Source organism: Granulicella tundricola MP5ACTX9 (assembly GCF_000178975.2).
In the GTDB taxonomy this organism is placed as follows: Bacteria; Acidobacteriota; Terriglobia; order Terriglobales; family Acidobacteriaceae; genus Edaphobacter; species Edaphobacter tundricola.
The window spans coordinates 917,026-973,582 of the sequence record NC_015064.1 but is presented as its reverse complement, the minus strand read 5'-3'; the positions used below and the strand labels follow the sequence as shown (position 1 = coordinate 973,582).

Below are 56,557 nucleotides of genomic sequence, written 5' to 3'. Positions count from 1 at the left end.
GCGGATTTGCGGGCTAATGTGGTGGGGGTTGCGGCGGCAGCTTTGCGGCGGGGGTCCATCATGCCGCGGAGTTGGTCAAAGCCGTCTGCGGAGGCGAGGCCGGCGGTGGCTAGCTCCCAGAGGGCGTGCTGGGTCTGCTGGCGGGTGAGGCCGGTGATGCGCTGGAGGTCGTTGGAGAAGCAGGCTCCGCGCTGGGCGAGGAGGGCCCGGATGGTGAGGGCGTCCTGGCTTAAGGCTTTGAGGAGATTGGATTCGTCGACGCATTGGGCCGCTAGTGCGGCGGGGAGCCACTCGGCTGATTCACGGATGTAGAAGGTGATGGGGGCGGCGTTGGTGGGGATGACGCGGCGGGGTGCTCCGCCGTCTCCGGTGGACCAGGCGGGGTGGGGGGAGACTCGGCCCCAGCCTACTGCGCCGGAGAGGCAGAGGGAGTCGAGCCAGCGGGGGTCATAGTTGGCGACGCGGGCGGGGAGGAGGGTGCGTTCCCACTCGACGGCGGGGGCTTCAAAGCCTTCTAGTTTGGAGAGGACTTCTAATAGGCCTTCTTCGCCAGAGAGTTGAGTTTGCGGGGCGAGGTGCTGCCAGCCGAGGAGCCAGCGCATGTAGACGGCGGGGGAGACGGGCTCAATCTGTTTGCGGAGGGTGCCGAGGGTGAGGCGGTGGATGCGCTGGAGGATGCGGCGTTCGCACCACTCGATCTCGTGGTCGATTTGTGTGGGGGGGAGTTCGAAGGTGCCTCTTAGTAAGAGGCCCTGGAGTTCCATGGTTAGGAAGGATTGGAAGATTTGCGCGGGGGAGAGGTTGAGGCGGGTGGCCAGGGCGTTGGCGGTGGTGGGGCCGAGGATTTGGAGCCAGCCCTGGACCAGGGAGAGGGTGGCGGATTCTGGGGTGAGGGGTAAGGGTTGTGGCGCTTCGGGCGAAATACTGAGGTTCTGAGCTTCGCTCAGAATGACGGCCTGAGGGGGAAGGACGGTCGAGGTGGTGGTGGGAGAGGTGAAGAGGGTGGCTACCGATTGAAGGCGTTCGGTGGGGACCCAGCAGGGTTTGCCGGCGCAGTCTATGGTTTGGACGCGGTTGGTGCGGAGGAGGCGCTCGTAGAAGATGGGCCAGTCCTGGACGGGTTCGGTGTCGAGGGTGGCGAGGGGGAGGATGGTGAGGGTGAGGAGGAGGTCGTGGAGCTCATGTTCGTCGCGGAGATCAGGCCACAGCTGGCGGCGGACGGTGTCGATGGCGGCCTGGTCGAGGCGGCCTGCGTCTTCGGCTGTGGCGGGGAGGCCTCGGCGGAGAGTGGTGGCGCGGGCACGGCGCTCTTCGGCTCCGGCTTCGTCGAGGTAGGCGTAGGGCATGGCGTTGATGAGCTCATGCGCGAAGACGGAGGGGATGGGGGAATCGACGGCGAGGCAGCGGATGGTTCCCTGCTCGATTCCGCGCAGGATTTCTATGAGGCCTTCGAGGTCCATCGCCTCCTGGAGGACGTCCTGCATGACCTCGCGGACGAGGGGGTGGTCGGGAATTTCTATGTCGCCGACGATGGTCTCAAAGCAGGCTGCGGCCTGGGGGAAGACGTTGGCCATGAGATCGTCGGAACGGGTGCGCTGGATTTGCGGGGCTATGCGCTTGCCCTTGGACATGCGGAGCAACTGTAGGGAGCGTCCGGCGGCCCAGCGCCAGCGGTTTTTGAAGATGGGGCTGGCGATGGCGGCTTGCTCGAGGAGTTCCTTGGCGGTGTGCTCGGTGAGGAACTTGAAGACGTCTGAGAGCGGGAAGGAGTGCTGCTCGGCGAGGGAGATGTTGATGCCGTTGTCGGTGGCGGCGGCCTGGAGCTCGAAGTTGAAGCCTCGGCAGAAGCGCTTGCGCAGGGCGAGGCCCCAGGCCTTGTTGACGCGACCGCCGAAGGGGGCGTGGAGGATGAGTTGCATGCCTCCACCGTCGTCGAAGAAACGTTCGGCGATGATGGTGGTTTTGGAGGGGACCGCGCCCAGGGCGGCTCGGCCGGAGACGATGTAAGTGATGAGTTGGAGGGCGCCGGCTCTACAGACGCAGGTCTCTTGTTGGAGCCAACTTATGGTTTCTTCGATCTGTTGATGCGGGGTTGGATTCTGTAGATCCCACGTCTCAGAATCGAGACGTGGGGCACCCAGATTGAGGAGATCTGCGGGGGCTACCTTGCTTGTGCGGGCGGCGATCTCTTCGCGGAGGGTGCCTACGCCGTCTGAGACTACGCTGGTGCGTTGGGGGGCTTCGCCTTCCCAGAAGGGGATGCTGGGTGGGGCTCCGTGGGCGTCTTCTACTAATACGCGACCGACCGCTTCTACCTTCTGGATGCGCCAGCTCGAGTTGCCGAGGAGGACGACGTCGCCGGGGGAGGAGTCTACGGCGAAGTGCTCGTCCAATGTGGCGATTTGTAACCCTTCCGGTTGCAGAATGACGGCGAAGTTGCTGACGTCAGGGATGGCACCGCCGTTGGCGATGGCGATCATGCGTGCGCCGCGGCGAGGGTGGAGGTGGCCCTGGACTCCGTCGCGAAGGAGGTATGCGCCGTAACGGCCGCGGCTGGATTCTATGCCGTTGTGGAGGAGGTTGAGGAGTTCTTCAAAGTGCGGGCGGGTGAGATCGCGGTAGGGATAGGCTCGGCGGACGATGTTGTAGAGGGTTTCTTCAGGCCAGGGCTCGGCACCGCACATGGCGACGATCTGCTGCATGAGGACGTCGATGGGGGCGGGGGGGATCTCGAGGAGGTCGAGTTCGCCGGCGTGCATCTTGCGGATGAGGGCGGCCTGCTCGAGGAGGTCGTCGCGAGTGGTGGCGAAGAAACGACCCTTGGGGATGGCTCCGCGCCAGTGGCCGGCGCGGCCTACGCGCTGCATGGCGACGGCGACGGCTCGGGTGGTATTGATCTGGCAGACGAGGTCTACGTTGCCGATGTCGATGCCGAGTTCAAGGGAGCCGGTGGCTATGAGGATTTTTATTTGCCCATTTTTTAATCGCTGCTCGGCATCGAGGCGGAGGCCTCGCGAGAGGGAGCCGTGATGGGCGGCTACGTCCTCCGGGCTTAGGCGCTGAGAGAGCTCAAAGGATATTTTTTCTACGAGGCGGCGGGTGTTGACGAAGACCAGGGTGCTGCGGTGATGGTCGGTGAGGGCGGCGAGCTTGTCAAAGATCTCCGTCCACATGGCGGTGCTGGCTACGGAGCTTAGTTCGTCGCTGGGGATTTCAATGGCGAGGTCGAGATGGCGGCGCTGGCCCACCTGGACGATGGTGGCGGGCTTGCGGGTGGGATGGATGCCGGTGAGGAAGTCTGCGATGAGGGAGATGGGGTTCTGGGTGGCGGAGAGGCCGATGCGTTGTGGCGGTGTGGCCAAGCCGGTGAGGAATGCGCCGGGGGTGAGGGTATTTTCGCCGCAGACGAGGGCTTCCAGGCGTTCGAGTGAGAGGGTGAGGTGTGCGCCGCGTTTGTCGTCGGCTACGGCGTGGATCTCGTCGACGATGATGGTGCGGACGCGGCGGAGGTTTTCCCGGGATTTGCCGGCGGTGAGGAGGATGTAGAGGGATTCAGGCGTGGTGACGAGGATGTGGGGCGGGTTGCGGAGCATGGCGGCACGGTCTTTGGTGAGGGTGTCGCCGGTGCGGACGCCGGTGCGGATCTCCGTGGAGAGGTAGCCGCGTTCGAGGGCGAGATGCTGGATCTCGCGGAGGGGTGCGTCGAGGTTCTTCTGGACGTCGTTGGAGAGGGCTTTGAGGGGGGAGACGTAGAGGACTTCCGTACAGGGGGCGAGGGTTCCGGCGATGGCTTTGCGGAGGAGCTGGTCGATACAGACGAGGAACGCTGCGAGGGTTTTGCCGCTGCCGGTGGGGGCGGAGATGAGGGTGGTTTCGCCGGCGAGGATGCTGGGCCAGCCGGCTATTTGCGGCTCGGTGGGGGTGCCGAACTTGGCCGTGAACCACTCCTGGACGACGGGGTGTGCCCACTGGAGCGCGGTCTGGAGTTCGGGTTCGGCGACCATGGGGTGATTCTAGCGCGTTCGCGGTTTGTTCGCCTCTATTGATTTCCTGGGCCGGCGATGGGGGTGGATTCTGCGAGGTACTGCTCGATGGCCTGATCCAGGGTGCCCTGGGCGGTGAGGATGAAGTCGATGGCGTCACGGCCTGCGCCCTGGCCGCCGGGGTTGGGGGTGATGTAGTGGGCGGCGGCTTTGACCTGGGGGCGGGCGTTGGCGGTGGCGATGGCGAGGCCGCAGAGACGAAGGACGGGGAGGTCGACGATGTCGTCACCGACGTATGCGATCTGGGTGAGGGCGAGGCCGGTTTTGGCCTGGATGTCATAGAGGGCGCTGGGTTTGTGGTGCTGGCCCTGGTAGATGAACTCCATCTTGAGGTCTCGGGTGCGGATGGCCACGGCCTGGGTGTGGCGCTTGGTGATGATGCCGGTGCGGAGGCCGACGAGACGGGCAAAGGCGATGCCGAGGCCGTCGTGGGCGGAGAAGGATTTGATTTCGGTGAAGGTGCCGTCGCCGGTGGGGTGGACGGTGATGTCGCCGTTGGTGAGGACGCCGTCTACGTCGAAGAGGAGGAGCTTGATGTTGCGGGCGCGGGTGAGGGCTTCCTGCGGATTCATAGGTTGATTGTATGGACGGATGACCCGAAGGTGGGATTGCGAATTTGTCCGATTGCACTGTTTTTGTGTTGTGGGATGGGGCGGGCGGGGGGAGAATGGAGGGGTACGTAAAGCCCGGCCGAACATCACGGCTGAATGGGGCAGGTGATTCGCATGACTGTTGTTGTCTTGGTTGGCTTCTTCCTTATGCTGTTGGCGCCTTGTGTGATCGCGATCGTTGGAGGTCGCGAGAAGAAAGAAAAGATTGCTGCGACGCCGGTGGTTCCGGTGGCGGCGGCTTTCGACGAGGATTTGGATCTTCCGGTGCGGGTGCCGGGGGATATGAGTCATCTGACGCCTGTTGCTCCGTATGTCGCTGAAACGGAGATGGCGGTTGCTCCGGTGCGTCGTCCGGCGATGGGTTACCAGGAGTCGGTGCCTTATGGGGCTCCGCAACGGGTGCCTCGGCGGGATCGGGATCTGAAGAGCATCGTGGCTGAGGCCGAGAGCGAGGCCATGGTGGCGCATGCGATGGCCGCACAGGCGAATGCGGCGGCGATGGCGGCTACGGCGCGTGCGGCGCAGGCTCGGGCGCAAGCTGCGGCGGAGCATGCGGTTGCGGCGAACAAGGCTGCGATGAATCATGCGGCGGCGGCTCGGGAGCGCGAGGAACGCGACGAGCTGGATGAGTTCTTGAGTGTGGAGCCTACCTGGCCGGAGTTGACGGTTGCGGTGAGTTCCGACGGGAAGTCGCAGCGGGCGGCATAGGCCGACGCGGGGACGCTTTTCATTCTCCTTTTGTTCGCTTATGATGGAGCTGTCGCGAGAGGCAGCTGCGGATGGAGATCGAACAGGTGTCGGCGGAGCGGCGGGAGGGCGGTTCCGGCCGGAAGATCGTTCATGTGGATATGGACGCGTTTTATGCGTCGGTGGAACAACGCGACGATGCGGGGCTGCGGGGGCGGCCGGTGGTGGTGGCTTGGAAGGGGCGGCGCTCTGTGGTGTGCGCGGCTTCTTATGAGGCGAGGCGGTTTGGGGTTCGGTCTGCGATGCCTGCTGTGACTGCGGAACGGCTATGCCCGGAGGCAATCTTTGTGCCGCCGGACTTTACGCGGTACAAGGCGGTATCGCGCGCGGTGCGGGAGATCTTTGAGCGTCACACGGATCTGGTGGAACCGCTTTCGCTGGATGAGGCCTACCTGGATGTGACCGAGAATAAGTTGGGACTGGCGACGGCGACCCGAGTGGCGAAGATGATCCGGGAACAGATCCGCGAGGAGTTGAACCTGACAGCGTCGGCGGGGGTGGCGCCGAACAAGTTTCTGGCGAAGATTGCGTCCGACTGGAAGAAGCCGGATGGGCTTTTTGTGATTCAGCCGCACGAGGTGCAAGGGTTCCTGATGCCGCTTCCGGTGGGACGGATTCCGGGTGTGGGGAAGGTGACGGAGGAGCGGATGAAGTCGGTGGGGATTGCGACGGTGGGGGATCTGCATGCGATGGACCATCCGACGCTGGAGCAGCACTTTGGGCGGTATGGGCGGCGGCTGTATGAGCTGGCTCGGGGGGTTGATGAGAACCCGGTGGTGGCGAACCGGTCCAGCAAATCCTTGTCCGCGGAGGACACGTTTGAGAAAGACATTCCGCTGGCAGAGACTGAGCCCCTGGTGCGCAGGCTGGCGGAGAAGGTTTGGCTGGCCTCCCGGCAGAATGCTCGGATGGCGAGGACTGTGGTGCTGAAGCTGAAGACGAAGGAGTTCAGTACGCTGACGCGGAGCCTGACGCCGCTCGCGATGCCGACGAGCGCGGAGATGCTGGGCGATGTGGCTGTGTTCTTGTGCAGCCGGGTGGAGTTCGGGCCGGAGCAACTTTTTCGCCTGGTGGGGGTGGGGTTGAGCACTTCCAGGTGGAGGCGGAGGCGAGGACGCCGCTGTTTGGGGAGTCTGTAGATGTAGCGGAGGAGACGGTTCCGGCATCCTAGTGAGAGTTATGACAACGAAGAAGATTGCGAATGTTGCCGATCATGCCAAGCCTAAGATCAAGCTCAAAGCCCGCTTGAAAACTGAGTCGCAACCTGCTTCGACCTCTCTTTATCATGGGCTAAATATGGTCCTTCATGCGGTGCGGAGTATCGCGCAATATGAGGATGCTCTGTGTGAACTGGCCCATGAGGCAAAGGGGAGCGAGGCACTGTCGGCTGGAGCCAATGAGACTTTGCGAGGGATTCTGGCGAAGATTCCTTCAGACGAATATCTGCGGGAGCTGGATGTGGTGCGTGCGTTGGTGGGCTCGGACCCGAAAGCTGCGCCGAGGAAGAAGGTTCAAGTGAAGAAAGCCGGGAGGGCGTCATCGAAGTAGCGAGCTGGAATGTGAATTCGATTCGTGCCCGGGCGGAGCATGTGAAGAGGTGGCTGGCGGCTCGGCAGCCCGACGTGCTGCTGTTGCAGGAGCTGAAGGGGACGGAGTTCCCTGCGGAGTGGTTTATGGAGCAGGGGTACCACTCCGCTGCGGTGACGCAGAAGGCATACAACGGGGTGGCGATCGTCTCTCGCACGCCGCTGGAGGTGGTGAGTACGACGCTGGCAGGCGATCCGGAGGACAGTCATGCGCGGTTTCTGGAGGCGATGATCGATGGGATGCGGGTGGTGAACATTTATCTGCCGAACGGCAATCCGGTGGGGACGCCGAAGTTCGAGTACAAGCTGGCGTGGATGGACCGGCTGATGGAGCAGATGAAGGTGTGGTTGGGGGACGGGGTGCCGACTGTGATTGGCGGCGACTTCAATGTGATTCCGGAGGAGATCGACTGCCATAAGCCGGCATCGTGGGTTCACGACGCGTTGTTTCAGCCGGAATCCCGAGCACGGTACCGGGGAATGCTGGAGCTGGGGTATACGGATGCGTTCCGAACGCTGCATCCGGGACTGGGCGGACAGTTCACGTTCTGGGATTACTTCCGGCAGGCGTTTGAGAGCAACCGTGGGATTCGGATCGATCACTTTCTACTGACGGCGGAGATGGCAGGGAGGCTTGAGAGCTGCGAGATCGACCGGGGACCGCGGGGGGAGGCTAAACCCTCCGATCACACGCCGATTGTGGTGCGGTTCAGGTAGCTAGCGTCTCTTGCTCCAGTTTGTCGAGGAGCGGAATCTGTTCTTCGCGGATGAAACGGCGGCCAGAATCGAAGGAGAACCAGCGGCCACGATCTATTTCCGGGATTTCGATGCGTTTGCCGGAGCGCGGCGGCCACTCGATGAAACAGGTGTTGCTGACGAGGTGATCCGGGTTACAGTCTCCGGCGAAGGCCCAGGCGATGACGAGTTTGCCGCTCTTCTGCCGGATGGAGCCGAGGCTATGGAAGGGTGGTGCTGGGGTGAAGCCGGTCTCTTCCAAGAACTCGCGCTGGGCGGCGAGGAGGGGCTCTTCCTCTTGGTCATATTCGCCCTTGGGCAGGGTCCACGCGCCCGCATCCTTTTTAGCCCAGATGGGTCCGCCGGGATGGACGAGAAAGACCTCCGGTTGGGCGGCGGTGATGCGGTACATTAGGAGGCCAGCGCTGCGTTTGGTGTTTTTGCTCATGGGGTTCAGTAGACCGAAGGCCTGGGCGCTGGGTCAATGGGTGTCGGCAGAGTCGCTGATTGCCTTGGACTTGTGGACTTCGACAGGCCTCAAATCTGCTATTCAAGCTTCTCCGCCCCTGCTATGGTTTCGTTATCCGCGTCTCCGTTTCCTTCCGCTGAATCGATCGATGTCCCTGCTGTTTCAGGGACTCTGGCTGGGATCCAGACATAACCTCATCCATAAAGGCTTTTCATGTACGTACCGAGATCCGTTCGCGTCGCGCGTGCCTTCCTGCTCGATGACATGGACGTCGCGCCGAGTCAGACACGCGTTATTTGGCAGGCTACGTGAGAGCCGGCTTGTATGCATTGGTGTCGCTCGACGAGGCCCCGCTGCAGCAAGTTGAGCTCGACGTGCTTGGCTTGAGCGCAGCGATGTCCGGTCCTCATGCTTTTGCGAGCGGTGTCGCGGTCGCAGCCGTGGACCCAGATGCGAATGCGCTGGGGCTGCTGAAGACGTCTGCCGGGATCACTGCTTTTGCAGGCTTTCTGGATGAGCCGGAGGAGCTTGCCGCAACGCTGGGGCTTGCTGCCGAAACGCCAGCGGTTGCCCTTGCCCTTCATGCTCTTCGCCGCTTTGGGGATGAGGCTCCCATGCGTCTTGTGGGCGAGTGGTCTCTGTTTCATTTTGACCTTCAGGGCCGCGTGCTTACCCTGCTCAGTTCGCTTGCGTATCGCGATCCGATGCACTACGCGATCTATGGTCAGACGGTTGCGATCAGCCCGGATATGCTGACGCTTTGCAGGCTTCCGGGGGTGGGGCGCAGGATCGATCCGGAAGGGTTCGCGCTGAGTGTCAGCCGTGCGAGGCTCAGAGCCTTCATGGGTTCGAGGACGCCGTGGCGTGGGGTGATTCGCGTTGCTCAGGGGACTCGCGAAATCTTTTCCGCGGGCAACCGCAGGTCGATTCCGCCTGCCGCTGAGCCACCGGTCACCCTGTTCCGCGGCAGCTTTGAGGATGCGGTCGAGGCCTCCAATGATGTGTGCAAACGCATTCTTCAGCAGCAGCTTCGCCGTTGCGGCCGCTCTGCCATCCTGCTCAGCGGTGGCCTGGACTCCACGTTGCTGAACTGCGTTGGGGCGGGGGTCCGGAGCGCGGATGCCGAGATGTTTGCGCTCACCTCGGTCGCGCCGGCCGGAAGCGAGATTCCCGATGAACGGGATGTGAGCTCCAGGACGAGCGCGTTCCTGGGGATCGAACACCGCTTTGTCTCACCCGCTCCATGGGTCAGCGCCTATATTCCCTCTGCGACCACTGTGAATTTCATGCAGGAGCCGATGGTGGGTCTGCGGCATTATCTTTACGAAGCTCTGAATGCAGAGGTGGTGCAATCGGGGGGGCGGGCCCTGCTCGACGGCTTCAATGGGGAGATGTCCCTTACCCGCAAGCCCGCTCGGCACTCGCAGGCGGGGTGGTGGAAGCGTTGGTACCGGGAGCTGCGGGATTGGAACGCTTTGCGGACACAGCAGAGAGTGAGCGCTGGCGATGCGTTTCATGTTCGGCTTTCAGCGCAGTTGCTGCACTCGCTTCCGAGGGAATGGGGGGATTTGCTTGATGCGAGGCCGCTGGCGGCTCCGGCTCCGGCTCGCGGCAGGCCATTCGGCTTCAACCCGAGCCTTGGAAAGATGGCGATGCTGGAAACCGCGACTGCAGAGGGGATTCGGCATGTGCTTCCGTACCGGGACATGCGTCTTTTGAGGCTGGCTGCGAGCTTTCCCGGTGAGTTCTACGAACGGCCCGGCGACACCAGGCCTCTCGCACGTGCGATGCTGCGCGGGAGAGCGCCGGAGGCGGTTCGGCTGAATACGGTGGCACGACCGTTTTCTCCGGACTACGAGCTGCGCATCGTCTCACAGGCTGGTGACGCCCTGGCACATGTGCCGGGTTATCGAATGGCCGGAGTTGGTGAGTGGCTTGACCTGAACTGGCTGGACGAGGCATTGCGCAAGATCCGCGACCATGGGCTGGTGGGCGAACATAAAGAAGCGCAGCTCGCCTGCGGGGCAGCTGAGTTCCTTTTCCTTCTCAACTCCGGGTCTTGAAGGGGAGGCTGTTTTCCAGTGCGGGCGGCGATGAAAGCAACCCGGGGTGAAAGCGATCCTAGGAGCGGGTGCAATCCGCAAAACGCTTCTGGCCGTCTCCGCCGAAGCCCTCATTGGAGGCTGTCTCCCGGACATCGAGCTGACGGATCTCTGGTTCGACCCATGGCATACGCTTCTTCTGTTCGACAGACATATCGGGCTTGTTCATGAGGCCTTCTTTCGGAGAGATGGGATGGGGGGAGGGGGCCTGAAGTGTTCAGTGTTGTTGCTTAATATAGCTCACGCAGGACTTAAGTCAGCTTATTTTCAGCGACTTCGGCGATCATTTCGAACTGGCGCGCATTCCTTGCCTCCTGCCGCTGCATGGTCGAGACCGGCACGATCCGCGCCAGGGATTTGATCTGGGCCTGGCGGAGGAAGAGACCGGGGATCTGTGCGTAGGCTCGGGGACGATAGAGGTGGGCTTCCAGGATTTGGGACGCCTCCTGCTCCTGCGTTGACTGGGTCTGAAGGATCTCGTCATCCAGCACGATGACTTGTCCCAACGGGACAGCCTGCGTAGCGGGTATTCGGGGAGGGACCACGAGTTTCTTCCCGTCCACCGAGCCTGGAGCCTCCGTGCAGAGGACGCGGTCTCCGAGCATCTGCGCGATGTCCGGGAAGAGCCGCATGGCTCGTCTGCCGGCGTAAAGGAGCGGCGGCTGGTTCGCTTTGCGGGGATGGAGGATGGAGAGATCATCCGAAATGAGGCGAGCTCCGCGAGCGATCAGCGCGGCGGCGAGGGTCGATTTGCCGGCGCCGGAGTGGCCACAGATCAGGATGGCGTGGCCGTTCCATTCGACTGCGGAGCCGTGCATGGCGATGGCTCCGCGCCAGGTCATGAAGAGACCGGAGACGGAGCCGAAGAACTCGACCGGCATGACTCCGGACCAGTTGAGCCCAAGATAGATCTCCGCGCGCTTTCCGCCGTAGGTGTCAATGGTGGCGATGCCTTCCACGATAAAGCGGGAGCCGCCAGGAAGGTTGCGCAGACGGGAGGCGGAGGGTGAATCGCCGCGATCGGGAGGTGGACCGTGGCTTTGGCTCACCAGAATGTCAGGTTCGGCCTCACCTGGGTCTGACTCAAAGGACGGAAGCGGGATGTCGCTTTGCCAGGTGCAGCCGAAGGCCATGGCGCGATACGGGGGAGTCACGGCTTAGAGCTCCCGTGAGGGGATGATGTCGAACGCATAGCAGATGCGTCTTCCGCTGCCGTGATGCGGATAGGTTCTATGGAAGATGTGGGAGGGGAAGAGCATCATCAGACCGGAGTGCGGACGGACTAACGTTTCTCCGAAGGCCGCTGCTGCGTCCGCTCCAACGACGGCATCCGGGAGGCCGAACGCGATGCAACCTCCGTTGCCGGATCCCTGGGCGATGTGATCCTGAACGTGGATGTAGTACACGCCGCTCATCCAGCCGTTCTGGTGTACATGCCAGGTCTCGTATCCGTCGCCTTCCACGATGACCGTCCAGTTGCGAAGGACGGCGCTCTGCGGCATGGCTTGCAGCCAGGGATGGCCGGTGTCAGGGAGAGTGCGGGCGTATCGCTCCGTCTCCCGCTGGATGAGCTTCTGCAGTTGCTGAAAGCATTTCGTACGCTGCAACGCGGGTTCATCCAGACGCCAGGTCTGGGCAGAGGCCACGCCATAACGATTGAAGCGCGCGTCAGGATGATTGAGCGCTTCGGCTGTCAGAGCGTCGTTGAATTGTTTCAGGCTGTCCCATCCCGGCGGGGGTTCGGGATCGAAGCTCGCGGCGAACTGGTGTGATCCTTCGGCTGCGCGGGCTTCGTCGATCCGGCCGAGGAGGGCAAGCGCCAAGGGGGCTGAACCTAGGACGCGCGAATGGCACACGCCGGCGGCAATTGTGTCCTGGGCGAAGACAAGAGCCTCTTCCCTGCTGCGCTGCAGCTTCAACTGGAAGAGACGCTTGTAGGCGTCCTTCTCCGAAGGCTGCAGATTCAAGGCCTGTTGAAGAAGTTCTTCCGCTCTCTGCAGATCACCGAGACGGGTCACGACCTTGGCGAGCTCCGTGACGGTGAGGGCGCGCTCCTTCTGGTCCTGGCTCAGTTGCACGGCGTGTTCCGCGATGACGAGCGCGCGCTCATCGTCCAGGTGCGTCTCCCTGGCGAGCAGAGCGGACGAGAGCAGGTTCAGGGTGCGGGAGCTGAGGTCTTTTCGCTCCTCGAGGAGAGCGATGACTTCGTCGAATCGATCTGCGGCGAGGAGCTGCGCTGCAAGACGGTGGCGCAGCTCGTGAGACTCCGGCGCCCGGGTGTAAGCGGTGAGCGCGAGGGACAGCTCCTCCTTGGATGTCAACATCTTCAGCATGGGGATTTCAAGCGAGAGACGGGTCTCTGGCTCAATCCCGGGGGCTGCGATGGAAGGCTGAGTCGACATGCTCCAGAGTTTACCGCACGCGCTGCCCGGAATCAGGCGTCGAAAGTGGACCGATGTTAGGGGGAGGGACGATGGGTTCGGGCTAAACTACCTCATGCTTTCGCCGGTGTTCGAAGACGTCCGAGGTTTTGGACTTTGCATACGCACCCAGATACGGATACCGGGAGCTATGCCTGGCGATGAGGCGGGCGGCCATGCTGATCTCTGGATCGTGAGAGAGGATGCGGAGGGCGTCGGGGTGCATGCTGAGGTTGGCCGATACCTCGTGTCGGACGACGGCATAGTGATCGATGTTCCGGGCATCGTCCTCTTTTCTTATCGTCATGGCACAGCGAGCCTTGGGGTTCAGGTTCATCCGGGCGCTGAGCCGGAGTTGGTTGAAACAATGCTCGTTTCCACGGCTTTGCCAGCCGTGCTTTGGATGCGCGGGCGTGTGGTGCTTCACGCTGCCGTGGCTGTCCTGCCGGGGATGCGCGAGGCGATTGCGTTTGCAGGGCCTTCAGGGTGCGGCAAGTCCAGTTTGCTTCAGCAGCTTGTGAGGCAAGGTGCACGGATTGTTGCGGAGGACGCGTGCGTCTTGAGTCCGGGAGAGCTTATGGCTTGCGGGCTGCCGGGACTTATCCTGATGCGCGCGGCTTCATCCGACGAGCTGGACCGGCGGATCGAGGTTCCTGTGGCCTTGGAGCAACAGCTCGGTTCCGCAAGGCTGGGCGCTCTGGTCGTGCTGACCGACAGAGGCGAGCCCGTCCGGAGACTGCGCGGGGCCGCGGCCCTGGAGGCGCTGCTGAAGAACCTGCACCGTCCCAGCGTGCCGCGGCTGCTTGGACAGATGCCTGGGCTGCTCCCGCAGTTTGCGTTGCTGCTGCGGCAGCTTCCGGTATACTCCGTCCATCGATCGATTGGTGTTGAGGAGCTGAAGGGCCTGAGCAGGATCGTCGATTGAACGATCGTCAGGAGCGCATGTGCCGACAGTTTGGGAACGTAGAGATTGCGTCAGCGCTCAAGTGGAGGACTCCCTTGTGATCCTTGACCTGGAGACCCTTGTGTATCACTCGCTCAACTCCACGGCGTCCGCGCTCTGGGAGCTGCTTGCCGAGCCGAAGCCAGAGGCAGCTTTGGTGGAAGCGTTGTGCGAGCAGTATGAGGTCTCGCCTGAGCATTGCTCGGTGTCCGTTCGCGGTCTGCTCGCGCAGCTTGAGGCGTCAAAGCTCGTCAGCGAAAAGACGATCTAGCGAGCTTGGTCAAGAGATCGACGGCGCATTCGTCTTCGATCCCCAAGGCTGCGTGGCCAGGTACGGGGAAAGGCCCGCATCCTGTCCGTCCAGGCGACGCACCTCCGTTGGAGCTGCGGGCACGTCCAGCACCGCTGCTACCTTAAATTCGCGATCCATGAAGGTGATGGTGCCGGAGTTGGTCATGCGCCCTTCCCGCTCAACCAGGCGCGACGCTCCCACAACGATCGAGTCCTTCCCGACCGACAGCCCGCGGGTCATGTGAGGACTTACGTGGACGTGGATGCGGTCATCCGGGCTTAGGAGAGTGCCTTCCAAGGAACCGCAGGTGAGTACCGTTCCGTCTTCCAGAAGCGCGAGTCCATGGCAGCCCGAGCCACGGAGCGGCCATCGTTCCAACTCTCGCCACTGCTTGTCGAAGACCGCAATCTCACTGTTCCGGCCCAGATGCTTGCCTCCGTTGTGCAACAGGAGCAGGGTGCGGTCGCCCACTGCGAGGAGCGAGTTTGCATGGACGTAGCTTGGGTCATCGTCTTTCCAGCCGCGTGTGGGTTTGCGATCTAGGGGATGGATCTCCTCCGGGGTCCATTGCTCGCCTTCGGTAGCAAAACTGAGGATTCGCTGGTTGTAGGTGTCGAGCACCTGTAACTTTCCGTCGATGAAGTCGATCTGGTGGCAGCCGTTGTCCAGGCCTTTGGCGAGGATCTTTACGTCAACGATCCGGTCATGCGCGAGCGTAAGCGCCGCGAGCCTGCCCATTGCCAGCGGGCTGCGCGGCAGGTCGCATGATTCAAACAGATAAATTGTCTGATTCGTGATCGTGATCCCGAAGAAGAGCCCATGCGCGATCAGACGGCATTCCTGATGATTGACAGCCCAAAGGCCCTGACGCGAGGACACCAGGTGCGTCAACCCGCTAAGGTCTCGCTCAACGATACGCACGGTATCGGTCTTGTAGGCGTCATGGGCGAGCCCCAGCTTGATCCGCCGGCTATCGAAGGGGCTTTGGCTCTCCATGCTTTCATTCTCCGGTTCTTGCCGACGTTGGGCAACAGGCCGATCAGGTGCGCTTGCGGGCTCGATCACGGCATTCGATCAGGCGAGGAAGGGCCTGACGGTCTTGAGAATGTCGGCGACGCTTTCTTCGATGGTCTGCTGCGCGGTATGACAATGAACCTCCGGGTTCAGGGGTGGCTCGTAAGGCGCGTCCAGGCCGCTGAGGTTGTGCACCTCGCCCGCGCGAAAACGGCGGTAAAGTCCGATGGGATCGCGCTCCTCGCAGATTGCGAGCGGGGCATCGACGAAGACCTCTACGAAGGCCGATGGGGCTGTCTTGCGAATCTCGTCGCGTCCGGCCCGGTATGGCGACATGGCGGCGACCAGGACGATGACCCCGTGTGCGCGGAGCAGGCCGCCGACGTAACCGAGACGACGCACATTTTCCTCGCGATCGGATTTGGAGAAGCCAAGACCGGAGGAGAGTTGGGCGCGCACTTCGTCGGCATCAAGCAACTCAACACGGCAGCCTGCCGCTGCGAGGGTTTCAAAGACCTGGCGGGCAAGCGTGCTTTTGCCGGAGCCGCTGAGGCCGGTGAGCCAGATCAGCAATCCTGGATGGACAGCGGTCGGCGTGAGGGTGTTGGCGGCTGGCTTCGTTATGATCGCGTCCTCATTGACCTTACGAGTTGACAGTCTGGTTCACGGATTAAGGGCTCTGTTATGGATTAGAGTTTACGCGTCGTGCGCCGGTGGCGATGGACCAGATGGCGCACGGGCAACGCGGGGTGGGATGACGAGGCCGAGTAATGGGGTAAGCCACAGAAGCGCATCCGGCAGATTCACGATGGACCAGATTCTTGGCCGCCACAGGTAACGCCGTATGACCTCCCGCATCGAACGCAATCCTGGCGTGAGCTGAAGCTCAATGCGCATTGCGGCGAAGAGGCCAGGATTGTGCCTTCTTGGAGTGAATGCCGATCTTTCCAGATTGCGGATCACCTTCGATCGCATGGCCTGGTGGAAGGAATCACCAGGGCTCAGCAGAAGCGGATGCTGCACGCGTGCTCCCATAAACTCCGCAGCCAGATGGATGGCGGAACTGACCTGCGGCAGGAGACCAAGTGTCGCGGTACGAATGAGCGCCTGCGTCAGTTCCTCAGGCGACAGGACATGCAGAAGGGCCGCGATGTCAGCTAGCCCCTTGAAGTAGACCCAGGCGTCAGCGCTTCCGTGGGCGGCGCAATAGACGAACTGATCCAGCCTGGACAGTGTTCTAAAACTTGCGTTGATGGACTGCCCTGGGTTAATGGGAGCGGTCATACCGAGGCGGTTGGCCTTATGCAGACGATTGTTGAAGAGCCGCCAATGCAGGTCGACCATGCGCCCGCTCTGGACGTGACAGAGGCTCAGATCCTTCTGATAACGGATGTAGAGGCGAAGGCGTCGCGGGCTGGCTGCGCATGCAGGATCGACGAGTTCATAGCCGAGCTCTCGCATTCGCAGCAACTGCCCGGGCAGGTCTCTTTCCTCTGTCAGGAGATCCAGATCACCGGAGTGCCGCAGGTAGGGGTCGCCATAGATGGTCTGCGAAAGGGTGATGCCTTTGAGGCAGATCAGCGTGAAACCGGACGCAGCGAAGTGATTGACGATGCGCTGGGTTTCAAGGGTAATTTTTACGGCGCGCATGGCGCTCGCCTGCTGTGAGGATTGCAGTTCACGGAAGACGAAGTCCGGCACTGCGGACAGGGCGGCTGACTGCAGTCCGCAAAGGGCTAATGGGCTAAGGCGATGAGAATGAGCGGCTGCGAGAAATGCACGCCAATCGATGTCATTTGCAGCGATCCGGCGCAGCCGTTCCGCGTCCGCTGAAGTCAGAGGAACGCGAACCGCGAGCAGAAGCAGACGAAAATGAGGAGGAAAGTTATCGAAGGACATGGTGGTGACCGGTCTGGATCGATCATTGGCAGACCGGCAAAGGTCTTCTTGATGAGCAAGGATACTGTAGTTTCGCGGCGAGTAGAACGCTCTCCGAAGGCCGAAATTCAATCCCGGTGAGGAATTTGTCCGTCGCGCTTAATGGAATAGGATGAGGGTGATGCGGAGGGAGACGATGCCTCAAAGACGCCGAATCGGCAGGATGTGGCATCCGGCCCGCGCAGAGGCGGTCGCAACCGTTCGGCTGATCGAAGCGTGGCTTGCCTTGATCCTTGCGCGGATGGGTATCGTCTTTCTGCCCTATATTGCTGACTGGGCGTTTCGTGCCGATCCTGGGCAGGACGCGGTCAAGGGCAGCCATCCCATTCCACCCTATGTCTTTCGACGAGTCCGGGTAGCCGTGGACCGTGCCGGACGTGGTTTGCCGTGGGAGAGTAAGTGTCTTGCCAAAGCATTCGCAGCCAAGATGATGCTCTCAAGGCAGGGATTGCACTCGACGATCCATTTGGGAGCAGGTCAACGCGGCGGCCAGCTTCATGCGCACGCGTGGCTGATTGCCGACGGGACGATTGTCGTCGGTGAGAGTGGCATGGATACTGTTACCCCGCTGATCTGAAGATCCCGGGGGATCAGACCGCGGGGTCGTGCGCTCCAGGCTGACTTTGGAAGAGCCGGAAGTAGTGGCCACGCAAGGCCATCAAGGTGAGATGATCGCCCCTCTCCACGATGCGGCCTGAGTCCAAAACGAGGATCTGATCGGCACGCCTGATCGTAGAGAGCCGATGCGCGATCACGATTGCAGTACGGCGGGGGATGAGGTGGCCGAGAGTCTCCCTGAAGTAGTGTTCGCTTTCCTCATCAAGAGAGCTGGTTGGTTCATCGAGCAGAAGAAGGCGGGGATCACGCAGAAGCGCGCGGGCCATGCAGATACGTTGGCGCTCTCCGCCCGAGAGACGAACTCCTCGCTCACCCACGAGGGTCTCGTAACGGTCAGGCAGGCGGTCTACGAATCTGTCGAGGCGAACGAGTTCGTAGCACTCCATTAGCTCTGCTTCCGTTGCAGACGGGCGTGCGATAAGTACGTTTTCCCGGATGCTGCCGCTGAAGAGGAACGGGTCCTGAAAGACGACGCCCAGTTGATCGCGGAAGTCTCCCAGAGAACGAGAGGCTAGATTGACATCGTCGATCAGTACGGAGCCTGAGGTGGGCCGGTAGAAAGCGCACAACAGGGCGCAGAGTGTGGATTTGCCCGAACCGCTCGACCCAACGAGGGCGGTCAGCGTGCCTGGCGTTGCGGTGAAGGAGATATCGTGCAAGACGGTTTGAGCTGGGGTGTAGGCGAAGCTTACTCCGTGGACGCGGACAACGCCTGTCACCGGGGGCACCTCTGGGTGTCGCTTACCCGCATCCTCAGGAGACTCGCGGAGAATGGAGGCGATGCGGTCGAGCGAGGCAAGACTGGAAGCGAACTGCATGCGCAGCCCTCCTACCTGCCGCGCGGCTTGCGTTGCACAGGCGAGGAAGGCGCAGTAGGTTACCAGGCGGCCTACGGTCAGAGCGCCCGCAAGAACCTGCAACGTACCTGCATACAAGAGGAGCAAGCCGATCAGGCTAAAGGCCAGGGATGCCCCCGCCGTGGAACGCGCCTGATGCATCTGTACCTGAACAGTCGCATCCTCCAGAACCTGGCTTTGACTGGCGAAGACGATCGCTTCACGCGGCTCAGCGGCATAAGCCTTGACCACTCGGACACCGGCGATCGACTCACTCAGCCTGCCGGCCATGATGCTTTGCAGGTGCGCGATCTCTGCGTAACGCGCACGTACGTCTCCGGCAGCCCAGCGCATGACTCCCGCCAGGACTGCGAGTAAGACTACGAGCGGCAGGGTGAGCTTTACGCTGAGGAAGATCATGCCGCCGAAGGCAAGACCTCCAGTAACAATCGCTGCAACCGATTCGAGCGCGACGGGACCGATGAAGTCGCGCAACTTCTCCGAGTCCTTCATGACCCTCGCAGCGAGGACTCCGCTGAGCTGATGATCGAAGAAGGAGGTGGGGAGATCCATTATGTGAGCCTGCACCCTGGTCCGCATGGACGCGATCGCATTCTGGCAACTGTATCCAAGGAGCAGATCCAGCATGAGGCCGGTGAGCGTCTGAAGAGCGGTCGCGCCAGCAACGGCTGCGAGGATGGAAGGCATGGCGGATGACTGGTGCTTAACAAGGACGCGATCGACCATGAGACCGAGCGAGCCGGGAAGGACAAGGAAGGCCGCTCGATTGACTCCGATCAACATGAGCCCGGTCAGCATTCGCAAGGGTTGCGATCTGAGACTCTCCCAAAGCAAACTCATGCCTGGGTCTCTCTTCGCGGTACCCGCCCTGGCAGGGATGCCACGCCGCGCGTTCACTCTGAAACACCAAGAGCGCCGTTGACGATGAAGCCAGAGGTAAGAAGGTCCGGAGTCGAAATCTTGCGGAGGAGCCTGGCGGTTGGTTGCCGCTGAACGATACCGTATTTTGCTATAACGAAAACGACGTTCGACAGTGATGCGAGGTAGAAGGCGTCGGGGAATCTGCCGGCGGGGGGAGAATCGATCAGCACATAGTCATATCGGTCGGTCGCACTTTGAAGTAAACCGCGCAGATCGCTGGAGAGCAGGAGTGCGAATGGATCAGGCGGCACCGGGCCTGCCGACAAGATGTGCAAGGACGGCAGATCCGCTACAGTCTGGACCGCCTGTTGCAGGGTCGCGTGTTGCTCGAGGACATGGGTCAAGCCGACTCTGGCATTTATGCCAAATGCTTCGTGCATGGAGGGGTGATGCAGGTTGCCATCGATGACGAGCACCTTGCTCCCGGCACGTGCGAGCGCCGCCGCAAAGGCAGCCACGATTGTCGAGCTTCCCTCGCGAGGCAAGGTCGAAGTAAACATCATGCAGGGCGTGGAGAACTCTGCAGGGAGGTGCGTGATGAACTCGTGAAGAGCACTCAGGTCCTCCTCAAACCCGCGGCGAGAGGCCACGCCATCCTTCAATTGCAGTGGCCCGGCGTTCTGCGTGAGCACGGCAAAGGCGGGTCTCCCCGCGGCCTGCTGTAGGTCATCCACCGTCCAGAAGACAGAGCTTCTGAGGAGGCTTACACTGACGACACCCAAGGCGCACAGAAAGCTGACTCCGAAGCCGTTGGCTACACGGTGCAGGATGTGCTTTGAGACCGCGCTGTAAGGCGTTGACGCGGGGCTGACCTCCTCCAGGACGGTCTCATTCAGAGGCGTCTCAACCCGGGCGGATTGCAGCCTGGCTCCAGAGTCTGAAGGACGCTCTCTTCGACCGCGATGTTTTGATACAGGAGGTTATTCCTGCGCTGACGATCGATGATCTCGGCCAGGAGCGTCTGCTCCTTCTGAGTGCCTTGTAGCAGACGTGTCACCTTTCCGGACGCAATGAGAACCTTCACCTTCGCGAGTTCGAGTTGGCGCGTACGCAGAGCACGAATTTCGGCTTGAAGCTGCTCGATCTCCGCCGCCTCCGCCGCCATCTCTGGATGGTGCTGGGAGAGTGTGGCGGCGAGTGAGTCGTAACGGCTCATCGCCGCGGTTATCGCCCTGGAGAGATCGTTCGCTCCATCATCAAAGACGTTGCGGTTCTGCTCGTTGGCTTTGGCGAGCATCCCGGCCTGGAGGCTGGTCAGTTGTTTCTCTCGTTGGGAGCGATGAAGCTCGGTGGTGAAGGCGCTGAGGATGGCGGCCTGGGATTCGTATTCTGAATTGCGTGGGGCGGGGGGTGGGGTGGTCTCGGATGAGGTAGCGGTCCGGGCTCCTTTGCGGGCGGCTCTGGCGGCCAGGAAGGGGTCAAGGGGAGGGGGCGCGGCCGGAGGCGGGAGGGTTGGGGTCAGGAGGCCCTCGGCCAGGGAGTGCTCCTTGAGGCGGAAGGCCTGGACCTCGTCCTGGAGGGCTTTGACCGGGGTGCGGAAGAAGGCCTCGGCGCGCCCGGTTCGGCGCTTTGCCTTATCCAGGTTGACCAGCATCATGGCACGCACGACGGTGTTTGGGATCTCGCCGGCGAGTTGCGGATCAGGGCTGGTGAAGCTGATCCTGAGCATGGCCGTGTGGGGGATTCGTTCGGCGCGAAGGCCGGCGCGTAGGGTGGCGCGCAGGTGGGCGTCCGGGTCCGTGGAGGATTGCCTTCTTGCCTTGTGCCCCCCTTCCTTCCGGGAGAGCTTCTGGCGATCCTCCTGGGAGAGGGTGTCCACTGCCGTCTGGAGGCCGGGCTCGCTCAGCATGATGGCGATCTCGTCTCCGTAGGCCTGGTTCTTCAGCCTCATCCCGCCCTTGAGGGGGTTCATCTCCAAGCGGACGATTGCGGTTCCGAGGTAGACCGAGGGGTCCTGTGCGGCGATACCCCAGGCTGCCAGGCCGCCCAGGATGGGGAAGATGACTAAGACCGCCTGGTTGAAGTAGCGCCTGAGGGCTGCGGCGCGTTCGAGGCGCTCGCTGGGAAGCAGAGGGCGGGAGGGCTCCCGACGCCACGAGATCAACTTGGCGATGTAGTTCGTCAACCGTGGCCTTTAGGTGCGATGAGAGTTGGGGCTAGTATCGCATGGCCCGGGGTATCCCCCTCCCCCCTCTAAGTACGCAAAGTCTTCAAACGACTGGACTTAGGTCTGGACTTCCTGTTGCGTATCGTTGACAGGATTTGTGAGCCGCGACAGTGGGTCGTCCAGGCTTTTTCTCTTCTTCTATTCTATCAAGCGGCCGGGGGTAAATACCCCAACTATTTTTCTCCGCTAAGTGGCTTGTATTGTGTTGTTTACGCGATTTTCGGCAACGCAGGGGGCTTGACAAGCGAATTTGCTGGTGTTTTTGAAGATTTTATTTTCAACTGGTGGGATCATTGGGGTTAGCGCTGATTTCAGGGCGGTAGCGGACTACGAAGCTCGTGCTGGAGAGGATGTCTTTGGAGGCGAAGTCCCGCCATTCGCCGCTGTCAGGCTCCTTATACCGGTCGAGTTGGGCGTAGCTGTCGAGGCGGTAGACGACGAAGACGCGATCGGGGCTGGCGCCGACGAGGGTGCGGAAGACCTCAAAGGCGGGGACGGCGGCTTTGCGGGCGGCGGGGAGCTGGTTGGAGCGGACGAGGGCGAGGAAGGCGTCGAGGGTGCCGGGGCGGAGGTGGTACTCGAGGAAGAGGTTGAGGGGGCGCTGGTTGTTGGGGGCGTGGGTGAAGGAGAGCTCGGGCTCGAGGGCGATGACGGACTGGTGGGTCTGGGCGGCGGGGGAGCCGGTCTGGGCGTGGTCCTCTTCTACGGTGAGGCCGCTGGCGGCGTACTGGCCGGAGTCGAAGTGGGCAAAGTTGGCGATGGGGAGCAGGGTGAGGTAGCGGTTGGTATCGCCAAAGAGGGCGGTGGAAAAGACGAGGCAGGCGGGAGTGCCGGCTTTGAGGGCGGCGAGGCAGTACTGGTGCTGGGACGGCTCGAACTGGCCTGCGGTGCCGGCGACGATGGTGGTGTCTTCGAGCAGGAAGGTGGTGGGGCGGGCCTGGGGGAAGGCGGCGGTGGTGAGGAGGAGGGTGAGGAGGATTTGGGGGCGCATGGGTAAAGGTGAGACGAGTTGGAGGCGGAGTTGTTACGCGCGTCCCCTCAGGAGCGGGCGGGGAGAGGAAATGCCAGGACGGAAAAGCTGGCCTTCGGCAGAGCGGGGGCGCCTTTGGCTCGACTGTTTTTATGGCACGCCTGAAGGCGTGCCGTTCCGTGGGTTTGTACCCTCTCAGAGGGTTTGAGGCGGTTTGGGCGGTGGGTTGTAGGCGGAGGAGTAGGGGTAGAGTTCGGGGGATGGGACCAGGTGGGCGGTGATTGGGGTTCTGGTGGATGTATGCTCGGCGGGTGTTGAAGTGGTCGGCGTTGGGGATGAGGTGGTCGGTGAAGCCGCGTTGCCAGATGGGGAGTTTGGAGGCGTGGCGGTGGGAGAAGCCGCCTTTGATCAAATTCATGATTTCGGAGAGGGTTGGGCCGTTGGTGGTGAGGAGTAGATGGACGTGGTCGGGCATGACGACGAAGGCGTGGAGTTTGTATTTGGATTCGGCGCGGTAGTGCTGGAGGGTTTCGAGGAAGAGTTCGGCGTTGGCGGGGCGGTGGAAGAGGCGGCGGCGGTTGAGAGTGTTGGTTGTGACGAAGAAGGTGCCTTCGGAGGCGGTTCGGGCGGGGATGGACGTGCGGGGAGTTTATTGTGCGGGGAGTCGGTTTTGGAGGGAAAGGCGGGAGGGTTGGAGGCGGTTTCCGGGAATGGGAGTTTGGGGCGGGGTGAGGGAGGGCGGGGAAGCTCGCCTTCGGCATGGCTGGTTCACTTGACGGGGTACGCCCCGGTAAACGCTTCGGTATATAAAGAGATCATGGGTTTAGGCGATTTCTTCAGATCGATGGGCAGCATTCCTACTAAGGCTGGCACTAGCAAGCCGCGTACAACTATGCCTAAGGAAACTCTGCACAAGTTCTGCGTCCGCGGCCTGATGGATTAATCTGATGGTTAGGGGTGGATGGCGATGAAGCAGCAGACGTTTGCGTCCCAGTCGATCTTTGAGAAGTATGGGCGGAAGTCTCGGCGGGAGCTGTTTTTGGATGAGATGGAAGTGGTTGTTCCGTGGCCCGAGTTACAGGCTCTGGTCGAACCGCACTACCCGAAGGCCGGCAACGGCCGTCGTCCTGTCGGGCTTGCGATCATGCTTCGGACGTACTTTATGCAACAGTGGTTCAACTTGTCCGACCCCGGCGTCGAAGAGGCGTTTTATGAGTCCTTCACGCTGCGGCGGTTCGCTGGTGTTGACCTGGGCGTGGCTCCGGCACCGGATGAAACGACAGTGCTGCGCTTCCGCCACCTGCTCGAAAAGCATGACCTTGGCGGTGCCATGCTCGACGCGGTGAACCTGCATCTGGCGGCCAGGGGCATCCGCATCGAGACCGGCACGATCGTGGATGCGACCATTATTCATGCGCCTTCTTCGACCAAGAACGAGAAGAAAGAGCGTGATCCGGCGATGCGTCAGACTCGTAAGGGCAAGCAGTGGTACTTCGGACTGAAGGCGCACATCGGCGTTGATGCAAAAGAAGGTCACGTGCACTCAGTGGCAACGTCGGCGGCCAACGTCTCCGACGTACACATGCTGCCGGATCTGCTACATGGGGAGGAGCGAAAGGTGTGGGGCGACGGCGGCTATCAAGGCCAGACCAAGGCCATCCGGCAGGCCGCGCCCAAGGCCCAGGACATGACCTGCAAGCGAACCAGGTTCAAGAACTATGTCGATGAAGCGGCAAAGAAGAAGAATACGACGAAATCAAAAGTAAGAGCGAAAGTAGAACACGTCTTCCGTATCCTGAAGCGCGTCTTCGGCTTCGACAAGGTACGCTACAGAGGCATCGCCAAGAACCATCACCGGCTATGCGCCAACTTCGCCCTCATCAACCTCTACCTCCACCGCAAGCACCTGGCGGGAACCGCCGCCTAGCGCCGGGAGACGGGCTATGAGTCTTCGACTCCGCACAAACCCCAGCCAGAACAAGCAAAGCACGGCCCAACCGCAGAAAAACTTGGCCGCCGACTCAAGTCACACACCGACATCGTCAAATCGGCCGCCTGCGCAGAGGCTCCCTAAGAAAGCGCCACCAGTGAGTGGGATGAGCGCTGCAGGTATGTCTTCAGAATTGAAAGCCAGAGGAAAAGGAAATATGGCCAAAGGGATCAGCAAAACACAGCAGAAAGGCTATTGGCAGGGTAGGACCGACCAACGCAAAATCGATGGAAAATAATGAACGCACATCCCAGCAATTACTTGCTAAAAAGTGCGTTTACAGATTTGAACATTGCTTCAAATGCGCTGAGCACCGCTGATTCGTTCTGGCTATCCGGAACCGTAGTGCAAATTGTCTGCGAGACCAGATAATGATTGAACCCCCCGGAGGGCCTAACTGATTCTTTAGCGGCTATCAGGTAGCGGTTGATTCGGTCGACGATGCGCTCACCAGCAGGAAGCTTGCCTTCAGAAATCTCCTTCTTCAACGAGCCTGAGTAGGTCTTATTAAATGCTGCGAGATACATGCTCACTGGCAACAAGTCTTCAATATCCGTCGGGCTGTTTTCACCTTTGGCCGCTCCGGGACGGTATTCACTAAAAGTTCGGACCTTTTTTTGATCGATTGCCTTAAGCTTTATAATATCCGCCAAGTTTTGGGCGTTGTTTTTCTCGTAGTCGTGAAGTACGACTATCTCCAGTCCGCTTGCTCCTAGAAGAGACACAAAAGTAGCAACTTTGTCCAATCCCCCGGTTGGCACGATTGTAATATCCTCCCGCAGAGAAACACGCTTTGCGGCCTCCAGTAATGCTGAAAAATGTTTGAAGTACAGCAACTCTGATGGCCCTTCCACTAATAGATTGCGTGTGGATATAAATAAATTTTGTGCGATCGTATAACCAAGCGCTGCTTGCAACGGGAATAGGGTTTTAGGGTCTGAGCCGCTGAGATTTGAACTAATTTTCGTTCCACTCCCATCTTGATCTTGTACAACACGAACTTCCAAGAGTTTGTCGCTGTCAACCATGAAAGGAGAGTGTGTTGTATAGATGACTTGATAGTCGCTTGAGAGTTCACGAATATAACCGAGAAAATCTGCTTGCGCCAGTGCATGCAAGCTAAGGCCGGGCTCATCGAGGAGTAAGACGAGATCATTCTTTGCGTTGACCTCCTCCTTGACACTGGCAAACCATATGATGAAGCTGAAGAACCAGATAAAGCCCTTGCTTCGCCTGTCGAACGGCATCGACATGCGATGCCTTCGGCTTGCAATTCGAATGTACAAATTATTGCCGCTATTGAAAGGGGCTAAATCATTGGCATCGCTCTTGATGTCAAAAAGAACATCTAGTTCGGTATTCTGCTTCCAATATTTGAATACGCGATCGGTAATATCATTCGAAAATGACTCCAGTTTCGCCTTAATCGTCTCGTAGTTAGTTGGACTATTAAGTTCTTCAAGCGATATGCCGGCCATTCTGAGAAGAGCTTGAACGGTTGAGTCTTGATCGGAAAGGGCCTTCTTCTGCGCAATTGCGGCAGCTACTCTCTGCTGAAAACTGGGCAAATTGACTTTTCCGGGCAACAACTTGTAATCATCAAAGTAAACAAACTGGGGCAACCTTGACGCTACATATTGCTTGTAGATGTAATAGCTGAGCAAGCTATCCCAATTATCCGCACCCGGCAAGAACTTAGCTCGGAGAGCATCTATCTGTGCTTTCGCAGCTTCATTCAGGTCAATAGCTTCAAGTTTAGTAAAAAACTGCCGCAACGTTGAGGTCTTTCCAAGCTCGGGGGCCGCGAGCAATTTGAGAGGATCTATTGCGAGTATCTGAGAAATTAGAGGGCTCTCGTTGACGCTAAGCCCTATTGCCTTGCCTCCGCCATACTTAAAATCTACGGAAAAGAAAAAGGGGTCTCCGACAACCGGACCTAAGTCGTTGTTTATAGAAGCTATCTCTCCGGAGCTTGCGCTATAAGTGAGTTGAACCACTACAGGTGGATCTTTCGCTAGCTCACGCTCATACTTTGTTAGATACCGCCGCGGATAATCCTCTATTGGATTAAACGTCTGTTTTGGATTTACTGAATTAGTACGGTCTAGTGCTTGCAAGAATCCCGTCTTTCCGGAATCGTTTTGACCAACTAGAACAGTGACCGTTGGTTCAATCTGAACATCATTGCTGTCCTCAATTGAACGGAAGTTTATTATGCGTGCCTTGATCAGCTTCATCTATTGCTCTCCGGTGTAGAAGACCCTTACAAGGATGAAGCCCCGCTTCGCGCGGGGCTTCTTCTGATACGAACCTCTGTTAGCTGCAGCCGCTGGTGCTTCCGCATTCACCGCAGCGGTAGCATGAGCCGTTGCGGGTCATGATGGCTCCGCAGGTGGCGCAGGATGGTGCGTCGCCCATGTTGACGATGGACCGGAGGGCGGCGGAGGTGTGGTAGATGCCTCGGTCTTCGAGGGTCAAGGGATCAGGGCCCAGGGGTGAGGGACCAGAGAGGCCGCTGCGGGCCTGGAGGTCTGGGGCTATGCCTCCTCGGGGAGCGGTGCGGTCTTCGTACTGATCGTGGTGCATGTGTGCCGATTCAGGCGAAGAGCCAATACCGAGGTTCTGAGCTTCGCTCAGAATGACGGCGCTTTTGTTATCGGGGTTGGGGCCGTTGGTGACGAAGACCTGCTGGGGGGGCGTGGTGACGGTTACGTCTGTCGCTGCCGGGTCTGAGGGGTTGAGGTGGATGGTGTTCGCCGGAGCGCTGACGGTTCCCTGCACCGGAATGCTGGACTGGGGGGCCAGGCCGCTGAAGAGGTCGAGCTGGGTTCCGGAGAGGAAACGGATCTCGATCCAGCGGAACATGTAGTCCATGAGGGACTTGGCGTAGCCGATCTGCTCGTTGCCGGTCCAGCCTGAGGGCTCGAAACGGGTGTGGGCGAACTTCTCGCAGAGGACGCGGAGGGGGACGCCGTGCTGGAGGGCGAGGGAGATGGCGGTGGCGAAGGAGTCCATGAGGCCGGAGACGGTGGAACCCTCTTTGGCCATGCGGATGAAGATCTCGCCGGGCTGGCCGTTGGGGTAGAGGCCTACGGTGATGTAGCCCTCATGACCGCCGAGACCGAACTTGTGGGTGACGGAGGCGCGCTCGGCGGGGAGGCGGTGACGGACGGCGCGGGGTGGCTGCTTGGCGTCCAGCGAGTCCGAGTTCTGGAGGGACTGGGCGAGGTGGGCGGCGAGCTTGGCCTGGAGGGCGGCGACCTGCTGCTGGTTCGCAACAAGCTGGTCCTTGGCTGCGGAGAGGATGGCGAGGTTGTCCTGCGCGGAGATGTGGGCGGCGGAGGCGAGGGCGCTGACGGCTTCGCGCTCGGCTGCGATGGTCTCGTCGATCTCAACCTGGGCGGCTTCTGCTCCGGCTACGGATGCCTTGCGGGCGGTCTCCTTGTCGTCTGCCTTCTGCTTGTCTGTGGAGACGTTGAGGGGCTGTGCTCCCTTGGAGCCGTCGCGGTAGATGGCTACGGCCTTGATGCCCTGACGCCAGCTCTCGAGGTAGGCCTCTGCGATGTCTTCGACGGAGCAATCGGTGGGGAGGTTGACGGTCTTGGAGATGGCACCGGAGAGGAAGGGCTGGGCGGCGGCCATCATCTTGATGTGGCCCATGTAATGGATGCTGCGGGTGCCCTTAGCGGGCTTGAAGCTGCAGTCAAACACTGCCAAGTGTTCAGCCTTGATGGCGGGTGCGCCTTCGATGGTGCCGGTGGCGTCGATGTAGGAGACGATGGCGTGCATGTCCGCGTCCGAGTAACCGAGCTTGGTGAGGGCGGAGGGGACGGTGTTGTTGACGATCTTGATCATGCCGCCGCCGACGAGCTTCTTGTACTTGACGAGGGCGAGATCGGGCTCGATGCCGGTGGTGTCACAGTCCATCATGAAGCCGATGGTGCCGGTGGGTGCGAGGACGGTGACCTGGGAGTTGCGGAAGCCGTAGTGCTCGCCGTGGATGAGTGCGGCGTCCCAGGCGTCTTTGCTGGCCTGGATGAGGGAGTCAAGCTGGGGGACGGAGAAGGGCTCGTTGCTGTGTTTGGACTTGCCGATCTTGTTGACTTCAGCGCGGTGCATGCGGATGACGTCGAGGAAGGGCTCGCGGTTCATGTAGAAGCCGGGGCATGCGCCTCCCTGCTCCGGGGTGGCCTGCTGGCAGAAGGGGGTGGCTGCGAGGAGGGGCGGGCAGGTCTCGGCGATGAGGGCGGACTGGTAGTAGGCGTCGCCGCAGAGGATGGCGGTGAGGGTTCCGGCGAAGTCGCGGCCGGCGTCTGAGTCGTAGGGGAGGCCGAAGGACATGAGGAGCGCGCCGAGATTGGCGTAGCCGAGGCCGAGAGGGCGGTAGTCGTGGGAGTTCTTGGCGATCATCTCCGTGGGGTAGCCGGCGGAGTCGACGATGATCTCCATGGCAGTGGTGACGATGGCGATGGCGCTGCGGTAGGCGGGGATATCGAACTGGCCGCGGGAATCGACGAACTTGATGAGGTTGAAGGAGGCCAGGTTGCAGGCGGAGTCATCGAGGAACATGTACTCGGAGCAGGGGTTCGAGGCGTTGATGCGGGCGGTGTTCTTGCTGGTGTGCCACTTGTTGATGGTGGTGTCGTACTGCATGCCGGGGTCGCCGCAAGCCCAGGTGTTCTCTGCGATCTTGTTCATGATGTCGCGTGCGGGGCCGGTGGTGACGGGGGTACGCTCCTTGACGGTGCGGGTGGAGAACTCTGCGTCGCGCTCGACCGCGGACATGAACTCGTCTGTGACGCGGACGGAGTTGTTGGCGTTCTGGAAGAAGATGCTGGAGTAGGCTTCGCTGTCCGGACCGGAGCCGTCGTAGCCTGCGGCGATGAGGGAGTAGGCCTTGGCCTCTTCCTTGGACTTGCACTCGATGAAGTCAACGATGTCCGGGTGATCTACGTTGAGGACGACCATCTTGGCGGCGCGGCGGGTCTTGCCGCCGGACTTGATGACGCCTGCGAAGGCGTCGAAGCCACGCATGAAGGAGAGCGGGCCGGAGGCGGTGCCGCCGCCGGAGAGGGTTTCCATCGATCCGCGGATGCTGGAGAGGTTGGAGCCTGCGCCGCTGCCCCACTTGAAGAGCATGCCTTCGGTCTTGGCGAGGGTGAGGATGGAATCGAGCGAGTCCTGGACGGAGTTGATGAAGCAGGCGGAGCACTGGGGCTTGGTGTAGCCGGTGGTGGAGAAGCTGACCTGGCGCTTGTCAGCGTCCCAGTGCCAGTTCTGGGCGTCGGAGTTGGGCTCCAGGCGGTCGCAGCCTACGTTGAACCAGACGGGAGAGTTGAAGGCGACCTTCTGGTTGAGGAGCAGGTGTGCGAGCTCGGCGTAGAAGATGTCGGCGGCCTTCTGGTCTGCGAAGTAGCCGGCGGACATGCCCCAGTCGCGGATGGACTCTGCGACGCGGGTGATGAGGGCGCGGACGCCCGACTCACGCTCCGGGGTGCCGATGAGGCCGTGGAGGTATTTGGAGGCGACGATGTTGGTGGCGGTCATGGACCAGTCGACGGGGGACTCTACGTTCTTCTGCTCGAAGATGAGCTTGCCCTTCCAGTCCTGAATGATGGCGTCGCGGAGCTCCCAGGTGATCTGGTCGTAGGGGCTGACGCCCTCGGTGGTGAAGTAGCGGTCGAAGGTGAGACCCGGCGCGGGCTTGGCTGCGGCGGACTGGTTCTTTTTGGAGGCTGCGGGGGAGGCGGTGAGGGTCTCGTTCATCGATGGAACTCCTTGAGGGCGAATCTGGGATCTGGACGGGGCGGCGTTGGCCGGGCCGAGGGTGAAACAGAGCTTTTTGAGCGTACTCAGCTGTACCCCGGGAAGCTCGGGGCGGGCACTGGATGGTTGGCGCTCTTGAATTTTCGCGGGGGTCAATCCCCTGCAATCGCAACGTTAGTAGCCCATATGGGGCATGTCAAGTATAAATCATCTACCTGTTGTGTTGCCGTCCCAGATACCCCATTCACGGTGCTGTAACAGGACTGAAGTGCCAATTTAGGGCTAAACTTCTGTGGAAGTCTCGCCTGAGCCGCTGGTGAAGCGGGTTTTTCAGGGTTGGAACGGCATAAATCTCAGGTCTTGTTCGACCTTATTGAATCGAGGAGTAGGGCACAAGGGCGGGCAGGTGTGGAAGCGGTGGAATACCGGGTACTGTATTGATCGGACGCAATGAGACGGGTGTTTGAGCTTGAAGTTTCGATTGGGCGACAAAAAGTGTAGAAATGATGCGGTGAACTGGTAGGTTATTGCGATGAGCATGTCTTTAGCGGATGAGATTAAACAGGCGAAACCGTTTGCAAGCGCGAAGGAAGAGTTGTGGCTGAACCTTCTGCGGACGACGGGCATTATCAGTCACGAGATGGAGCAGAACCTGCGTCCGCGAGGGCTTTCCCCAACGCAGTACAACGTACTCCGTATTCTGCGGGGGGCGGGGGCGGAGGGGCTGTGCCAGTATGAGATTCGGGACCGGCTGGTGGCGCAGGTTCCGGATGTGCCTCGGATCCTGGAGCGCATGGAGAAGGCTGGGTGGATCAAGCGGAATCGCGGGGAGGCGGATCGGCGGATGGTGATTGCATCCGCGACCGAGGAAGGACTGCGGCTGGTGGGCGACCTGGATCAGCCGATGGTGCAGTGGATGAATGGACTGTTTGGAGAGCTGGAAGAGATGGAGCTGGAGCAGTTGAGTGAGCTGCTGGGGCGGGCTCGGGCTCGGGATTGAAAAGAAGAGCAGCCACGAGCGAAGACAAACGCAGGTTCCCTTCGGGAATGACAAACAAAGAAAGACAAACAAAAGGCTGGCGGGTCCGAATGGGCTTGCCAGCCTTTTTCGTTACTCCGAGGTGGGTTGGACCTGTGGGGTGGGGGCGGGGCCTTCGGTGGGTGGGGTGAGGCGGATGGCGAAGGCGTCGAGGACGACCTGTTTCTGGTCCAGGGTGAGGATGGCGTTGGGGAGGTGGGTACCCTCTACGAAGCTGAGGGGGGTGCCGGGGCATAGGACGTAGTTGTGGCTGGGGTCGGGGTCGCCGGTCCGGAGGCTGAGGGGGACGGTGATGACGGGGTCGAAGTCCAGGACTCCGCCACGGGCACCGAGGTTGGCGCGGCCGGGGAAGGCCTGGGTGGCGGGGCACATGCGGGGGGCTACGTCTGCCGTTACCAGGCTGACCTCAGGCGGGGCGAGGGGGAAGCGGCAGGTTGGGGGTGAGGAGGCGTCGTCCTTTGAGAAGCTGCAGATGCCGTTGCCGGGGACGCTGAAGGGCAGGAGCGTCGCCTTCCAGGTGGCGGGCTTCTGCATCTGGAAGCGCTCGGTGGCGAGCTCCAGGTGGATATCGACCGGGGTGGTGCGGATGCGGTTGAAGATGTCCTGGGGGAGGCTGAACTCGAGGAGCGTGGCAGGGGTTTTGGCACCGATGGGGTTCGAGCCCTGCGAGGAAAGGAAGGGTGAGGTGTAGTTGACGCCGCCGCCGGTGACGGTGACGCGCACGCCCTGGATGACGAAGGTGGAGTCCTCCGCGACGCCTTCAATGCGGGTGGGGAGATTGATGCCGACGAGGTTGCGGACGACGGCGAGGGTGCCAGCGGTGGGGGGGTGGAACTGGTCGGTGAGCGAGGTGAGCTTGGGGGCGGAGGCACCGGAAAGGGTGGGGTAGGCTCCTGCGATGAAGGGGGACGCCGGCAGCAGGACGATGAGGGCGGCGGCGATGGGGGTGGCGATCAGGAGGATGCGCGAGCGCTGGGTCTGGCGGGTCTTGTACTGGTAGACCAGAGCGACGGCGGGGAGGAGGAAGAAGACGGCGAGGAGATCGGCCTGGAGGTGGGGGAGCTGCATCTTCAGGAAGGCGAAGTAGAAGACGAAGCCGGAGACGACCAGCATGTAAATGATGGCGCCGATGACCGAGAGCAGGAGGCGGGCGAAGTTGCTGGTAATGGCGGCGAGGGCGGTGATGGGGAGGATGACGCAGATGGTGAGGAGGACGAGGTTGTGGCCGAGGGCGGGGAGGGCCAGGAGCGGGTGCAGGCCGGCGTGCTTGAGGAGGTAGCACTGGACGAGGAGGAAGGGGAGATAGATGAAGACGGCCAGGAAGAGGATCTTCGCGGCGAGGAGCTTGCCCCAGTGGTAGGGGCGGGAGGTCCAGAACTGGCGGTCGCCTACGAGGGACTCGTCATGGACGAGGCGGGAGATGAGGACGACCCAGGAGATGGGCATGAGGACCTTGAGGAGGACGGCGAGGAGCGCCATGTACGGGGCGTAGGCGCTCGCAGTCCACATGGAGGGGGCGCAGGAGGCGAAGGCGACGAAGAGGAGAAGGACTACGCCCAGCTCCGGGAGGAGGTGGCGGATGTCTTTGCGGAAGATGAGGATGGACTGCGGCATTTGTTGACCTTTCGGGGGGAGCAACGGCAAGAGCAAGTGCAAGTGCCAATACGGAGGTTCTGAGCTTCGCTCAGAATGACGGCGCTTTTGGGGTGGTGACGGCGTTCTTGGTGGTGACGGCGTTATTAGTGATGGCGGCGTTATTGGCTATGCGGGGACGGCGGGGGCTCTTCCGGATTTGGCGAGGGCCAGGAAGATGGCGCGGAGGGTCATGGGGGCTACCTGGATGTCTGGGGCGTAGGGGGTGGGGAAGACGGCGGCGACCTGGGCGGGGATGGATTCGGTGTCGGCGTGGGTGTGGACGAAGCGGGCGGCGGTGAGGGTCTGCTCGAGCAGGAGCCAGGAGTCCGGGACGCCGGTGGCGGTGGGGAGGGTGATGGTGGGTTCGCCGGGTGCGGGTGGCGGGAGGGTGAGGGTGATCTCGCGGAAGCGGCTGGTGAGGGTGGTCATCTCCTCTGCGAAGAGGAGGCGGCCCTGATGGAGGAAGCCGATGTGGGTGGCGAAGGATTCGACCTCTGCGAGATCGTGGGAGGAGATGAGGATGGTGGGGCGGTCGGCGTCGGGGACTGCCGAGAGGGCTTCGGAGCCGGCTAAAGAGCGGGGGCGGACTCGGACCATGAGGGCTTCGATGAGCTCGTCGCGGACGAGGGGGTCGAGGCCGGAGAAGGGTTCGTCAAGGAGGATGATGGAGGGCTTGAAGGCCAGGATGCTGGCTAATGCCGCTTTCATCAGCATGCCGCGGGAGAGGTGTTTGAGCTTGCGGTCCAGGGGGAGCTCTAGTTGCTGGACGAGGGCGGCGTCGTCCCAGGTGGGGTAGAAGCCCTTGAGGTAGCTGAGGAACTGGCCTACGGTCATCCAGTCCGGGAGCTCCTGGTTCTCGCTGGCGTAGGCGATGCGGGTGAAGTCTTCTCCGGTGAGGGTGGCGGTGTCTCGGCCAAGGATGGTGGCGGTGCCGGAGGTGGGGTGGATCATGTTCATCAGGAGCTTGATGAGGGTGGTCTTACCAGCGCCATTGTGGCCGACGAGGGCGAAGACGGCTCCGGCGGGGACGTCGAGGGTGAGGGGGTGCAGGGCCTGCGTGCGGCCGTAGCCTTTGGCCAGGTCTTGAGTGTGAATTGCTGAAGGCATGGGTCTGCTGGTCTCCGATACGTGACGTGTCACTTTGGAGGCTAGCAGAAAGCCTTGAATCAGCGTTGAGTTGTGTTCAAGGAGAACTCACCGCAGTGATGCTGGGCCTGGGCTTGTTCCAGCGTGGGTGCCGAGGGGTTGGGGCGGATGACCTGGCAGCAGGTGGAGCAGATGGACTCGGTTTGTGCGCCAAGACGGGGGATGAACTCTTTGAGTGCGGGCATGGGGACGATTGCTCCGGTGGGATGGGCTAAACCGAACGTAGCCTTGTTGCAACTGAGTGATTAGAGCTATTTGGGTGGGGTTTGGTTGTCCTTCTTCTCCTCCGGGATGATGGTTACGCGGGGGCCGAGGGCTCGGATGAGGTCGGGGATGTCGTAGTGGAGGAGGACGCCGGGGAGGATGTCCTGGGGGGCGTCTTTGGGGATGGGAGTGGCGAGGAGTTGGGCGTAGGTGGGCGGGAGGTTGTGGAGAGTGATGTGTTTGAGGCGGGGGTCTAGAACGGCGGCGTGGAGGAGGATCAGGGCTTCGTGGTTGGAGGCTTCGGCGGTGATTTGGGTGGGATCGATGTTGGGAAGAGAAGCTAGTTCGTCGATTGCTTGCAGGGTGTCTTCCACGCGAAGTCCAAGGAGCGTTTTGCCGACAAGCTCCGCGCGGAGACCAAGAAGATAGTAGGGGCCAAGGAGCGGTGTTTTCAACTCCTCCGAGCCTGCAGGACTTGGGCGGGAGCTGAGGAGCAACGCGGCTTTACCTTCCTCTTCAACCAGATCCATAAAGCGGTTCTGGATAGCGGTGAAGTCTTGGCCTTCGGCGGGTTGGGTGATGGGTTCGTTTGTCAATAAGAGTACGGCTGCGAACTTTGCACCGGGCTTGTGAGGCGGAGACGGGGTAAAGGTGTCGGGTGAAAGAAAGGCGGTCGCGGAGGATTCAGAGAGGAGGGACGGCTTGAAGGGCAGGCCGGGAGTTGGCGGCGGGATTACGAGAACGTCGCGGACATTCTGCTCCAGATAGCGACCAGTGTTCGGCCTCAGTTCCTGACGCATCTTGTGCCCGGGGCCGGCCAGGTTGAGGGTGAAGACGGTTGCGGTGTTGGGGTAGGAGGTGGAGACCTGGCCGGTGGGGGTGACTTGCAGGGCCTCCCTGGGAGCTATGTCAGTTCCCTGCACTGCCGGCGGCACCGCGTGGAGGTTGGTGGCGAAAAACTGGATGATCTGGGGGAGGATGGGTTTTAAGTTGCCGTGGTGGCCGGGGCCGGTGATGAAGGCGAGGGACTTATCGGCGGTGAAGAGGCTGTAGAAGCGGCGGGATTCGGCTTCGGTGGACTGGGCTCCGGCGAAGGGGAACATGTCCTCCGTGGTGGAGATGATGGCGTAGGGGCGGGGGGAGGCGAGTTCGATCCAGTCAGGGAAGTCGAGGCCGTTGGAGAGCCAGCCGGGGGTGGATTGTTCTCCGTCCTGGGGGCCCTGGATGGGGAGGAGGGTGTCGAAGCTGGTGATGTAGCAGGCGGTGCCGGTGGCGGCGATGCGGGGGTCAAGCGCGCCGAGGAGGGCGGTCATGGCACCACCGCCGGAGCAGCCGAAGGCTCCAATGCGGGTGGGGTCGATCTCCGGGCGGGTCTGGAGGTAGTCGACGGCCGTCATGCCGTCCCAGAGCATGTACTTGGCGAGGGTTTCGCCGAGGAGGATGGGCTGGAGGCTGGCTTCGCCGTGCTCGCCGGTGGGCTGTTTGGCGAGGGTCTTCCCAGGGACTGAATGATCTGCTGCGCTCGCCGGGTCCGGGTATTGGAGGCGCTCGCCCTGGCCGAGGGGGTCGTAGGAGAGGACCGCGATGCCGGCGCGGGCGAAGGCGAGGGCGAAGGGTGAATCGCCTGCCTTGCCGGCGGGGGAGTGGCCGGGAGCCATGACGATGGCGGGGAGTTTTGTGCCCTGAGGGACGTCTGGGAGATAGAGGAGGGCGGTGACGTGGAAGTTGGGCTGGGAGTCGTAGAGGAGCTTCTCTATGCGGACTCCGGGGAGGTTGGTGGTGCCGAGGACCTGTGCGTTCAAGGGCGTGCGGGTGGGCAGGGGGCCAATGAGGCGGAGCATGGTTTCGCGGACGTGGGCCTGGCGTGCGCGGGCCTGGGCCTGGGTGTGGATTTTGGCGATCTCGGCTCGGCGGGCGGCGGTCTGGGTGGCTGCGAGGTGGTCGAGGGACTCGATGAGGGCTTTGCGGGCGGCGTTATCAGGGCTGTTGGGGTCTACTCGCGTGGCGGGGGTTTGGGCGGCGGAGGCAAGGGGGGCGAGGGCCAGGACGAGGAGGAGGGCTGCGCGCATGGTTGGATCATTCTGGGTGTCCGGGTGGGGTTGGTCAAGTCAATCTATGCGGCTGTTGATTCGATTGGCGGTTGGTGGGCGGAGTGCATCGTATGGTGAGGAGATTTGGATGATGAGGATTGTGGCGGGTCTGGTTCTGGGGGCGTTTGCGGCGGTGGGGGCGCGGGGGCAGTCGGTGATCCCGCTGCAGAAGCTGGATCTGAAGAAGTTTACGGGGACCTGGTACGAGGTGGCGCTGCTGCCGGATAAGAAGCAGAAGACATGCGTGGCGGATGCGGTGGTGCTGTTCTCCGAGAAGAACAAGCCGAGGCAGTTTGAGCTGGTGAACTCGTGCCTGATGAAGAATGGTTTTTCCAATGTGCGGAACGGGGACGGCAAGCAGGATAAGCAGGAGGATGGGAAGCTGAAGGTGATCTATCTTTGGCCGTTCTCCGTGAAGCACTGGGTGCTGGCTGCGGACCCGGATTATCAGTGGGCTCTGGTTGGGACTCCGAATCACAAGAACCTGTATGTGCTGACCAAGGACAAGACGCCCTCCGACGCCCTGATGGCGGAGTTGAAGGCAAAGGCTTCGGCGCAGGGGTTCGATGTGGGGAAGCTGATTATGATGCCGCAGAAGCGTCCGCCTACGATGACTACAGGCGAGAACTCAGGCACTTCGGCGAAGCCTTAGACGAAGCTGGGCGGTGACCTCGCGGTGACAGGGCAGGCAGAGGGTGCGGAGGTTGTCCAGGTCGCACTGGCCTCCGCCTTCGGCTACGGGGAGGATGTGGTCTGCGTCCCAGAGGGAGCGGCGGCTGGTGATGGTCTTCATGCCGTAGAGGGAGAGGCCGGCGAGGCGGGATGCGCCCCGGGCGCGTTTGAGTGCGGCGTAGATGGCGGGGGTGTCGGCTTGGCAGAGGGCGCAGAGGCCGTGGTCGCGGGCGAAGACCTGGTCGCGGAGATAGCCGGGGTCGGTGCGGAGGCGGTGCTGGTGGACGCAGTAGTCGGAGCAGAAGGTGCGGCGGCGCTTGGCGAGGATTTCGAGCTCGCACCAGCGGCAGAGGGGCTTGCCTAAAGGGCCGATGGGTAAGGCTTTGGGCTTGATGCGGCCGCCTTGTAGGGTGCGAGGGGGGAGCATGACTGTCTCAGGATAGTTCAGGGTCGTGAGGGTGAGTGGTCCGACCAAAGGTTAGTGGCTAGAAGGTAAACCTTGGGGTTTGTGGTGAGTTGTGGGGGATTGTGGTGAGTTTTAGGGTTTGGTTAGGGTTTTGGGGTGTTTTATTTGGGTTTCTTAGGCAGGTGAGAGACGATTTGTGGTGCGAATGTCACCATAAATTGCCGCAAGTACACCGCAAATGGATGTTTATTCACCATGGTTGTTGCTTGGCGGAAAATTTGTTGGCGAATCGGAGGTGACGCGAGGATTAGACGTTTGTGCAGCCCTCTATGTGTCGGGCCTTCAGCCCTTGGAGCTTTGGTGGCCGTGTACCTAGGCCTTCGGCCTAGGCTGTTATGTCGTCGCGCCTTCAGCGCTCAGGGTTCGGGCCTGTCCGTGGACTTCTGTTGGTGCTGCGGGGCGAGCGGGCAACCGGAGCGAGCGGGGCAAAAACGTTCAGGGCGGATGCTGCGAGGCCGGCCAGAGATAAGGTCTCGCAGAGCGAAGGCCAGCCAGGGAGAAGGGCTGCCAAGGCGAAGGCCAGTGCCTCTAGTTGACGATGAGGGTGAGGTTGGTAGAGATGCTTAGGGTGGTGGTAGGGGTAGCGGTGCTGGCGGTTACTGTGACGGTGTAGGTGCCGGGGGTGGTGCCTCCGGTGAGGGTGGTGGGGGTGGAGGTGCCGTTGCTGCCGCCGCTGCCGCAACCGGCCAGGAAGAGGAGGGTCGCCAAGGAGGCAAGGGCGGGGCGGAGAGTTTTGCGGCGGCGGGTGATGGCCAGGAGGAAGATGGCGGCGAAGGCTATGGCGGCTCGCGGGCTGAGGTTGGCGTGGGGGGCTGTGCTGCCGATGGTGAGGGTGGTGGAGGTGGTGGCGGGGTATGCGAGGCTGGCGGGGGTGATGGTGCACGTGGGAGTGATGGAGGTGACGGGCGAGACGGCGCAGGTGAAGGCGATCTGACCGGTGAAGTTGCTAGTGGTGGCTATGTTGATGACATCCGTGATGGGGGTTCCTGCGGTGGTCGAAAGGGCGGTGGTGGTGGGGACCAGCGTGAAGGTGGGGGTGGGGGTGATGGCGGGGGTGGCGGCGGTGAGGAAGGCGGAGACGTCGAGCGAGCCGAGGCCGGTGACCTGGTCGTAGCCGGTGGTGAGGGGGAAGCCGGCGAGGCCGCCGGTGAGGGCTGTGGCGGATGGCGTGGAGTTGTTGCAGGTGCTGGCGGTGGTGGTGGTGCAGGAAGACACGCCGCTGGTGGCTGGGGTGGGGTCGTGGAAGGCGGTGGGGGTGCTGGCGGCAAGGCGGTAGAGGAGTGGGTTGAGGTTGCCCTGGGCTGCGCCTAGTTTCTGGTTGAGGAGGGCGGCTACGCCGGCCATGGAGGGGGCGGAGGCGGAGGTGCCTCCGAAGGCGAGGAGGCTCTTGGTGCAGTCGGCACCGGCGTAGGCGAGGCAGGAGAAGTAGCCGTTGTGGGTGGAGGCGGAGAAGGAGATGTCGGGGACGTCACGGGCGGCGTCTGCGGGGACGCCGGTGCCGGCCTGGTAGGTGGGTTTGGCGATGACAGTGCTCTTGCCTCCGCCGGATGCGCCGACGACGAAGGGTGTCGCGGGGGTGGTGCTGGTGGGCTCGTTCCAAGCTCCTTCCGGGATGTAACTGAGGATGGAGGAGTGGTTGGTGGCGTTGTTGGTGGTGGACCAGTAGGAGGCGGTGGCGGTGAGGTCCGAGAACTGGGTTCCGCCGACGCAGGTGACGTATTGTGAGGCGCAGAGGTCCGAGATGGAGAGCGCCTGGGTGGCGGGGGGTGTGCCCTGGGATTCGCAGCCTGCGGCTCCCGCGTCGCCTGAGGAGACGAAGACGCCGATGCCCTGGGCGGCGGCCTGGGCGAAGACGCTGCTTTCGTAGTTGATGTATGCGGGGGTCTGCTGGGCCTCGCAGGCACCGAAGCTGAGGGAGAGGATGGGGTCTCGGACGGTGTTGATGGCGTAGAGGATGAGGTTTTCCGTGACGGTGCCGTTGAGCCAGTTGGTGGAGATGATCTGGTCGACGGAGACGCCAGGGGCGGTGCCGTAGACGCGCTCGAAGTCGAGTGTGCCTTCACCCTGGTCGGTGTTGCTGGTCATGCCGGGGTCTGCGAAGCCGGTGCCGGTGGGGACGATGTAGGTGGGCTGGGCGGCGGGGAGGCCGGAGAGGGACTCCCAGGTGGTGAGGTCGGAGGGCAGGAGGCGGGAGCCGCCGACGATGGCGACGCGCTGGCCGGTGCCGGTGGTGCCTGCGGTGTAGACCGGGGTGACGTCGTAGGCGATGGCGAAGTCGGTGGGGGCGAGGAGGTGGACGGCGCCGCTGCTGAGGGTGTAGTCGGGGCTCAGGTTGGTTTGGGCCACCGGGATTGGGGCGGTCTGGTGGAGGCTGGTGTGGAATGGGGTTTGGGTTAGGCCGCTGATGTAGGCGATGACGGGGGTTAGGGCGGCGGGGATGATGGGGTCTGAGGTGGGGGCTTGCGTGGTGCGGGTGCCTAGCGTGTAGGTGTGGAGGCTGGTCTGGAAGGCGGCGGAGACTATGGCTGCGGGGGCGGTGGCCTGGATGTAGGTTCGGCTGGGGGTGATGGCTTCTATGGTGATGCCGCGGGAGGTGAGCCAGGTGGTGACGGCTTCGAGGTCCTGGGGGGTGGGGCCGAACTGCTCGCCGATCTGGGTGGGGGTGAGCCAGTGGTGATAGCTCGGGGAGGCGGGATTTTGTTGGGCGATGAGGAGCTGGTCGAAGGCGGATTGGCGCTCGGGCGAGCGGGTGAGGGCGAGGATGAGGGGGATGGGGGTTGCGTCGGGGATGGGGCCGCGATCGTTTGTGGGGATGGCCCAGGTGGGGCGGTGGCCTGCGAGGGGGGCGAAGGTGGTGAGGCTGGGCTGCTGGGCGGGTGCGAGGGTGGTGGCGAGGAGCATGAGAGCCGGGAGGAGGTTGCTTAGGCGCATGGGAGTGCTGTCACGATACTCGATGGGGATGGGGTGGGCAAGGATCGAAGGTGGGATGGACGGGGGGATTCCCGGGGTGGGAATGGTTTGGGTTTGGGTGGCAGGTGCAAGGCAAGAGCCCGGGGCTGAAGCCCCTTTTTTTGTGGGGCTTTGACGGGGGCCTGAAGGCCCCCTCTAATCCGAACGGCGACGGCAACGGCAACGGCAACGGCAACGGCAACGGCAACGGCAACGGCAACGGCAACGGCAACGGCAACGGCGACGGCGACGGCAACTGCAACGGCGACGGCAATTGCAACGGCAACAGCAGATGCCAATACGGAGGTTCTGAGCTTCGCTCAGAATGACGACCTTTACTCAGAATGACGACCTTTGCTTAAGTGGCGGTGGCGAGCGGCCTATGATGGTCTGGAGGAGATACCGATGTCTAAGACGGAGTCAACAATGGTGGAGTTGGGGACGGTTGCTCCGCCCTTTGAGCTGCGGGATGTGGTGAGCGGGCGGGCTATGGGGCGGGATGATGTGCTGGCGCTGGCCTGGGACGATGCGATGTCCGATCAGACGAATCTGACGGCGGGTAGTGGGGCTCCAAAGAGTGGGCGGCATGGGTTGCTGGTGATGTTCGTGTGCGTGCATTGTCCGTATGTGAAGCATGTGGAGGTGGAGCTGGCGCGGATCGGGGTGGACTACCAGGGGAAGATTGCGATTGCGGCGATCAGCTCCAACGACATTGTGGCGTATCCACAGGATGGGCCGGAAGAGATGAAGAAGCAGGCGGAGCGGCTGGGGTGGCGGTTCCCTTACCTGCTGGATGAATCGCAGGAGGTGGCGCGGTCTTATGACGCGGCTTGTACGCCTGATTTCTTTTTGTTCGATGCGGGGATGAGGCTGGTTTATCGGGGGCAACTGGATGGGAGCCGGCCTCGGCGTGGGGATTCTGGGAATGACGAGCCGGTGACGGGGGTGGATCTGCGGCGGGCTATGGATGAGGTGGTTGCGGGGCGGACGCCTGGGGTGGAGCAGAAGACCAGTCTGGGGTGCAATATCAAGTGGCGGTGATGGGGTAGTGGAAGAGCAGTGATGGGGTAGTGGGAGGGCAGTGGACTTGTAGTGAAGGAGCAGTGAACGGCAAAAACGATATGGCCTCGGAGGGGTGCTCCGAGGCCATTCTTCTGCTGATGAGTTTAGTAGCTGGCTTTTTGGCTGCTGGCTGCGTCTGAGCCGTGCTGCTTCACCATCTTGTTGTAGAGGCCGAGGATGAGGAACGGGGCGACCCACTGGCCGATGAAGAGGGCCTCATGCTCCTTCTTGGCGGCCTTGAAGGCGACCGAGCCGAGGATGGAGGCGATGGCGGCACCGAGGAAGATGCTGGACGGGACTTTGGATGTGACCTGCTCGATGGCTGCGGTGACTTGATCTTCCTGGGAATCACCAGGGGCTACGCGATAGTCGGTCATGGGACGAATCTCCTTGTGCGGACGTGCCGCTTGTAAGGAGAGGGATGCGGATTTTGGGGGTGGCGGAGATGAAATTCTGAGAACGTTCGAACTTTTTGTGAGACGAACATTCTTATGGCGGGATGTTGCTGAGTTGGGGATCAGGCGAGGCTGGAGCCGGTCATCATAAGGGAGTGGAGGGTTACGTCGTCCAGGAAGCTGAGCTCAAGGCGGAGGCTGATGACGCGGTTGGGCTGGGCGGTGCGCATGACGTGCTGGCGGCAGGTGCAGAGGTCGGTGAGGGTGGCGTGGGCGGTGCGGGTGAGCTCGATGCCGGCTTCGACGAGAGCGGCGTAAAGGTCTGCGATGCCGCGAAGCTGGATTTCGAGGCGGAACTCGATGGTGCTGGTGGAGGTGGTGGTGCGCTCAAGCACCCAGCCGCCGGAGTGGGTGAAGGCCTGAGTGAGGGCAGGGATGAGGCCCTGGCGGTCTTCGTAGCTGTAAGCCTGTAGATCGAGTGTCTGCATGAGTTCCCTGTTCTCCTTGGACCGCGCCATGTTTGGCTACAGAGGCATTATCGGAGTGATGGGACGTGTGGCGCAGTTCTGTTCATGACAGGGGGGCACGGTTGTCACGTGACGTTTGAGCCCCGGTCGAACGAAGATGGTATGGAGGGACCTGAAATGGTGATGGGAATTGGGACGGATCTGACGGAGATTGGGCGGGTGGAACGGAGCATCGCGCGGTTTGGCGAGCGGTTTCTGGAGCGGGTGTTTACGGCTGGGGAACAGGCGTATTGCCTGCGGAAGAAGGGGTCGGGTGAGAGCTTTGCGGCGCGGTTTGCGGCGAAGGAGGCTGGGGCCAAGGCGCTGGGGACGGGGATCAGCCGGGGGGTGAGCTGGAAGGAGTTCGAGGTGCGGCGGGAGCCAGGGCAGAGGCCGACGCTGCACCTGAGCGGGCGTGCGGCGGAGTTGGCGAAAGCGATGGGGGTGGTGAGGATCTCTTTGAGCTTGACGCACTCTCGGGAGCTGGCGATGGCGGTGGTGATTATGGAGCAGTGAGACCTGCAGTGATGGAGCAGTGAGGAGGCAGTGATGGGGTAGTGGTGGGGCAGAGTGCGAGTGTTTGAAACTTGGGGGCGCGTTTTGGCATCCATCTTAGGCACGGGAATCTATTTCGTGGGCCTGCGCTGCGTCCGAGGTGCGGCTGCATGCTGTTGTATTCTCGGGATTAGTTAGTGGCAGGGGACGGATTTCAAGGAGAGCTATGCCGAGTCAGCAGGAGGTTCGATGGTCGCAACTGAAGATTGGGGTGATCGTGCTGGTCGCGGCTGTGATCCTGGTGACGCTGCTGTTCCTGATGACGAGCTCTTCGGGGTTGGGTGTACTTTCGAAGAAGCTTACGGTGAGCGTCTATTTTGAGAACGCGGCCGGCATCAAGGAAGGCGCTGCGGTCAATCTTCAAGGGGTGACGATCGGCGCGGTGAAGAGTGTTTCCGTGACGGCCGATCCGGCGCGCAAGCTGACGCCGGTGCGGGTGGTGATGAAGCTGGACAGCAAGTATCAGTCTGAGTTGAAGGAAGACTCGACTGCGGCACTGACGACGGTGGGCGTGCTGGGCGATACGGTGGTGGACATCAACAGCCAGGTGGCGCATGGCGCTCCGCTGAAGGATGGCGATGAGCTGCATACGCTGGAGACGCCGAGCATTACGGATGTGGTGAAGGCGAGCCAGGGGACGATCGAACAGTTGAACGTGATTCTGGCGAAGATGAATACGATTGTGGACAATCTTCAGTCGGGCAAGGGCTCCGTGGGGCAGTTGATCAATAACCCGGACCTTTATAACAAGGCGAATGCGACGGTCGAAGAGCTGCATACGCTGGAAGTGAACCTGAATAACGGTAAGGGCTCGATCGGCAAGCTGGTGACGGACGATACGATGTACAACCGGCTGAACGATGCGGCGGGCAAGCTGGACCAGATTGCGACGTCGCTGCAGGGCGGGCATGGGACTGCGGGCAAGCTGCTGTATGACGAGACGCTCTACAACAACCTGAACGCCACGCTGACCAAGACCAATGCGCTGCTGGGCGATGTGCAGAACGGCAAGGGCGCGGCGGGAATGTTGATCAACGATCCGGCGTTTGCGCAGCAACTGCGGGATACTTTGAGCAATACGAATGCGATTGTGGCTGGCGTGAACCAGGGCAAGGGGACGCTGGGCAAGCTCGCCAACGACGACCAGGCTTATACGAACCTGAACAAGCTGCTGACGGAGAGCACGCTGCTGGTGACGACGATTCGGCAGGACCCGAAGAAGTATCTGACGATTCACTTGAAGATCTTCTAGGGTTCGGGCGAACGGCGTAACGAGGATAAAAGGGAAAGAAGGATTAAGGCGGATTGGGGCGAGAGCTCTGGTTCGTCTTTCTCTTTTTGGGCCGTGCTGGGCGGCTGATATATGGAATTTTTTGGGTTGCGAGGATTCCGCTATCGGGCGGGGTGTGGTTTGGGGTAATCTTCCGCTATTCCTTCGTTTTTCTTTCAGGCAATCTTCACCTTTCATCCAGGAGTTTCATGCGTATTCAGTCAGTTGCTTCGTACCTCCTCCTCTCCGGCACGCTGCTTGCGGGCGGCAGTGCTTTGGGCCAGAACGTGGTTTCAACGGACGATAATGGGCCGACTTCGGCTCCGAAGAAGCCGATGAGCTTCGATCTGAGCTCGATCGACAAGACGGCCGATCCTTGTACGGACTTCTACCAGTACGCTTGCGGCAACTGGATCAAGAACAATCCGATTCCGCCGACCGAGACTCGCTGGGGCAGCTTCAATACGCTGGGCGAGCAGAACCAGTACCTGCTGTGGAAGGAACTGTCCGCCGCGGCTGCGAATCCGAAGACTCCGCTGCAGACCAAGTACGGCAACTACTACGCGGCCTGCATGGACGTGAAGCGGGTGAACGAGCTGGGCGTGAAGCCGATTCAGCCGGAGCTGGCGCAGATTGCGGAGCTTACGGACAAGAAGAAGCTGGCGGCGCTGGATGTGGCGCTCGAGAACACGTACGGGTCTGGCTTCCTGTTTGGGGTGGCCGTGGGCCAGGACCAGAAGGACTCCAGCAAGCAGATTCTGCAGACGGGCCAGGGCGGGCTGACGCTTCCCGACCGCGAATACTATCTGTCCGACGATGCTCGGAATGCGAAGATTCGCGAGCAGTATGTGGACCACGTGACGAAGATGTTCGTGCTGATGGGCGATACGCCGGAAAAGGCTGCGACCGAGGCTGCGGACGTGATGCGGATTGAGACGGCGCTGGCGAAGGGCTCGATGAGCCGGACGGAGATGCGCGATCCTGCTGCGCGTTATCACATCACGACGATTGCGCAGTTGCAGGAGCTGAGCCCGGACTTTGACTGGCACGTGTTCCTGACGGGCGTGGGCGTGGCGCAGGCGACGACGATCAACGTGAGCTCGCCGGGCTTTGTGAAGACGGTGAATACGCTGGTGGATACGGAGAGCCTGGAGGCGCTGAAGACGTACATGCGCTGGCATGTGCTGCATGGCGCGGCTGCCTATCTTTCGGAGCCGTTTGTGGATGAGAACTTCAACTTTTTTGCCAAAACGCTGACCGGGCAGAAGGAACAGCAGCCACGGTACAAGCGTTGCACTCGCCTGACCGATGGCGCGCTGGGTGAGGCTGTGGGGCAGGACTGGGTGAAGGAGAACTTCCCGCCCGATGCGAAGGCGAATATGGAGAAGCTGGTTGCTGCGCTGCGCAAGGCGCTCGATCAGGATATTCAGCAGCTTCCGTGGATGAGCCCCGAGACGAAGGTCGAGGCGGAGAAGAAGCTGGTGGCGTTCCGGCAGAAGATCGGGTATCCGGAGACGTGGCGCGACTACAGCAAGCTGACGGTGAAGCGGGATGACTTCGTCGGGAACCTGGCGCGGAACTCCGTGTTCGAGCGGAACCGCAACCTGGGCCGCCTGGGCAAGCCGGTGGATGAGACCGAGTGGGGCATGACGCCGCCGACGGTGAACGCCTACTACAACCCGCCGCAGAACGACATCAACTTCCCTGCCGGGATTCTGCAGCCTCCGTTCTTCGACAACACGAAGGACCCGGCGGTGAACTTTGGCGGGATCGGTGTGGTCATTGGACATGAGATGACGCACGGGTTCGACGACCAGGGCTCCAAGTATGGGCCGACCGGCAATGTGAAGTACAACACGGATGGAACGCTGGGAAGCTGGTTTACGCCGGAGGATCAGAAGAAGTTCGACGAGCGGACTAAGTGCGTTGCGGACGAGTACAGCGGGTTCAACGTGGCTGAGGGGCAGAATCTGAATGGGCGGTTGACGCTGGGTGAGAACTCGGCTGACAACGGCGGCATCCGGATTGCGTACCAGGCGCTGCAGCAGGTGATGGCGAAGCAGGGCATCTCGCCTACGAGCCAGATTGATGGCTACACGCCGGCGCAGCGGTTCTTCATCAGCTTTGGGCAGGTCTGGTGCTCCAACCAGACGGAGCAGTCTGCGCGCGTGCTGGCGAAGACCGATCCGCACAGCCCGGGCAAGTGGCGGACGGACGGGACGGTGCAGAACTTCGACGAGTTCGGCAAGGCTTTCAGCTGCAAGGTTGGCCAGCCGATGATGCCGGAGAAGAGCTGCCGGGTGTGGTAGAGGCAGGGATCAGTGGTCAGGGATCAGTGGTCAGTTAGAGCAGGGTCCGGGCTTTTTGCCTGGGCCTTTCTGTTTGTGAGGGGGTTATTTGTGGAAGTTTGGGAGGTTCGCTAACGAAGGAAAGGGCGTTTCCGTCCAAAGGCCACCGTTGACCGTGTGTGGAATGCTCTGGATTGACTCTATGGAAAGTGGCATAAAGTCCATTCAGCTTCTACAATAATCTGAGGAACAGACCCCAACATTAGTTTGCTCGCGAGCCGTTTCACAGGCGAGGCATAAGGAAGCGCATGAAGTTCAGCAAGATTGGCCGGATCGTATCGGCTTTGGTAGCGTCAGCATCACTCGGTTTGGGCATGACGGCTTGTGGCGGCGGCACCATCGGATATTTGTGGGCTCTGGGGACTTATTACAACCAGATTTCGGGCTTTCTGATCGACGACTTTACGGGCAATCTGACGGCCATTCCGCAGTCTCCGTTCTCGTCCGGGGGCACGAATCCGGTTACGATTCTGGTCAAGCCGGGCGGGCGTTTCGTCTATGTGATCAACCAGGGTTCGAACGACACGGTTGCTCCGACGGCTACTGCCAATGCGTCGCAGTCCGTGGCGGGCAACATCTCCGAGTATTCGGTTGGCGGCGACGGTACGTTGACGTTCCAGCAGACGTTCACCAGCCAAGGTGTTCACCCGATGTGGGCGACCCTGGATTCGACCGGCAACTTCCTGTACGTGCTGGACAAGTATGCTCCGGACGCGACGGGTAACGGTTCGATCACGGCGTTTACCGTGGCTGCCGATACCGGCCGTCTCGCCTTGCTGCCCAACGCGGCGATCAAGAATGCGAACGGCACTCCGACGGCCTACTTCTCTGTCTCGGCGAGCCCGATCATGACGAAGGTTGGATCGGGCGGCTGCCTGTATACGATGAATGCGAACTCGGTCTATGCGTATGTGCAGAGCTCGACGACGGGCCAGCTGACGCTGGCGACGACGGGATCGCAGTCGATCGGCAATGGCAGCGCGGTGCAGTTGAGTTCCATCAACACGAGCGGCTCGGCTGGGTTCATCTATCTGACGGACTCCGGTCAGAACCAGATTTACTCCTTCCAGGCGGGCGGTACGGCCTGCTCGCTGGCGCAGATCAACGGCAGCCAGACGGCGAACGTAGCGACCACGCTGCAGCCGGTGAACTCGATCGTGAGCTCAAACGGCCACTTCCTGTACGTGATCAACCAGGGCTCGACCGGCGGCACGCAGTCTCCGACGGCAAGCTCGATCTCTGCGTTCACGATCAACTCGCTGGGCCAGATCGCTACGCTTTCGGACTCCTCGAACCCGTACTCGACGGGCTCCGGGCCGGTGTGTCTCGCACAGGATCCGAGCAACCAGTATCTGTATACGTCGAACAACACGGACGGCACGATCACGGGCAAGATCATCGACCAGAACCGCGGGGTGCTTGCACCTCTGCAGCGCGGCTCGACGTTCCCGTCGACGATGAAGTCAACGTGCCTGGCCATCAGCGGAAGCCTGTAAGGTTCCGCTGCTGGCGGCTGTCTCACTTGAATTTTGGATTAGAACCTCAGGATGGATTGCGGGCTGTACCCTGGCCCGGGAGTAAGGGAAGCGCATGAAGTGGAATAGCACGGGCCGTGTTGCGAAGGCCTTAATGGTATCGATGGCGTTGGGACTGGGAATGACGGCATGCAGCCGTGACTTTACGGTTGCGTACCTGTACGCGACATCGGCGACGAGGACGACGAGCGGCGTGATCAACGCTTATTCGATCGACTACCAGTCGGGCGCGCTGCAGCAGTTGGCTGACTCTCCGATTCCTTCGGGCGGCAGCAACCCTGTGACGCTGGTGGCCTCGCCCAACGGCAAGTACATCTATGTTCTGAACCATGACACCTCCACGGTGGTGGCGTTTGCAGTGGGTACGGACGGTAAGCTGTTCCCCCAGGCGACGACCAACGTGGTGCAGGGCAACGGTCTGATCGGGAGCTTCCCGACCGCGGCGGCGATCGACGGGACCGGCAGCTACCTGTACGTGACGTTTACCTACCAGAACGGCTACACGTCGGCTCGTCCGGGACCTGGCGGCATTGCGGTGTTCCCGATCACGGCCTCGACCGGCGCGCTGGGTGCTCCGGTGACGAATACGACGGTGGGCACGACGGCAGCGAATCCGCTTCCCTACTTCCCGACGGGCATGAGCCCGGTGGGCGTGACGGCGAGCCTGCTGCATAACTTCGTTTACGTGGTGGAGCAGGATACGACGACAAGCAATGGTGTCACGAGCAACGTCGGCAATATCCTTGCGTTCAGCAACGGGCCTGCAAGCGGCACGGAGAACGGCACGCTGATCCCGATTGCGGGTACGGCTACCGTGAATGCGACGACGTTGACCGGCTTCAAGGTGGGTACGACGCCGAGTGCGATTGCGGAAGATCCTTCCGCCCACTTCGTCTACGTAACCGACCAGGCGACGAACCAGCTTTACGCCTTCAACGTGATCACCAACGGCGCGCTGCAGTCCAACTCCAGCTCACCGTTTTCGACCGGGCAGTTCCCGCTGGGTCTGACGATCGATCCCCGCGGCCTGTTCCTGTACGTGGCTAACTTTGGCGACAGCACGGTTTCGGCCTACGCGATCAACCAGGGCAACGGAGCACTCTCCGGTGTGGCGGGTACGACGCAGGTTTCAACCGGACCGACGTGCGTGACGGTCGAGCCTGCACTGGGTATTTATCTGTACACCTCCAACAACACGGACCCAACCGTTTCGGCCGAGCAGTTGAATCCGCATACGGGCTCGCTGACCTCAGTCCAGGGCACACCGTATACGGCGCAGACGCTTCCGACCTGCGCGGTGTCTGTGGCGAATGGGTCGCATGCTACGGAAGTGGTCAACGCGAACTAAGAGTAGTTTGGTACGACAGAAAGGCCCTGCCATTGCGGCAGGGCCTTTTTGTTTTGGGTGGTGTTCTCTTCTTCATTGAATGAGCGGGGATGGCTGATGGGTAGTGGGTGTGCGCTTGCAGCGCGGCAGACGGCGGGGGGCTGCAACGGCAACGACCCGGGGCTGAAGCCCACTTTCTTTGTGGGCTCGGGACGGGGGCCTGAAGGCCCCCTCTAATCCGAACGGCAACGGCAACGGCAACGGCAACGGCAACGGCAACGGCTTTGAGGCTTTATGAGCTGCATGTTTCCCACCCATCGCGTGAAGCTGCGATGGATGGGGCACGGAGGATTTTGAGGTGGCTTGGGAGGGGGATGTCTGGCTAGGCGGGGTTGGGGGTGAAGGTTTTGAGGACGAACTTGCGGGCGGGGCCTTCGTAGAAGCGCAGGATGCCGAAGGCTACGGCGATGATCACGATGTAGGAGATCCAGGGGTCGAAGCGGGCGATGTGGAGGCGCTCCGGCAGGTGGTAGTAGTGGATGAGCAGGAAGGCGTTGAAGTGGATGAGATAGAGCGAGAAGGTGGTCTCGCCGATCTTGACCAGGGGCTTCCAGGAGAAGGCGGAGGTGATGACGCCGGGACCGGCAAGGCCGAGGAGCAGCATGGCGAAGAGGGGGAGCAGCAGGCAGCCGTGGATGAGGACGTAGGGGATCTGGTCGACGGCGGTGGCGAAGAAGAGGGCGAGGCCGCCGAGGGCGATGGCTGCGAGGAGAGTTCGGTGGGCGGGCTTGAGGGTGAGGATGCCGTGGAGACGGGCGAGCAGGACGCCGGCGGTGAAGGTGCAGATGTATGCCGGGGGGCTGTACTTGAGGGCGCGGAGCCAGTAGGCATAGGTGTAACGGGTGGCGGGCGCGGTGAGGTGGTCGGGATTGAGGAGGAGGTAGGTGGTGTGGGGGATGAGGCCGACGATCCAGATGACGCCGATGAGGGCTATGAGGCGGCCGGGGGTGGCGATGCGGTGATTCACGGACTTGAGGAGCTTGAGAAGGTAGGGGAAGAGGAAGTAGAGGGCGATCTCGGCCGGGACGGTCCAGGCTACGGTGTTCCAGTAGGTGGCGAGGATGGGGCTCCAGGACTGGAGGGCGAAGGGGGTGAGGACGATGCCGAGAATCCAGTCGAAGTAGGTGTGGGCGGGTCGCTCCGCGATGACGACGAAAGGGATGGAGAGGGCGAGGACCAGGAGATAGACGGGGTAGACGCGGGAGAGGCGGGCTACCCAGAAGGAGCGCTTGGAGAGCGTGGGGCGGTCTGCGTAGTTGTACGCGAGGACGAAGCCGGAGATGAGGAAGAAGAAGCCGACGAAGACGTAGGCGTTGTCCAGCAGGGGGGTCAGGAAAGCGGGGTGGGGCGGGGTGAAGTGGAAGAACATGATGTTGATGGCGAGGAGGGTTCGGAGGCCGGTGAGGGCTGGGAGGGCGGGCTTGCGGGAGGGCAGAGCGGGAGGGTTCGGGTCCGGGAAAGACTCGGCTTGGGCGTGGTTTGGCTCAAGTATGGCGGTGGGCGAGATTTTGCTCTCCTTGAAGTTCCGGACTACTAGAGTCTGACGCTTTTTTTAGGGTAGAAGTTTGTGGCGGGGTGGATTTTTGGGGGAAGAAGCAGGCAACGGTAATGCAACTGCCAATACATGGGTCCTTCGCTTCGCTCAGGATGACGGCGTGGAACAAACAACGGCAACAGCGTAAAACGAGCAACGGCAAAGGCGAGTGCCAATACGGAGGTTCTGAGCTTCGCTCAGAATGACGAGCTTAAAACGAACACCAGCAACTGCAAGAGCAAAGGCAACAACCAATACGGAGGTTCTGAGCTTCGCTCAGAATGACGACGCTTAAAACGAACAACAGCAACTGCAAGAGCAAAGGCAACGGCAAAAGCAACGGCAAAAGCAACGGCAAAAGCAACGGCAAAAGCAACGGCAAAAGCAACAGCCAATACAGAGGTTCTGAGCTTCGCTCAGAATGACGACGCTTTATTTGGAGGTGAAGCCTTTACCGTGAAGACCCTTGAGGTTTCGAGGAAGCTAGGGAGTCACGAGGGTTCCGAGGGGCTCGCCGGCTACGACGCGGGTGATGTTGCCCTGCTCGCGCATGGAGAAGACCATCATGGGCATGTTGTTGTCGCGGCAGAGGGAGACGGCGGTGGTGTCCATGACCTTGAGGTTGGCGCGGAGGATCTGGTCGTAGGAGATGGTCTCGTAACGGACGGCCTTGGGGTCGCGCTTGGGGTCGGCGGAGTAGATACCGTCGACGGAGGTGGCTTTGAGGAGGATGTCTGCCTTGATCTCCATGGCGCGGAGGCTGGCGGCGGTGTCGGTGGAGAAGTAGGGGTTGCCGGTGCCGGCGGCGAAGATGACGATGCGGCCCTTTTCGAGGTGGCGCATGGCCTTGCGGCGGATGTAGGGCTCGGCGACCTGGTGCATCTCGATTGCGGACATGACGCGGCAGAAGAGGCCTCGCTTTTCGATTGCGTCCTGCAATGCTATTGAATTGATCACTGTTGACAGCATGCCCATGTGATCGGCTGCGACGCGATCCATGTCAATGGCCTGCTGGGCTACGCCGCGGAAGAAGTTACCGCCGCCGACGACGATGGCGATCTCGCAGCCGAGGGCGTGAACGTCTGCGATCTCTTCGGCTACTTTGTGAATGAAGATCGCGTCGATGCCGAAACCGGAGCCCGCTGCCAGGGCTTCTCCGGAGATTTTGAGGAGAACTCGCTTGTACATGTCAGTTGCTAGTATCGCATGGGTGCGCGGGGCGGACGGGGTACGGAAGTTGCAGGATGGGGCAGTTCGCGGGATTTCCACGCAACTTGTTGGGGGCGGCTGGGTATATGGAGGTGCGGGTGCGAAACCCGAAAGGAGATGAAGCTATGCGTATGAATCTGAAGTGGATAGCAGCAGCGGGAATGATGGCGGCGATGGTGCCTTTTGCAGGAGCGCAGCAGGTTCCGGGACCGCATCCGGCGTATCTTCATGCGTTGAGCGATCTAAGGGCGGCGAGGCATTATCTGAATGACGGATGGGCGTGGCAGCCGGTGAAGCATGACGACAATGCGGCGATCCGGGAGATCGACGCGGCGATCAACGAGATCAAGATGGCGGCGATCGAAGATGGGAAGGGCGTGAACGATCCGTTCCCGATCGATGCGCATGTGAGCCCGCATGACCGGTTCCGGAAGGCGAACGAGCTGCTGTGGTCGGCGCATAACGACCTGAGCAAGGCGGAGGATGTGCCGCAGAGCCGCGGGCTGAGGGATCGGGCGATCCTGCATGTGGATCGGGCGCATGGGATTGTGGACAATACGGAGCGGACGGCTAAGTGGGAGTAAGGGTCTCCGGGTAGAGCTGTGGAAACCCACGTCTCAGACGCGAGACGTGGGGCACCCGGTTGTGGCGATTCAAGCGGCGGTTAGGAAGTCTGATTTGAGGCGTTTGGTGCCGGCTTTGATGAAGTCTACTGTGATGGTTTCTCCTTCTATCTTGAGGATCTTGCCGGTGCCGAAGGTGGCGTGATGGACCTCGTCGCCCTTCTGGAAGGGTGACGCTTGGGTGGGTTGGAGGAGGGTTTCGGGGGCTGTGGTCTGGATCTCGCCGTAGGGGGTTTGGACGTGGGTGACGTCCTGGCTGGGTTCCTTCTCTGGCTCGGCGGCTTCCCTGCTTTGTTTGTGGTAACCGAGGATTTCTAACGCGTGGTGGTGGGGGATCTCGTGGGTGTGGGCGCAGTTGTCGCAGCGGAGGCAGGGGTTGCCTTCGGGCTCGCCGAAGTAGGCGCGGATGATCTGGACGCGGCAGTTGGGGGTCTCGGCGTAGTGCATCATCTCTTCAAGGCGGGCTTTGTCTGAGGCGGCGCGTTCGATGTAGGTGTTGAGGAGTTCTTCGAGGGCTTCGGGGGTGGGGGGCTCGGCGGTGGTGAGGGTGTAGGTGGTTCCCTCTTTTTGGATCAGACCAGCTTCAAGGAGGAGGTGGAGGATGACCTGGGTGCGGCGTTTGCCGACCTCGGCCTCGGCTGCGATTTGTTCCGGGGTCTCTTCTGCTTCGTGGCTGCCTTGTGCGATGGCCTGATAGACGGCTTCGAGGTCGTGGGGTTTGGGGTAGCGGCCGGCGAGGAAGAAGTTCTGGATCTTGCGGTCTTCGAGGCGGTAGAGGAGGACGGCGTGAGCGGGTTGGCCGTCGCGGCCGGCTCGGCCTGCCTCCTGGTAGTAGGTTTCGAGCGAGTCGGGGAACTCGTAGTGGTAGACGAAGCGGATGTCGGGCTTGTCGATGCCAAGACCGAAGGCTTTGGTGGCGATCATGACCTTGTGGGTGCCGTGCATGAACTCCTGCTGGATGAGTTCGCGGTCGCGGGTCTTCATTTTGCCGTGGTAGTGGGCGGTGGAGATGCCCTGGTCGGTGAGGTGCTGGTAGAGCTCGTCTGCGGCGCGGACGCTGGCGGTGTAGATGATGCCGGTTCCCTGTTCGCGGGTGAGCATATCGGTGATGCGGGCTAGCTTGGCTTCGTTCGAGACGGTGGGGTGGACGGAGAAGAAGAGGTTCTCGCGCTCGATGCCGGTGTGGATGCGGGTGGCGTCCTCGGCGTGGAGGGATTGGAGGATTTCGAGGGCGACCTGCTCGGTGGCGGTGGCGGTGAGGGCGAGGACGGGCGGGTCGCCCAGGGCTTTGCGGGCGTTGCCGATGGAGAGGAAGGCGGGGCGGAAGTCGTGGCCCCACTGCGGGATGGTGTGGGCTTCGTCGACGACGAGGAGGGAGATGCCGCCGGCGTCTTTGAGTTCTGCGATGAAGGCGGGGTCCTGGAGGCGCTCGGGGGTGACGTAGATGAGCTGGGCGACGTGGTCGTCGATCTCTTTTGTGGCTGCGGCGGCTTGTTTTGCGGTGTTGGCGGAGTTGAGCTTTTCTACGTGGACGTGGGCTTGCTCGGCTTTATCCTGCTGGTCCTGCATGAGGGAGATGAGGGGGCTGACGACGAGGACGGGTTTGGGGAGGAAGAGGGCTGGGAGTTGGTAGGTCAGGGACTTGCCTGCGCCGGTGGGCATGAGGGCCAGGGTGTTATGGCCTGCGAAGACGGAGGCGAGGACTTCCTTTTGGCCGGGGCGGAAATGCTTGATGTTGAAGCGGGAGCGGGCTTCTTGGAGGATTCTGGGCCAGGGGATGGGGGAGTTCTTCACCCGGGGTTCGATGCTTGGTGGGGCTGGTTGGTTTTGAGCTAGAACGTGACCGGTGCGGAGAGTTTTGTCTCGTCAAACGATGGCGCTGGAGTTCCCCATGCGGCGCTCAAATCTTGCCAGGTGGGATTGTGGGAGACGACGAGTTGGATCTTTGTGATGCGGTGCATGTTCTTGATCTGTGATTCGCGGAGGATGGCTTCTTCGATGGTTTCGAAGCCTTGGTAGTAGACGAGTCGATCGATGTTGTATCTGGCTGTGAAGGACGTTGGGTGAAGCTTGGATTTGTGTTGGGCGACTCTGATCTGGAGGTTAGAGGTGACGCCTGTGTAGAGGCGCTTTCCCTTGCTGGCGAGGATGTAGACGTGACCGCCCTTTTCCATGGGTGCAGGGTAGCAAGGTTGAGGCCTGGGTGAGATGACGAATTGAGTGGTGAGCGAAGATAGGCTGTGCGGGTGCCGTTTTGGGACGCTGCTTGCGTTTTGAGGGGGATAAAACAGGCAACGGCAAGAACCAATACGGAGGTTCTGAGCTTCGCTCAGAATGACGAGCTAAAACAAACAAACAAAAACAAGTGCAAGTGCAACGACAACCGCAAGAGCAACGGCAAATGCAGCGACAACAGCAAGAACAACGGCAAAGACAAATACGGAGGTTCTGAGCTTCGCTCAGAATGACGAGCTTTTTTTTGGGGGGTGGCGGACGTCGTGGGTGTGACGGCTGTGGTGGATGGGCGAGTGGGTCAGGTGAGGCGGGCGAAGACTATGGTGATGACCAGAGCTGAAGAACTCCGAGAGTTCATAACCCTCTATGTCAATCTGGCAAACACTATGGTGATGTCGTCGGGTTGTTCGCCGTCGCCCATCCAGTCTTTTAGGCATTGGACGGTGTAGTTGGCTATGGCGGGCAGGGGGCGGTGGCGGTTCTTGCGGATGACTTCGATGAGGCGGTCTTCGCCGAACTCTATGCCGTCCTGTTCGGGCTCGGTGAGGCCGTCGGAGTAGGCGATGAGGAGGTCGCCGGGGTTGAGTTGGACGGTGGCTTCCTTGTACTCCATGCCGCCTAACAGGCCTACTACTGAGCCGCCTGCTTCGAGACGGGTGACCTTGCCGTCTGAGCACAGGACTAGTGGCGGGAGGTGGCCGCCGTTCGAGTAGGTGAGGCGGCGGGTGGCGCTGTCGTAGGAGGCGAGGAAGAGGGTGGCGTACTTCTCCGGCTGGGTGCTGGAGTAGAGGTGCTGGTTGAGGAGCGAGAGGAGCTTGCCGGGGGATGGGAGCGGCTCGGCCAGGGCGGGGGCGGCGTTGGGGGTGATGGCGGTGATGGACTTCTTGTTGCCACCCTGGAGGTAGACGCGGACGGCGGAGTAGAGGGACGACATGAGGAGGGCGGCAGAGATGCCCTTGCCGCTGATATCGCCGAGCGCGAGGTAGACCTGGGCGGTGCCCATGGGGATGAAGTCGTAGTAGTCTCCGCCGATGGTGCGGGCGGGGTTGCAGATGCCGTAGAGCTCGAGCCCGGGGAGGCCGATGGGGGTGTGGGGAAAGAGGTTGTTCTGAACCTCGTGGGCGATGTTGAGCTCGTTCTGCATGCGGTCTTTTTCGCGCTGCTGCACCATGAGCTCGGCGAGTGAACCGGACATGGTGTTGAAGGAGGTGGCGAGGGCGGCGAGCTGGTCGCGGCGTTTGACGCGGATGCGATGGAGGAGATTGCCGGTCTCGATCTGGCGGGTGGCGAAGTAGAGGTCGGCCACCGAGGCGGTGATGGTGCGGATGAGGCCGATGGCGAGGAGCAGCGCGAGAAGCTCCAGGATGCCGAAGGTGGCTGCGGTGACGGCGAGCGCAATGCGGATGAAGCTGCCGACCTCCAGCGAGTTGCTGAAGAGACGCTTGTAGAGGAGCGAGGGGCGCGACTGGATCATCATCCATGCGCCGACCTTCTCGCCTGTCTTCCAG

General features: G+C 61.4%; 50 protein-coding genes and 1 pseudogene (2 of these 51 running past the window's edge). 20 read left to right on the top strand and 31 right to left on the bottom strand.

Going from position 1 to position 56,557, the window contains the following annotated elements; translation table 11 throughout:
• Together ACIX9_RS04065 and ACIX9_RS04060 are read right to left on the bottom strand one after the other, a co-directional pair.
• Positions 1-4,004: the 5' portion of a DEAD/DEAH box helicase gene (locus ACIX9_RS04065; RefSeq protein ID WP_013579206.1), read on the bottom strand. 613 nt of this gene lie to the left of the window's left edge; only the first 4,004 of its 4,617 coding nucleotides appear in the window; the start codon lies at positions 4,002-4,004; its stop codon lies beyond the left edge, outside the window.
• Between the two features lie 35 nt (positions 4,005-4,039).
• Complete coding sequence (locus ACIX9_RS04060) at positions 4,040-4,615, bottom strand: KdsC family phosphatase (RefSeq protein ID WP_013579205.1); 576 nt, start codon at positions 4,613-4,615, stop codon at positions 4,040-4,042.
• Positions 4,616-4,768: 153 nt separating this feature from the next.
• On the opposite strand from ACIX9_RS04060, the gene ACIX9_RS04055 reads away from it, so the two are divergent.
• From ACIX9_RS04055 to xth, 4 genes are all read left to right on the top strand, one after another.
• On the top strand, positions 4,769-5,362 hold the full coding sequence (locus ACIX9_RS04055) for a hypothetical protein (protein WP_157477288.1): 594 nt from the start codon (positions 4,769-4,771) through the stop codon (positions 5,360-5,362).
• Between the two features lie 71 nt (positions 5,363-5,433).
• The gene (dinB, locus tag ACIX9_RS04050) at positions 5,434-6,540 is read left to right on the top strand and encodes a DNA polymerase IV (RefSeq protein WP_013579203.1); all 1,107 of its coding nucleotides are present in this window, start codon (positions 5,434-5,436) and stop codon (positions 6,538-6,540) included.
• A 40-nt stretch (positions 6,541-6,580) separates the two neighbouring features.
• Positions 6,581-6,949: a hypothetical protein gene (locus ACIX9_RS04045; RefSeq protein WP_013579202.1), complete on the top strand. Its 369-nt coding sequence runs from the start codon at positions 6,581-6,583 to the stop codon at positions 6,947-6,949.
• A gap of 11 nt (positions 6,950-6,960) precedes the next feature.
• A complete protein-coding gene (gene xth / locus ACIX9_RS04040) occupies positions 6,961-7,704 on the top strand; it encodes an exodeoxyribonuclease III (RefSeq protein WP_013579201.1) in 744 nt (247 codons plus the stop codon).
• On the opposite strand, the gene ACIX9_RS04035 is transcribed toward xth, so the two are convergent.
• Positions 7,697-8,170 carry an NUDIX domain-containing protein gene (locus ACIX9_RS04035; RefSeq protein WP_013579200.1) on the bottom strand — a complete coding sequence of 158 codons (474 nt, stop codon included), beginning with the start codon at positions 8,168-8,170 and terminating at the stop codon, positions 7,697-7,699. The genes xth and ACIX9_RS04035 overlap by 8 nt on opposite strands.
• A 317-nt stretch (positions 8,171-8,487) precedes the next feature.
• Between ACIX9_RS04035 and ACIX9_RS04030 the strand changes: the two genes are divergently transcribed.
• Complete coding sequence (locus tag ACIX9_RS04030; RefSeq protein WP_198152155.1) at positions 8,488-10,254, top strand: asparagine synthase-related protein; 1,767 nt, start codon at positions 8,488-8,490, stop codon at positions 10,252-10,254.
• A 58-nt stretch (positions 10,255-10,312) separates the two neighbouring features.
• On the opposite strand, the gene ACIX9_RS25610 is transcribed toward ACIX9_RS04030, so the two are convergent.
• The 4 genes from ACIX9_RS25610 to ACIX9_RS25605 form a co-directional block, all read right to left on the bottom strand.
• Positions 10,313-10,462: a hypothetical protein gene (locus ACIX9_RS25610; protein WP_013579198.1), complete on the bottom strand. Its 150-nt coding sequence runs from the start codon at positions 10,460-10,462 to the stop codon at positions 10,313-10,315.
• 82 nt (positions 10,463-10,544) lie between these two features.
• Positions 10,545-11,447 (bottom strand): hypothetical protein, encoded by a 903-nt coding sequence (locus ACIX9_RS04025; RefSeq protein ID WP_013579197.1) that lies wholly within the window; start codon positions 11,445-11,447, stop codon positions 10,545-10,547.
• A gap of 3 nt (positions 11,448-11,450) precedes the next feature.
• A complete protein-coding gene (locus ACIX9_RS04020; protein ID WP_013579196.1) occupies positions 11,451-12,695 on the bottom strand; it encodes a 2OG-Fe(II) oxygenase family protein in 1,245 nt (414 codons plus the stop codon).
• Positions 12,696-12,777: 82 nt separating this feature from the next.
• On the bottom strand, positions 12,778-13,020 hold the full coding sequence (locus ACIX9_RS25605) for a hypothetical protein (protein ID WP_157477282.1): 243 nt from the start codon (positions 13,018-13,020) through the stop codon (positions 12,778-12,780).
• A gap of 60 nt (positions 13,021-13,080) precedes the next feature.
• Here ACIX9_RS25605 and ACIX9_RS25600 point away from each other — a divergent pair, with 60 nt between their 5' ends.
• Together ACIX9_RS25600 and ACIX9_RS04010 are read left to right on the top strand one after the other, a co-directional pair.
• A complete protein-coding gene (locus ACIX9_RS25600) occupies positions 13,081-13,638 on the top strand; it encodes a hypothetical protein (RefSeq protein ID WP_157477280.1) in 558 nt (185 codons plus the stop codon).
• Positions 13,639-13,714: 76 nt separating this feature from the next.
• Positions 13,715-13,927 carry a PqqD family protein gene (locus ACIX9_RS04010; RefSeq protein ID WP_049789209.1) on the top strand — a complete coding sequence of 71 codons (213 nt, stop codon included), beginning with the start codon at positions 13,715-13,717 and terminating at the stop codon, positions 13,925-13,927.
• Between the two features lie 9 nt (positions 13,928-13,936).
• Here ACIX9_RS04010 and ACIX9_RS04005 read toward each other — a convergent pair whose 3' ends face one another.
• The 3 genes from ACIX9_RS04005 to ACIX9_RS03995 all read right to left on the bottom strand — a co-directional run bounded on the left by ACIX9_RS04005 (position 13,937) and on the right by ACIX9_RS03995 (position 16,861).
• Positions 13,937-14,944 (bottom strand): hypothetical protein, encoded by a 1,008-nt coding sequence (locus ACIX9_RS04005; protein WP_013579193.1) that lies wholly within the window; start codon positions 14,942-14,944, stop codon positions 13,937-13,939.
• A 78-nt stretch (positions 14,945-15,022) separates the two neighbouring features.
• Positions 15,023-15,535, bottom strand: coding sequence for an adenylyl-sulfate kinase (gene cysC, locus ACIX9_RS04000; RefSeq protein WP_013579192.1), 513 nt, complete (start codon positions 15,533-15,535; stop codon positions 15,023-15,025).
• Positions 15,536-15,658: 123 nt separating this feature from the next.
• Positions 15,659-16,861, bottom strand: coding sequence for a nucleotidyltransferase domain-containing protein (locus ACIX9_RS03995; protein WP_013579191.1), 1,203 nt, complete (start codon positions 16,859-16,861; stop codon positions 15,659-15,661).
• 175 nt (positions 16,862-17,036) lie between these two features.
• Between ACIX9_RS03995 and ACIX9_RS03990 the strand changes: the two genes are divergently transcribed.
• Positions 17,037-17,477: a lasso peptide biosynthesis B2 protein gene (locus tag ACIX9_RS03990; protein WP_198152154.1), complete on the top strand. Its 441-nt coding sequence runs from the start codon at positions 17,037-17,039 to the stop codon at positions 17,475-17,477.
• 13 nt (positions 17,478-17,490) lie between these two features.
• Here ACIX9_RS03990 and ACIX9_RS03985 read toward each other — a convergent pair whose 3' ends face one another.
• Positions 17,491-19,173 carry an ABC transporter ATP-binding protein gene (locus ACIX9_RS03985; RefSeq protein ID WP_049789207.1) on the bottom strand — a complete coding sequence of 561 codons (1,683 nt, stop codon included), beginning with the start codon at positions 19,171-19,173 and terminating at the stop codon, positions 17,491-17,493.
• A 95-nt stretch (positions 19,174-19,268) separates the two neighbouring features.
• A complete protein-coding gene (locus ACIX9_RS23495; protein WP_198152153.1) occupies positions 19,269-19,799 on the bottom strand; it encodes a CpsD/CapB family tyrosine-protein kinase in 531 nt (176 codons plus the stop codon).
• A 27-nt stretch (positions 19,800-19,826) separates the two neighbouring features.
• Here ACIX9_RS23495 and ACIX9_RS27290 point away from each other — a divergent pair, with 27 nt between their 5' ends.
• Complete coding sequence (locus tag ACIX9_RS27290; protein ID WP_269744688.1) at positions 19,827-19,961, top strand: hypothetical protein; 135 nt, start codon at positions 19,827-19,829, stop codon at positions 19,959-19,961.
• Positions 19,962-20,128: 167 nt separating this feature from the next.
• Here the strand turns inward: ACIX9_RS27290 and ACIX9_RS03975 are convergent, their stop codons facing one another.
• The 3 genes and pseudogenes from ACIX9_RS03975 to ACIX9_RS27630 all read right to left on the bottom strand — a co-directional run.
• Complete coding sequence (locus ACIX9_RS03975; RefSeq protein WP_013579187.1) at positions 20,129-21,421, bottom strand: GumC domain-containing protein; 1,293 nt, start codon at positions 21,419-21,421, stop codon at positions 20,129-20,131.
• A 319-nt stretch (positions 21,422-21,740) separates the two neighbouring features.
• Positions 21,741-22,454, bottom strand: a complete 714-nt coding sequence (locus ACIX9_RS27285; RefSeq protein ID WP_013579186.1) for a hypothetical protein — start codon at positions 22,452-22,454, stop codon at positions 21,741-21,743.
• A gap of 322 nt (positions 22,455-22,776) precedes the next feature.
• Positions 22,777-23,067 (bottom strand): annotated as a pseudogene (locus ACIX9_RS27630) (transposase); the annotation flags it as partial.
• A 333-nt stretch (positions 23,068-23,400) separates the two neighbouring features.
• Between ACIX9_RS27630 and ACIX9_RS03955 the strand changes: the two are divergent.
• On the top strand, positions 23,401-24,360 hold the full coding sequence (locus ACIX9_RS03955) for an IS5 family transposase (RefSeq protein ID WP_041597230.1): 960 nt from the start codon (positions 23,401-23,403) through the stop codon (positions 24,358-24,360).
• Between the two features lie 320 nt (positions 24,361-24,680).
• Here ACIX9_RS03955 and ACIX9_RS03950 read toward each other — a convergent pair whose 3' ends face one another.
• Positions 24,681-26,660 carry an ATP-dependent nuclease gene (locus ACIX9_RS03950; protein WP_013579185.1) on the bottom strand — a complete coding sequence of 660 codons (1,980 nt, stop codon included), beginning with the start codon at positions 26,658-26,660 and terminating at the stop codon, positions 24,681-24,683.
• A gap of 79 nt (positions 26,661-26,739) precedes the next feature.
• A complete protein-coding gene (locus tag ACIX9_RS03945; protein ID WP_013579184.1) occupies positions 26,740-30,189 on the bottom strand; it encodes a vitamin B12-dependent ribonucleotide reductase in 3,450 nt (1,149 codons plus the stop codon).
• A 532-nt stretch (positions 30,190-30,721) separates the two neighbouring features.
• On the opposite strand from ACIX9_RS03945, the gene ACIX9_RS03940 reads away from it, so the two are divergent.
• Complete coding sequence (locus ACIX9_RS03940) at positions 30,722-31,189, top strand: MarR family winged helix-turn-helix transcriptional regulator (protein WP_013579183.1); 468 nt, start codon at positions 30,722-30,724, stop codon at positions 31,187-31,189.
• A 111-nt stretch (positions 31,190-31,300) separates the two neighbouring features.
• Here ACIX9_RS03940 and ACIX9_RS03935 read toward each other — a convergent pair whose 3' ends face one another.
• From ACIX9_RS03935 to ACIX9_RS03925, 4 genes are all read right to left on the bottom strand, one after another.
• Positions 31,301-32,842 (bottom strand): ABC transporter permease, encoded by a 1,542-nt coding sequence (locus tag ACIX9_RS03935; RefSeq protein WP_013579182.1) that lies wholly within the window; start codon positions 32,840-32,842, stop codon positions 31,301-31,303.
• Between the two features lie 147 nt (positions 32,843-32,989).
• Positions 32,990-33,970, bottom strand: coding sequence for an ABC transporter ATP-binding protein (locus tag ACIX9_RS03930; protein ID WP_013579181.1), 981 nt, complete (start codon positions 33,968-33,970; stop codon positions 32,990-32,992).
• 59 nt (positions 33,971-34,029) lie between these two features.
• On the bottom strand, positions 34,030-34,194 hold the full coding sequence (locus ACIX9_RS26285) for a hypothetical protein (RefSeq protein ID WP_013579180.1): 165 nt from the start codon (positions 34,192-34,194) through the stop codon (positions 34,030-34,032).
• Positions 34,195-34,260: 66 nt separating this feature from the next.
• The gene (locus ACIX9_RS03925) at positions 34,261-36,282 is read right to left on the bottom strand and encodes an alpha/beta hydrolase family protein (protein WP_013579179.1); all 2,022 of its coding nucleotides are present in this window, start codon (positions 36,280-36,282) and stop codon (positions 34,261-34,263) included.
• Positions 36,283-36,391: 109 nt separating this feature from the next.
• Here ACIX9_RS03925 and ACIX9_RS03920 point away from each other — a divergent pair, with 109 nt between their 5' ends.
• Positions 36,392-36,955 carry a lipocalin family protein gene (locus ACIX9_RS03920; RefSeq protein WP_013579178.1) on the top strand — a complete coding sequence of 188 codons (564 nt, stop codon included), beginning with the start codon at positions 36,392-36,394 and terminating at the stop codon, positions 36,953-36,955.
• On the opposite strand, the gene ACIX9_RS03915 is transcribed toward ACIX9_RS03920, so the two are convergent.
• Positions 36,932-37,402 (bottom strand): HNH endonuclease, encoded by a 471-nt coding sequence (locus ACIX9_RS03915; RefSeq protein WP_049789203.1) that lies wholly within the window; start codon positions 37,400-37,402, stop codon positions 36,932-36,934. The genes ACIX9_RS03920 and ACIX9_RS03915 overlap by 24 nt on opposite strands.
• A gap of 567 nt (positions 37,403-37,969) precedes the next feature.
• Entirely contained in the window at positions 37,970-40,372 is a 2,403-nt protein-coding gene (locus tag ACIX9_RS27280) for a S53 family peptidase (protein ID WP_013579176.1), read from the bottom strand.
• Positions 40,373-40,422: 50 nt separating this feature from the next.
• On the opposite strand from ACIX9_RS27280, the gene ACIX9_RS26280 reads away from it, so the two are divergent.
• Both ACIX9_RS26280 and ACIX9_RS03900 read left to right on the top strand, forming a co-directional pair.
• A complete protein-coding gene (locus tag ACIX9_RS26280) occupies positions 40,423-40,719 on the top strand; it encodes a hypothetical protein (protein WP_013579175.1) in 297 nt (98 codons plus the stop codon).
• Between the two features lie 76 nt (positions 40,720-40,795).
• Positions 40,796-41,431 carry a thioredoxin family protein gene (locus ACIX9_RS03900; protein WP_013579174.1) on the top strand — a complete coding sequence of 212 codons (636 nt, stop codon included), beginning with the start codon at positions 40,796-40,798 and terminating at the stop codon, positions 41,429-41,431.
• Between the two features lie 125 nt (positions 41,432-41,556).
• Here the strand turns inward: ACIX9_RS03900 and ACIX9_RS03895 are convergent, their stop codons facing one another.
• Positions 41,557-41,829, bottom strand: a complete 273-nt coding sequence (locus ACIX9_RS03895) for a hypothetical protein (protein WP_013579173.1) — start codon at positions 41,827-41,829, stop codon at positions 41,557-41,559.
• A gap of 140 nt (positions 41,830-41,969) precedes the next feature.
• Positions 41,970-42,335, bottom strand: coding sequence for a hypothetical protein (locus tag ACIX9_RS03890; protein ID WP_013579172.1), 366 nt, complete (start codon positions 42,333-42,335; stop codon positions 41,970-41,972).
• A gap of 156 nt (positions 42,336-42,491) precedes the next feature.
• Here ACIX9_RS03890 and acpS point away from each other — a divergent pair, with 156 nt between their 5' ends.
• The 5 genes from acpS to ACIX9_RS03865 all read left to right on the top strand — a co-directional run bounded on the left by acpS (position 42,492) and on the right by ACIX9_RS03865 (position 49,409).
• Positions 42,492-42,869: a holo-ACP synthase gene (gene acpS, locus ACIX9_RS03885; RefSeq protein ID WP_013579171.1), complete on the top strand. Its 378-nt coding sequence runs from the start codon at positions 42,492-42,494 to the stop codon at positions 42,867-42,869.
• Between the two features lie 205 nt (positions 42,870-43,074).
• Complete coding sequence (locus tag ACIX9_RS03880) at positions 43,075-44,160, top strand: MlaD family protein (protein WP_013579170.1); 1,086 nt, start codon at positions 43,075-43,077, stop codon at positions 44,158-44,160.
• 227 nt (positions 44,161-44,387) lie between these two features.
• On the top strand, positions 44,388-46,487 hold the full coding sequence (locus ACIX9_RS03875; RefSeq protein ID WP_013579169.1) for a M13 family metallopeptidase: 2,100 nt from the start codon (positions 44,388-44,390) through the stop codon (positions 46,485-46,487).
• Between the two features lie 287 nt (positions 46,488-46,774).
• The gene (locus ACIX9_RS03870; protein WP_013579168.1) at positions 46,775-48,022 is read left to right on the top strand and encodes a lactonase family protein; all 1,248 of its coding nucleotides are present in this window, start codon (positions 46,775-46,777) and stop codon (positions 48,020-48,022) included.
• Between the two features lie 142 nt (positions 48,023-48,164).
• Complete coding sequence (locus ACIX9_RS03865) at positions 48,165-49,409, top strand: lactonase family protein (protein WP_198152152.1); 1,245 nt, start codon at positions 48,165-48,167, stop codon at positions 49,407-49,409.
• A 361-nt stretch (positions 49,410-49,770) separates the two neighbouring features.
• On the opposite strand, the gene ACIX9_RS03860 is transcribed toward ACIX9_RS03865, so the two are convergent.
• From ACIX9_RS03860 to pyrH, 3 genes are all read right to left on the bottom strand, one after another.
• Positions 49,771-50,940, bottom strand: a complete 1,170-nt coding sequence (locus ACIX9_RS03860; protein ID WP_049789201.1) for an acyltransferase family protein — start codon at positions 50,938-50,940, stop codon at positions 49,771-49,773.
• A 239-nt stretch (positions 50,941-51,179) separates the two neighbouring features.
• A complete protein-coding gene (locus ACIX9_RS25585; RefSeq protein WP_157477267.1) occupies positions 51,180-51,377 on the bottom strand; it encodes a hypothetical protein in 198 nt (65 codons plus the stop codon).
• A gap of 88 nt (positions 51,378-51,465) precedes the next feature.
• Complete coding sequence (pyrH, locus tag ACIX9_RS03855; protein WP_013579163.1) at positions 51,466-52,170, bottom strand: UMP kinase; 705 nt, start codon at positions 52,168-52,170, stop codon at positions 51,466-51,468.
• A 146-nt stretch (positions 52,171-52,316) separates the two neighbouring features.
• Between pyrH and ACIX9_RS03850 the strand changes: the two genes are divergently transcribed.
• Positions 52,317-52,775 (top strand): hypothetical protein, encoded by a 459-nt coding sequence (locus tag ACIX9_RS03850; protein ID WP_013579162.1) that lies wholly within the window; start codon positions 52,317-52,319, stop codon positions 52,773-52,775.
• 69 nt (positions 52,776-52,844) lie between these two features.
• On the opposite strand, the gene ACIX9_RS03845 is transcribed toward ACIX9_RS03850, so the two are convergent.
• From ACIX9_RS03845 to ACIX9_RS23485, 3 genes are all read right to left on the bottom strand, one after another.
• A complete protein-coding gene (locus ACIX9_RS03845) occupies positions 52,845-54,608 on the bottom strand; it encodes a RecQ family ATP-dependent DNA helicase (RefSeq protein WP_013579161.1) in 1,764 nt (587 codons plus the stop codon).
• A gap of 38 nt (positions 54,609-54,646) precedes the next feature.
• Complete coding sequence (locus ACIX9_RS03840; RefSeq protein ID WP_013579160.1) at positions 54,647-54,988, bottom strand: GIY-YIG nuclease family protein; 342 nt, start codon at positions 54,986-54,988, stop codon at positions 54,647-54,649.
• Positions 54,989-55,413: 425 nt separating this feature from the next.
• On the bottom strand, positions 55,414-56,557 hold the 3' portion of the coding sequence (locus tag ACIX9_RS23485; protein WP_013579159.1) for a SpoIIE family protein phosphatase. It continues 1,145 nt past the right edge of the window; 1,144 of the gene's 2,289 nt are visible here — the last part of the coding sequence; its start codon lies beyond the right edge, outside the window — the gene reads right to left on this strand; its stop codon occupies positions 55,414-55,416.

Bases quoted from the DNA above. Each gene is read 5' to 3' on its own strand.
- ACIX9_RS04060 (WP_013579205.1), bottom strand. From the start codon at position 4,615: ATGAATCCGCAGGAAGCCCTCACCCGCGCCCGCAACATCAAGCTCCTC.
- ACIX9_RS04055 (WP_157477288.1), top strand. From the start codon at position 4,769: ATGACTGTTGTTGTCTTGGTTGGCTTCTTCCTTATGCTGTTGGCGCCT.
- dinB (WP_013579203.1), top strand. From the start codon at position 5,434: ATGGAGATCGAACAGGTGTCGGCGGAGCGGCGGGAGGGCGGTTCCGGC.
- ACIX9_RS04045 (WP_013579202.1), top strand. From the start codon at position 6,581: ATGACAACGAAGAAGATTGCGAATGTTGCCGATCATGCCAAGCCTAAG.
- ACIX9_RS04035 (WP_013579200.1), bottom strand. From the start codon at position 8,170: ATGAGCAAAAACACCAAACGCAGCGCTGGCCTCCTAATGTACCGCATC.
- ACIX9_RS25610 (WP_013579198.1), bottom strand. From the start codon at position 10,462: ATGAACAAGCCCGATATGTCTGTCGAACAGAAGAAGCGTATGCCATGG.
- ACIX9_RS04020 (WP_013579196.1), bottom strand. From the start codon at position 12,695: ATGTCGACTCAGCCTTCCATCGCAGCCCCCGGGATTGAGCCAGAGACC.
- ACIX9_RS25605 (WP_157477282.1), bottom strand. From the start codon at position 13,020: ATGACGATAAGAAAAGAGGACGATGCCCGGAACATCGATCACTATGCC.
- ACIX9_RS25600 (WP_157477280.1), top strand. From the start codon at position 13,081: ATGCTCGTTTCCACGGCTTTGCCAGCCGTGCTTTGGATGCGCGGGCGT.
- ACIX9_RS04005 (WP_013579193.1), bottom strand. From the start codon at position 14,944: ATGGAGAGCCAAAGCCCCTTCGATAGCCGGCGGATCAAGCTGGGGCTC.
- ACIX9_RS03995 (WP_013579191.1), bottom strand. From the start codon at position 16,861: ATGTCCTTCGATAACTTTCCTCCTCATTTTCGTCTGCTTCTGCTCGCG.
- ACIX9_RS03990 (WP_198152154.1), top strand. From the start codon at position 17,037: ATGCCTCAAAGACGCCGAATCGGCAGGATGTGGCATCCGGCCCGCGCA.
- ACIX9_RS03985 (WP_049789207.1), bottom strand. From the start codon at position 19,173: ATGCTGACCGGGCTCATGTTGATCGGAGTCAATCGAGCGGCCTTCCTT.
- ACIX9_RS23495 (WP_198152153.1), bottom strand. From the start codon at position 19,799: ATGATGTTTACTTCGACCTTGCCTCGCGAGGGAAGCTCGACAATCGTG.
- ACIX9_RS27285 (WP_013579186.1), bottom strand. From the start codon at position 22,454: ATGCGCCCCCAAATCCTCCTCACCCTCCTCCTCACCACCGCCGCCTTC.
- ACIX9_RS03955 (WP_041597230.1), top strand. From the start codon at position 23,401: ATGAAGCAGCAGACGTTTGCGTCCCAGTCGATCTTTGAGAAGTATGGG.
- ACIX9_RS03950 (WP_013579185.1), bottom strand. From the start codon at position 26,660: ATGAAGCTGATCAAGGCACGCATAATAAACTTCCGTTCAATTGAGGAC.
- ACIX9_RS03945 (WP_013579184.1), bottom strand. From the start codon at position 30,189: ATGAACGAGACCCTCACCGCCTCCCCCGCAGCCTCCAAAAAGAACCAG.
- ACIX9_RS03940 (WP_013579183.1), top strand. From the start codon at position 30,722: ATGAGCATGTCTTTAGCGGATGAGATTAAACAGGCGAAACCGTTTGCA.
- ACIX9_RS03935 (WP_013579182.1), bottom strand. From the start codon at position 32,842: ATGCCGCAGTCCATCCTCATCTTCCGCAAAGACATCCGCCACCTCCTC.
- ACIX9_RS03930 (WP_013579181.1), bottom strand. From the start codon at position 33,970: ATGCCTTCAGCAATTCACACTCAAGACCTGGCCAAAGGCTACGGCCGC.
- ACIX9_RS26285 (WP_013579180.1), bottom strand. From the start codon at position 34,194: ATGCCCGCACTCAAAGAGTTCATCCCCCGTCTTGGCGCACAAACCGAG.
- ACIX9_RS03925 (WP_013579179.1), bottom strand. From the start codon at position 36,282: ATGCGCGCAGCCCTCCTCCTCGTCCTGGCCCTCGCCCCCCTTGCCTCC.
- ACIX9_RS03920 (WP_013579178.1), top strand. From the start codon at position 36,392: ATGATGAGGATTGTGGCGGGTCTGGTTCTGGGGGCGTTTGCGGCGGTG.
- ACIX9_RS03915 (WP_049789203.1), bottom strand. From the start codon at position 37,402: ATGCTCCCCCCTCGCACCCTACAAGGCGGCCGCATCAAGCCCAAAGCC.
- ACIX9_RS27280 (WP_013579176.1), bottom strand. From the start codon at position 40,372: ATGCGCCTAAGCAACCTCCTCCCGGCTCTCATGCTCCTCGCCACCACC.
- ACIX9_RS03900 (WP_013579174.1), top strand. From the start codon at position 40,796: ATGTCTAAGACGGAGTCAACAATGGTGGAGTTGGGGACGGTTGCTCCG.
- ACIX9_RS03895 (WP_013579173.1), bottom strand. From the start codon at position 41,829: ATGACCGACTATCGCGTAGCCCCTGGTGATTCCCAGGAAGATCAAGTC.
- ACIX9_RS03890 (WP_013579172.1), bottom strand. From the start codon at position 42,335: ATGCAGACACTCGATCTACAGGCTTACAGCTACGAAGACCGCCAGGGC.
- acpS (WP_013579171.1), top strand. From the start codon at position 42,492: ATGGTGATGGGAATTGGGACGGATCTGACGGAGATTGGGCGGGTGGAA.
- ACIX9_RS03880 (WP_013579170.1), top strand. From the start codon at position 43,075: ATGCCGAGTCAGCAGGAGGTTCGATGGTCGCAACTGAAGATTGGGGTG.
- ACIX9_RS03875 (WP_013579169.1), top strand. From the start codon at position 44,388: ATGCGTATTCAGTCAGTTGCTTCGTACCTCCTCCTCTCCGGCACGCTG.
- ACIX9_RS03870 (WP_013579168.1), top strand. From the start codon at position 46,775: ATGAAGTTCAGCAAGATTGGCCGGATCGTATCGGCTTTGGTAGCGTCA.
- ACIX9_RS03865 (WP_198152152.1), top strand. From the start codon at position 48,165: ATGGCGTTGGGACTGGGAATGACGGCATGCAGCCGTGACTTTACGGTT.
- pyrH (WP_013579163.1), bottom strand. From the start codon at position 52,170: ATGTACAAGCGAGTTCTCCTCAAAATCTCCGGAGAAGCCCTGGCAGCG.
- ACIX9_RS03850 (WP_013579162.1), top strand. From the start codon at position 52,317: ATGCGTATGAATCTGAAGTGGATAGCAGCAGCGGGAATGATGGCGGCG.
- ACIX9_RS03840 (WP_013579160.1), bottom strand. From the start codon at position 54,988: ATGGAAAAGGGCGGTCACGTCTACATCCTCGCCAGCAAGGGAAAGCGC.